This is a genomic window from Rufibacter hautae, from assembly GCF_008271695.1.
Lineage (GTDB): Bacteria > Bacteroidota > Bacteroidia > Cytophagales > Hymenobacteraceae > Nibribacter > Nibribacter hautae.
Map to the genome: position 1 here is coordinate 346,029 of NZ_VKKY01000002.1, position 57,671 is coordinate 403,699.

At 46.9% G+C, this 57,671-nt stretch carries 43 protein-coding genes (2 of these 43 cut by a window edge); 30 read left to right on the top strand and 13 right to left on the bottom strand.

All coding sequences use genetic code 11. The annotated features are described in order from the left end of the window. The 3 genes from FOA19_RS10365 to FOA19_RS10375 form a co-directional block, all read left to right on the top strand. Window positions 1-100 carry the final stretch of a LacI family DNA-binding transcriptional regulator gene (locus tag FOA19_RS10365; RefSeq protein ID WP_149090762.1) on the top strand. It extends 929 nt beyond the left edge of the window, so only the last 100 of its 1,029 coding nucleotides appear in the window; its start codon lies beyond the left edge, outside the window; it ends in the stop codon at window positions 98-100. 311 nt (window positions 101-411) lie between these two features. Then, a complete protein-coding gene (locus FOA19_RS10370) occupies window positions 412-1,263 on the top strand; it encodes an MBL fold metallo-hydrolase (protein WP_149090763.1) in 852 nt (283 codons plus the stop codon). Between the two features lie 395 nt (window positions 1,264-1,658). Then, window positions 1,659-1,985, top strand: a complete 327-nt coding sequence (locus tag FOA19_RS10375; protein WP_149090764.1) for a hypothetical protein — start codon at window positions 1,659-1,661, stop codon at window positions 1,983-1,985. Window positions 1,986-2,090: 105 nt separating this feature from the next. Here the strand turns inward: FOA19_RS10375 and hrpB are convergent, their stop codons facing one another. The 3 genes from hrpB to FOA19_RS10390 all read right to left on the bottom strand — a co-directional run bounded on the left by hrpB (window position 2,091) and on the right by FOA19_RS10390 (window position 5,756). After that, a complete protein-coding gene (gene hrpB / locus FOA19_RS10380) occupies window positions 2,091-4,640 on the bottom strand; it encodes an ATP-dependent helicase HrpB (protein ID WP_149090765.1) in 2,550 nt (849 codons plus the stop codon). Between the two features lie 143 nt (window positions 4,641-4,783). Next, the gene (locus tag FOA19_RS10385) at window positions 4,784-5,275 is read right to left on the bottom strand and encodes a YciE/YciF ferroxidase family protein (RefSeq protein ID WP_149090766.1); all 492 of its coding nucleotides are present in this window, start codon (window positions 5,273-5,275) and stop codon (window positions 4,784-4,786) included. A 175-nt stretch (window positions 5,276-5,450) separates the two neighbouring features. Then, window positions 5,451-5,756, bottom strand: a complete 306-nt coding sequence (locus tag FOA19_RS10390) for a hypothetical protein (protein WP_149090767.1) — start codon at window positions 5,754-5,756, stop codon at window positions 5,451-5,453. Window positions 5,757-6,070: 314 nt separating this feature from the next. Between FOA19_RS10390 and FOA19_RS10395 the strand changes: the two genes are divergently transcribed. The 9 genes from FOA19_RS10395 (at window position 6,071) to FOA19_RS10435 (ending at window position 17,001) form a co-directional block, all read left to right on the top strand. Continuing rightward, entirely contained in the window at window positions 6,071-6,994 is a 924-nt protein-coding gene (locus FOA19_RS10395) for a lytic transglycosylase domain-containing protein (protein ID WP_223808835.1), read from the top strand. Between the two features lie 187 nt (window positions 6,995-7,181). Further along, window positions 7,182-7,727, top strand: a complete 546-nt coding sequence (locus tag FOA19_RS10400; RefSeq protein ID WP_149090768.1) for an RNA polymerase sigma factor — start codon at window positions 7,182-7,184, stop codon at window positions 7,725-7,727. Then, the gene (locus FOA19_RS10405; protein ID WP_149090769.1) at window positions 7,724-8,335 is read left to right on the top strand and encodes a cupin domain-containing protein; all 612 of its coding nucleotides are present in this window, start codon (window positions 7,724-7,726) and stop codon (window positions 8,333-8,335) included. Before FOA19_RS10400 ends, FOA19_RS10405 begins: the two co-directional genes overlap by 4 nt. Before the next feature lie 482 nt (window positions 8,336-8,817). Next, window positions 8,818-9,591: a sensor histidine kinase gene (locus tag FOA19_RS10410; RefSeq protein ID WP_149090770.1), complete on the top strand. Its 774-nt coding sequence runs from the start codon at window positions 8,818-8,820 to the stop codon at window positions 9,589-9,591. A gap of 79 nt (window positions 9,592-9,670) precedes the next feature. Continuing rightward, entirely contained in the window at window positions 9,671-10,315 is a 645-nt protein-coding gene (locus FOA19_RS10415; RefSeq protein WP_149090771.1) for a response regulator transcription factor, read from the top strand. 85 nt (window positions 10,316-10,400) lie between these two features. Continuing rightward, complete coding sequence (locus tag FOA19_RS10420; RefSeq protein ID WP_149090772.1) at window positions 10,401-11,651, top strand: hypothetical protein; 1,251 nt, start codon at window positions 10,401-10,403, stop codon at window positions 11,649-11,651. Window positions 11,652-11,685: 34 nt separating this feature from the next. Further along, window positions 11,686-12,816, top strand: a complete 1,131-nt coding sequence (locus FOA19_RS10425; protein ID WP_149090773.1) for a S8 family peptidase — start codon at window positions 11,686-11,688, stop codon at window positions 12,814-12,816. Continuing rightward, a complete protein-coding gene (locus tag FOA19_RS10430) occupies window positions 12,813-14,849 on the top strand; it encodes a hypothetical protein (protein WP_149090774.1) in 2,037 nt (678 codons plus the stop codon). Before FOA19_RS10425 ends, FOA19_RS10430 begins: the two co-directional genes overlap by 4 nt. A 76-nt stretch (window positions 14,850-14,925) precedes the next feature. After that, window positions 14,926-17,001, top strand: coding sequence for an MBL fold metallo-hydrolase (locus tag FOA19_RS10435; RefSeq protein ID WP_149090775.1), 2,076 nt, complete (start codon window positions 14,926-14,928; stop codon window positions 16,999-17,001). Window positions 17,002-17,030: 29 nt separating this feature from the next. Here the strand turns inward: FOA19_RS10435 and FOA19_RS10440 are convergent, their stop codons facing one another. After that, window positions 17,031-17,747 (bottom strand): hypothetical protein, encoded by a 717-nt coding sequence (locus tag FOA19_RS10440; RefSeq protein WP_149090776.1) that lies wholly within the window; start codon window positions 17,745-17,747, stop codon window positions 17,031-17,033. A 285-nt stretch (window positions 17,748-18,032) separates the two neighbouring features. Here FOA19_RS10440 and FOA19_RS10445 point away from each other — a divergent pair, with 285 nt between their 5' ends. Continuing rightward, complete coding sequence (locus tag FOA19_RS10445; RefSeq protein WP_317132029.1) at window positions 18,033-19,250, top strand: FAD-binding protein; 1,218 nt, start codon at window positions 18,033-18,035, stop codon at window positions 19,248-19,250. Window positions 19,251-19,376: 126 nt separating this feature from the next. Here the strand turns inward: FOA19_RS10445 and FOA19_RS10450 are convergent, their stop codons facing one another. Then, complete coding sequence (locus FOA19_RS10450; protein ID WP_062542011.1) at window positions 19,377-19,568, bottom strand: cold-shock protein; 192 nt, start codon at window positions 19,566-19,568, stop codon at window positions 19,377-19,379. 475 nt (window positions 19,569-20,043) lie between these two features. On the opposite strand from FOA19_RS10450, the gene FOA19_RS10455 reads away from it, so the two are divergent. Continuing rightward, the gene (locus FOA19_RS10455; RefSeq protein WP_149090778.1) at window positions 20,044-20,235 is read left to right on the top strand and encodes a hypothetical protein; all 192 of its coding nucleotides are present in this window, start codon (window positions 20,044-20,046) and stop codon (window positions 20,233-20,235) included. 355 nt (window positions 20,236-20,590) lie between these two features. Continuing rightward, the gene (locus tag FOA19_RS10460; protein WP_149090779.1) at window positions 20,591-20,989 is read left to right on the top strand and encodes an NUDIX hydrolase; all 399 of its coding nucleotides are present in this window, start codon (window positions 20,591-20,593) and stop codon (window positions 20,987-20,989) included. Window positions 20,990-21,566: 577 nt separating this feature from the next. Here FOA19_RS10460 and FOA19_RS10465 read toward each other — a convergent pair. Further along, window positions 21,567-22,865 (bottom strand): DEAD/DEAH box helicase, encoded by a 1,299-nt coding sequence (locus tag FOA19_RS10465; protein ID WP_149090780.1) that lies wholly within the window; start codon window positions 22,863-22,865, stop codon window positions 21,567-21,569. A 348-nt stretch (window positions 22,866-23,213) separates the two neighbouring features. Between FOA19_RS10465 and FOA19_RS10470 the strand changes: the two genes are divergently transcribed. The 5 genes from FOA19_RS10470 to FOA19_RS10485 all read left to right on the top strand — a co-directional run bounded on the left by FOA19_RS10470 (window position 23,214) and on the right by FOA19_RS10485 (window position 27,425). Further along, complete coding sequence (locus FOA19_RS10470; protein ID WP_190300360.1) at window positions 23,214-23,657, top strand: hypothetical protein; 444 nt, start codon at window positions 23,214-23,216, stop codon at window positions 23,655-23,657. A 5-nt stretch (window positions 23,658-23,662) separates the two neighbouring features. Beyond that, window positions 23,663-24,748, top strand: a complete 1,086-nt coding sequence (locus FOA19_RS10475; protein ID WP_149090781.1) for a toxic anion resistance protein — start codon at window positions 23,663-23,665, stop codon at window positions 24,746-24,748. Further along, window positions 24,748-24,924: a hypothetical protein gene (locus FOA19_RS23360; protein ID WP_190300361.1), complete on the top strand. Its 177-nt coding sequence runs from the start codon at window positions 24,748-24,750 to the stop codon at window positions 24,922-24,924. The genes FOA19_RS10475 and FOA19_RS23360 overlap by 1 nt, the downstream gene beginning before the upstream one ends. Continuing rightward, a complete protein-coding gene (locus tag FOA19_RS10480; protein WP_149090782.1) occupies window positions 24,921-25,748 on the top strand; it encodes a hypothetical protein in 828 nt (275 codons plus the stop codon). The genes FOA19_RS23360 and FOA19_RS10480 overlap by 4 nt, the downstream gene beginning before the upstream one ends. 210 nt (window positions 25,749-25,958) lie before the next feature. Next, entirely contained in the window at window positions 25,959-27,425 is a 1,467-nt protein-coding gene (locus FOA19_RS10485; RefSeq protein ID WP_149090783.1) for an ATP-binding protein, read from the top strand. 84 nt (window positions 27,426-27,509) lie between these two features. Here FOA19_RS10485 and FOA19_RS10490 read toward each other — a convergent pair whose 3' ends face one another. Both FOA19_RS10490 and FOA19_RS10495 read right to left on the bottom strand, forming a co-directional pair. Next, window positions 27,510-31,595 (bottom strand): chemotaxis protein CheB, encoded by a 4,086-nt coding sequence (locus FOA19_RS10490; RefSeq protein WP_149090784.1) that lies wholly within the window; start codon window positions 31,593-31,595, stop codon window positions 27,510-27,512. A 53-nt stretch (window positions 31,596-31,648) separates the two neighbouring features. Continuing rightward, entirely contained in the window at window positions 31,649-33,205 is a 1,557-nt protein-coding gene (locus tag FOA19_RS10495; RefSeq protein WP_149090785.1) for a GAF domain-containing protein, read from the bottom strand. A gap of 645 nt (window positions 33,206-33,850) precedes the next feature. Here FOA19_RS10495 and FOA19_RS10500 point away from each other — a divergent pair. Beyond that, complete coding sequence (locus tag FOA19_RS10500; protein WP_149090787.1) at window positions 33,851-37,387, top strand: T9SS type A sorting domain-containing protein; 3,537 nt, start codon at window positions 33,851-33,853, stop codon at window positions 37,385-37,387. Between the two features lie 126 nt (window positions 37,388-37,513). Here the strand turns inward: FOA19_RS10500 and FOA19_RS10505 are convergent, their stop codons facing one another. Further along, entirely contained in the window at window positions 37,514-39,406 is a 1,893-nt protein-coding gene (locus FOA19_RS10505) for an amidophosphoribosyltransferase (RefSeq protein WP_149090788.1), read from the bottom strand. 352 nt (window positions 39,407-39,758) lie between these two features. On the opposite strand from FOA19_RS10505, the gene FOA19_RS10510 reads away from it, so the two are divergent. The 5 genes from FOA19_RS10510 to FOA19_RS10530 all read left to right on the top strand — a co-directional run bounded on the left by FOA19_RS10510 (window position 39,759) and on the right by FOA19_RS10530 (window position 44,082). After that, a complete protein-coding gene (locus tag FOA19_RS10510; protein WP_149090790.1) occupies window positions 39,759-40,652 on the top strand; it encodes a DMT family transporter in 894 nt (297 codons plus the stop codon). A 73-nt stretch (window positions 40,653-40,725) separates the two neighbouring features. Beyond that, a complete protein-coding gene (locus tag FOA19_RS10515) occupies window positions 40,726-40,986 on the top strand; it encodes a hypothetical protein (protein WP_149090791.1) in 261 nt (86 codons plus the stop codon). 171 nt (window positions 40,987-41,157) lie between these two features. After that, window positions 41,158-42,570 (top strand): aspartate ammonia-lyase, encoded by a 1,413-nt coding sequence (gene aspA, locus FOA19_RS10520; protein WP_149090792.1) that lies wholly within the window; start codon window positions 41,158-41,160, stop codon window positions 42,568-42,570. A 141-nt stretch (window positions 42,571-42,711) separates the two neighbouring features. Further along, complete coding sequence (locus FOA19_RS10525) at window positions 42,712-43,575, top strand: pirin family protein (RefSeq protein WP_149090793.1); 864 nt, start codon at window positions 42,712-42,714, stop codon at window positions 43,573-43,575. A gap of 309 nt (window positions 43,576-43,884) precedes the next feature. After that, window positions 43,885-44,082, top strand: a complete 198-nt coding sequence (locus FOA19_RS10530; protein WP_190300362.1) for a hypothetical protein — start codon at window positions 43,885-43,887, stop codon at window positions 44,080-44,082. A 232-nt stretch (window positions 44,083-44,314) separates the two neighbouring features. Here FOA19_RS10530 and FOA19_RS10535 read toward each other — a convergent pair whose 3' ends face one another. From FOA19_RS10535 to FOA19_RS10550, 4 genes are all read right to left on the bottom strand, one after another. After that, window positions 44,315-49,774 carry an MBG domain-containing protein gene (locus FOA19_RS10535; protein WP_190300363.1) on the bottom strand — a complete coding sequence of 1,820 codons (5,460 nt, stop codon included), beginning with the start codon at window positions 49,772-49,774 and terminating at the stop codon, window positions 44,315-44,317. 689 nt (window positions 49,775-50,463) lie between these two features. Beyond that, a complete protein-coding gene (locus tag FOA19_RS10540; protein ID WP_190300364.1) occupies window positions 50,464-51,513 on the bottom strand; it encodes a radical SAM protein in 1,050 nt (349 codons plus the stop codon). Window positions 51,514-51,694: 181 nt separating this feature from the next. Continuing rightward, window positions 51,695-53,380 (bottom strand): hypothetical protein, encoded by a 1,686-nt coding sequence (locus tag FOA19_RS10545; RefSeq protein ID WP_149090797.1) that lies wholly within the window; start codon window positions 53,378-53,380, stop codon window positions 51,695-51,697. An 11-nt stretch (window positions 53,381-53,391) separates the two neighbouring features. Continuing rightward, on the bottom strand, window positions 53,392-54,186 hold the full coding sequence (locus FOA19_RS10550) for a hypothetical protein (RefSeq protein WP_149090798.1): 795 nt from the start codon (window positions 54,184-54,186) through the stop codon (window positions 53,392-53,394). 412 nt (window positions 54,187-54,598) lie between these two features. Here FOA19_RS10550 and FOA19_RS10555 point away from each other — a divergent pair, with 412 nt between their 5' ends. The 4 genes from FOA19_RS10555 to FOA19_RS10570 all read left to right on the top strand — a co-directional run. Then, on the top strand, window positions 54,599-54,886 hold the full coding sequence (locus FOA19_RS10555) for a hypothetical protein (protein WP_149090799.1): 288 nt from the start codon (window positions 54,599-54,601) through the stop codon (window positions 54,884-54,886). A gap of 327 nt (window positions 54,887-55,213) precedes the next feature. Beyond that, window positions 55,214-56,368: an NTP transferase domain-containing protein gene (locus tag FOA19_RS10560; protein ID WP_149090800.1), complete on the top strand. Its 1,155-nt coding sequence runs from the start codon at window positions 55,214-55,216 to the stop codon at window positions 56,366-56,368. A gap of 139 nt (window positions 56,369-56,507) precedes the next feature. After that, entirely contained in the window at window positions 56,508-57,005 is a 498-nt protein-coding gene (locus FOA19_RS10565; protein WP_317132030.1) for a GyrI-like domain-containing protein, read from the top strand. Between the two features lie 425 nt (window positions 57,006-57,430). After that, window positions 57,431-57,671, top strand: partial view of a hypothetical protein gene (locus FOA19_RS10570; RefSeq protein ID WP_149090801.1) — the 5' portion only. 551 nt of this gene lie beyond the right edge of the window; 241 of the gene's 792 nt are visible here — the first part of the coding sequence; it begins with the start codon at window positions 57,431-57,433; its stop codon lies off the right edge, out of view.

A 57,671-nucleotide genomic window follows, 5' to 3' on the forward strand; every position in this document is an offset into this window, starting at 1 on the left:
CATTGCGAACAAGGATTTCTACGGCACCACCCCAGAGCGCATCGTGCTGGACCCAATTCTGATTCCTCGGCATTCTTCGCAAACAGTGGAACCCAGATAAATTACCGGTCTCTGTTTTCGGGCTGATTTAGCTAAAAGAGGCTGGAAACAGCTTCTAAGAATAGCTGCTACCTGACAGCTTTGCTTTATTGGTGGTTCCTGATTCTAGGAGTGCTAGTTTATTCCCGTAAGTTTTGTTGTAAGCATCTATTTGTTCAGCGATAGTGGAAGAAGGAAGTTTACGGTAGTAGACTTGTTTATTCTTGGCTTAAAATTTATGTTAAGTACAGGCTTTTTCTTATAAGAATATAGAATCAGTTTGCGCAGTGGAAGGTGGAGATTACGCAAAACATACCGTAATTTTGTAGCTCTATGGGATTGTACATAACGTCGTTGGCATCGGGGAGTAACGGGAACTGCTATTACATTGGGAATGAGCAGGAGGCAGTGTTGGTAGATGCAGGTATTTCGTGCCGCGAAACCGAAGGGCGTATGAAGCGTTTGGGGCTGTCCATGGAGAAAATAAAAGCCATTTTTATTTCGCACGAGCACTCTGACCACATCAAGGGTCTGCCGGTGTTGGCGAAAAAATACCAGATTCCGGTCTACATCACACCGGCCACTTTGCAAAACCTACGCTTCGGGCTGGATTACCGCTTGGTGAATTCTTTTCAGGCCTACGAGGGGGTGCAGATAGGAGACCTTACCGTCACCGGATTCCCCAAGTTCCACGATGCCGCTGATCCGCATAGTTTCATCATCTCCGGCAACGGCATCAACGTGGGCGTGTTCACCGATATCGGGACGCCCTGTGATCATGTCATCAGACAATTTCAGCTGTGCCACGCGGCTTTCCTGGAAAGCAATTATGACGAGCAGATGCTGGAGCGCGGCCGGTACCCGTATCACCTCAAGGCCAGGATCAGGGGCAACCACGGGCACCTTTCCAATCGACAGGCGCTGAATTTGTTCACGGGCTACAAACCCGAGTACATGAGTCACGTGCTGCTGGGTCACCTTTCCAAAGACAACAACTGCCCCAAGCTGGTAAAGGAACTCTTCACCACTCACGCCGAGGGCACGCACGTGGTGGTGGCCTCCCGCTATGAAGAAACGCCCGTTTTTTTCATTGACGGCGCTCCGGTGGTGTACAACCCAGCGCCAGTCATCAAGACCAAGTCAGTTATAAAGGAAGTTCAGCAGCTGTCCCTTGAATTGTTTTAGGCCAAACCACAATGTTCATTTTAAGGCAGATTTTAGGAAGATAGCCTTAAAATTCTTCTTTCTGCAGGTTTTATAAGGTCACCATCTGAAAGGACTACAAGTGAATTTCTTGGTCCTTGGTCTCAGTTGAGAGCTATCGCCGTTGGCAAGTTTCGCTGTTTATTAAAACTAATAAAGCCTTAGGTTTCCCTGTTTCAGGCTCAAAATTCATCTGAGTTTTTGCTCCATATGTAGTTTATGCGCAGTTAAAATCTGGCTTCAATTCAGTTTTTCTGCGCCGGAAAGCGCTTGCCTCTAAGGTGGGCTATTTCACTTCTTACGCATTTTTGCCAACCCTAGAAATACTTCCTACGTTTTGATATCCATGTACCACATATTATAATCAAAATACTACTATGGACGCATCAAACTTAAAAGAAAAAGCAGACAACTTTAACCCAGACCATAAAGAAGGACCAGTAGCTCGTGCAATTGAAGAGTATACTGCCAAGTTGCCTTCAGATCTGTTCTTATGGGCTGCCCTTGGGTCAATGGCCGTATCGGCTACCTTGAAAGTGATGAAAAAAGATGACGAAGCGCTGTTCGTAGGGCAGTGGCCTGCGCCATTCCTGCTGTTGGGTCTTTACAACAAACTAGTGAAAGTAAAAGGCTCTGACGGCGAGAAAGACGGTCCTAACCGCCCGGCTGGTGCTAACGCCGAGATCAGAAACGCCGGACACTAATCCTTCGGTTTAGCTGTAAAAGACAAAGGGGAAGCTTCGGCCTCCCCTTTGTCTTTTAAGCTTGTTTTAAGAAAAACAGGCCTGAAACGATTGGTATTGCTTAACCTAAGGCTGCGGCCTTTTTTTCGTGCCTCTGGTGGGTACCGCTGAGAGGGGATCATCGGGCCAGAAGTGTTTGGGGTAGCGGCCCCGCAGGTCTTTCCTGACATCAAAGTAGCCGGTGGTCCAGAAACTTCTCAGATCCCGGGTTACCTGCACCGGGCGCGAGGCCGGCGAAAGCAGGTGCATGAGCACGGGTACCTTGCCACCGCCAATCCGCGGAGTGTCCAGCATCCCGAAAACCTCCTGCAGCCGGACGGCCAGTATGGGAGTGCTGGCATCAGCATAGTTCAGCCCGATGCGCGAGCCGCTGGGAACCTCCAGGTGCGAGGGCGCCAAGCGGTCCATCTCCTGGCGCTGCTCCCAGGAAAGGTCCGCGAGCAGAATCTCCTTGAAATCCAGTTTGGCCACTTGCTCCAGGGTGCGTAAACCCAACAGGTGCGGCAAAAGCCATTCCTCCATCGTCGCTTCCAAAGCTTCTTCTGAGACGTCGGGCCACTGGTCCGGCGAGAGCTGGTGCAGAAACGCCAGCCGTTCGCGGGTTTTCTGCGCTTCCTCAGACCACGGCATCCGTTCAAGGCCTTTTTCTTTCAGGGCCTGCAGCAGCGCCTCCGCCACCAGTTCCTGGTTGGGGTTTGGCAAAGCTGACTCTTCCAGGGTCAAGGCGCCCATGCGCGTGATCTGTCGGGCGATGACTTTCTCCGTGGCCGCATCCCAGCGTACTTCCTCTATGCGCTCCAACTGGCCCGAAAAATGAGTGAGCAGCTCTTCCTTAGTAACAGGCGCCGCCGATAAAACCCGCGGCCGGGTGCCTAGCTCTAGATGCGCGATGGCGTAGAACTCGGCCTCCCCAAACAATTCTGTCTGCAAAGTGGCGCGCTGCCCCGAGATGAGGCGCACGCGTCCCGAGGTTTCCCGCTGGGCCAAACGATCTGGGTACGCTAAAGCAGTTAGAAGCCCGATGGCACCGTAGTTAGGGGAGGTTCTTTTGGTTTTTATGCGCTGCCGGAGGTTCTGGGCCTGTTCCCGTATTTTGCGGACGGTGTTGCCATCCACGGTATAACCCGGCGTGGGCGGTGATTGGCCGTCCAGCAACTCCAATCGAAGCGTAAGGTCCGGCAGCGGATCAGCGAAGGAAATCTGCATTGGTTTAAGGATATCGCGGTCCGAGAGCAGGGCGGCTACATCGCAGGCGGTGGCGCCTAACCCCAAGGCATGGCCGCGCACCACCAGATGGCCTAACCTAGGAGAAAGCCCCAAGGCTGCCAGGGCCTTCCCGTGGGCCGTGGCTTTGCCAGCTTTATCCAAGGCTTCCAGGCGAACCAGCAGGTCGCGGGCGAGGGAAAGCGCGGCGGCGGGCGGGGTGTCCAGCCACTTCAGGTCGGTGGCTTCCTGGGCGCCCCAGATGGACAATTCCAAGGCCAGGCCTGTTAAGTCTGCTTCGCAGATCTCCGGGGTTTGCCGGTCGGCGAGTTGGAGTTGATCGGCGGAGGACCACATGCGGTAGCAAACGCCCGGACCCAGACGACCGGCCCGGCCACGGCGCTGATCAGCGGCGGCCCTGGAGACCGGAATGGTAGCCAGCGTGGTCAATCCGATGCGCGGCACGAACTTGGGAACGCGCGCGAATCCGCCGTCAATCACCACTTTCACGCCTTCAATGGTCAAACTGGTCTCGGCAATACTGGTGGCCAGCACGATCTTTCTCCTCCCGGTTGGGGCCGGCCGGATGGCGGCCAATTGCTGGGTGAGGTTCAAATCGCCGTGCAGCAAGTGCAGGTCAATGGTGGAGGCCAGTTTCCCTTCCAGTGCCTGAGCCACGCGCCGCATCTCACCCATACCCGGCAAGAAAACCAGTACGTCACCCTCCGGTTCCTGATCCAGGGCTTTTCTGATGGATTTTGGTAAAAGGTTCGCTAAACGCTCGGCTGGTCTCTGACCAGCCGAGGCCATTTCCGCGGGGGAGAGGTAATGCGTCTCCACCGGGAACTGGCAGCCTTCGCTTTTAATCACGGGCGCTTCCAGCCAATTAGCGACGGAGGCAGCATCAAGGGTGGCACTCATGACCAGAATCCGCAGGTCAGGCCGGAGCACGGCCTGGGCATCCAGGGCCAAGGCCAAACCCACATCGGCCTGGAGGCTCCGCTCATGGAATTCATCGAAGATAATGGCCGCTACACCCTCCAGGGCCGGATCGCTCTGAAGCAGGCGCGTGAGAATGCCTTCGGTAACTACCTCAATGCGGGTGTGCTGCGACACAATATGCTCCATCCGGACCCAATACCCTACGGTCTGGCCCACTTCCTCGCCCAGCAAATCAGACATGCGTTGGGCGGCGGCCCGGGCGGCTAGCCTACGCGGCTCCAGCATGATGATTTTGCCGCCGGCGCGCCAGTCCGCCTCCAAAAGAGCCAAAGGAACCAGCGTGGTTTTACCGGCGCCGGGCGGGGCCTCCAGCACAGCGCGGGAGTTGGTTTGTAAGGCGGTGAGCAGCCGCGGCAAGGCTTCTTTGACCGGTAGATCTGGTAAAAAGGAAAGGGAAGTAGTAGCTGACATGTCACCTCAAATTTCGGGAATCCTGTTTTAAACTCGCTTCCGGAGAAAAGATATTTTTAGCCTGGTTTTATAGAAACGGCCCTAAAACAGCAAAGCCTGCTCCCCAAGAGGAACAGGCTTTGCTGTCTTTCTTCAACTAAAAGCTATTCTGCTTTCTCGTTGATATAGCTTTTGGCCAGGTCGTTGAGCAACGTATCTGTTTTTTGCTCTTCAGCCAAGGTTTGTCTCAGCAAATCAGCGGCTTCTTTGTGGCCCAGGCGCTCTGCAAAGTGAGCGGCGGTACCGTAACCGGCAATCTCATAGTGCTCCATGCGTTGGATGGAAGCGATAAGCCCAGCATCTTTCACCTCTGGGGTAGCGTCTTCCTCAATGGTTTCCTCGCCTTCCTCAACCAGGCCTTCCATGGCTTTGCACTTCATGCGACCGGGGGTAGTGCCCACCAGTTCGCAGACTTTTTCTAAGCGGTCTTTCTGCGCTTTGGTTTCTTCCAGGTGGGTGGTGATCGCCTGCTTCAGTTTTTCGTCGTCAGTGGCTTTGATCATTTTGGTTAACGCAGCAACGCCTTGTTTTTCAGCGCTATATAGGTCCTTGAGTTGGTGCTCAAATAAATCTTCTAGTGTTTTTAACTTAGCCATAGTGTTATAAGTTCGGTTAGTTGGTAATTATACCGTCTATACGAGGGGGTAGGGTTTGGGTTAAAAAAGAATGGGGATTTCACCCGTTCTACAATACTATTTCTATGGCCTTGCAGCTTCCTTTTTGTGGTTCTTCCTGCGGAGCCCATTCCTAAGGTGCTGATTTTTCAAGGGGTTAGAGGTCCTGTACTTTTTGTTTTGGCAGGAGCAGGAAGAAAATAGGGGCCAGAAGTAAAATTGTTAAAAGGATAATGGTGCCGAAAGCCACTGCATCTCCTTTCTGCTGTCTGCTCCAAGGCAGCAGGAGCCAATTCAAGTGCAGAATGATCAACCCGATCATACCACCGCAAGCAAAAAGGACTTTCTCATGCCTGGAAAGGGCATCTTCTGGTTTGTTTACCGTCATGAAAAGCAGTAAAACCAGAAGCACCCCCAGCAGGGCCACAATCAAAAGGCAGTAAAGAATAATTAGCTTTTCCATGTTGTAAAGGAGAGCCTTTTCTATTACTTTAAGGTAAAACCTAGATTACCAATATGTTATGGAAGGTGGCTGTAAGGGCAGGTAAGGCCTAGGGCTGTTTTGTGGTTGTTTTTCTGAAATAGGCTATAAAACGTGTAAGGGTAGAAGCGTTTCCTTTCTGGCTTTAGGGAAAAACTAACTTCCTGTTTTTTTGGAACGTATCTTGTACTTTTTAGGTAATAAAGGCCGTAAATGAAGAATAACTTTTGCTGGTGGTAAACTAAAAACGGCTTTGGCAGGGTTATGGTAGCAAAGGAAACCAGCAGGAAAAGAGAATGATCATGACAGACAACATCTGGAAATATTTGGGCGGTTTGGGACTGATGGCCCTTACCCTCAACCTCTGCAGTCAGCAGTCTTTCACGGCAGATTCTCCGACCGGTGGAAACGATGAGGTGCGTTTTACCCGAGGTGAAGTCGTCAAAGCCCCTAGTCTGCCTGCCTCGCTTTCCTTTGCCGGAGAGCCCGTTCCGCTGGAGGTACCAGATGTGGCCGAGCGCCTGGACCGGGAACTGCTGGTGAACTCCTACCTGCAAGCTACCACGCTGATAGGTTTGAAGCGGATGCAGCGCTACCGGCCCGAGATTGAACGCATGCTCCGCGAGAATGATATCCCAGAGGATTTCGTGTATCTTTCCCTAGCCGAGAGTCTGTTCAGCCAGGTGACCTCCCCCGCCGGGGCCTCTGGGTTCTGGCAGCTCATGCCCGATACTGCCCGTGGGTATGGTCTTCTGGTGAACGCTGAGGTGGATGAGCGTTTTCATATAAAGAAATCTACCTTGGCGGCTTGCCGGTACTTGAAGTCAGCCATGAAAAAGTTTGGTTCCTGGACCAATGCCGCCGCTGCCTATAACCGTGGGGTAGGCGGTATTGACCGGGCCTTGGAACAACAGAAAGTAGACTCTTATTATGACCTATACCTGAACGATGAAACGTCTAGGTACATGTTCCGGATCCTGGCTTTGAAAGAGGTACTGGGCAACCCGGCGAAATATGGCTTTGACCTGCCCAAAGAGCAAGGCTACGAACCGTTACCTACCCGCTCCCTGACGGTTACTTCCTCCATCCCGGACCTGGCCCAATTTGCCTTGGATCAGGGTACCAACTATAAAACCTTGCGCCTCTACAACCCCTGGATCAAGAGCTTTAAGCTGACTGTGGCCCCCGGAAAAGAGTTTGTGCTGGAACTACCCAAATAATTGGCAAGCTTGACTTCTTCTTTCAGAAGGAGCAGGGTTCTTTACCAAAATCTTTATTTTGCATAAGAGCTAAGCAGACACGGTCTGAGGGTCTTGTACTTCCCTTGCGTGAGAGACAACCATGGCGTATCTTAGAGGCGCCTTCCTGGGAGTGATTGGTTTAGGAAGTCCATTATAAAATGACTTTATGGTTGAAAGTAGGTTTGGTGGCGTGGCCGAGGAGAAGCTGTTAGAGGCCATCAGGAAGGGGAAACAGGAGGCCTTTGGGTTGCTGTATGATACTTACGCTCCGGTCCTGATGGGCATGATCTCCCGGATGGTGTCCCAAACGGAACTAGCCGAAGAGGTGCTGAAAGAAACCTTCCTTACCATCTGGTCTCGTATCCATATCTTTGATCCTTCCCAAAGCAGGTTTCTCACCTGGAGCCTGGCCTTAGCCCGCGGGATAGCCTTGGAAGCCCAGAAAAACGGGAAATACCTTCAACTCAACCAAAGCGGCAAAACCGAAACCAGTCCTCTGACAGAAGTAAAAAAAGAAGACTTCTTAAAAGATGCCCGAACGAATGAAGCGTTTTGCCAACTGGAGCCCCAGGAACGCGCCATCTTAGATTTAATTTACCTCAAAGGGTACAGTTGCTCCCAAGCCTCCCAAGCCTTGGGTATTTCTGAGGAGCAACTTAAAAGCCGTCTAAAAACGGCCTTCAAACACATAGCAGCAGAGAAAACAGCATGAACCCCATTAACGACTACATAGAATCCGGGATTTTAGAGCTGTTTGTCATGGGCGTTACTTCGCCTGAGGAAACCGAGGAGGTGGAACAAATGGCCGCTGCTCACCCTGAGATCAGACAAGAGATAGAGCAAATCCGGCAGAGCATTGAGACATATGCCGTAGCGCATTCAGTAGAACCTCAACCCACGGTGAAACCGCTCGTGCTGGCTACCATCGATTATATGGTTCGGCTACAGAACGGCGAGCCGGTTTCTTCCCCGCCCAACCTTTCCCCCGAGTCCAAAGTGGAGGACTATGCCGCCTGGCTCAACCGGGAAGACATGAAGAGGCCTTCTCCCTCAGAGGACATCTATGTGAAAATCATCGGCTATAACCCTAGTACTACCACCGCCATTGTGTGGCTGGAAAACGTAGCCGATGAGGAAATTCACCACGATGAATATGAACGCTTCCTGATCGTGGAAGGTACCTGCACCATCACGGTAGAAGACCAGGATAACTACCTAACTCCCGGAAGTTATTTCCAGATTCCATTGCATAAGAAACATAAGGTCAAAGTAACCTCCCAAATCCCCTGTAAGGTAATTCTGCAGCGCTTGGCGGCTTAGGCCATTTATAGAATGAAGAATAACGGGTTAATGAATTGAATGTTAATACCTTTCAGGGCTTTGACAATTTGTGGTTAGTTTAAAGTTAACATCCTCATCTCACATCTACCCATTAAGCAAAACCTGTTTATAAGCGTCAGGCTCCGTAGTACTTCTACGAAGGCTTTTTCTGTTTTAGAGATTTACCTCATAGATAAATACTTAATAGTAAGTATTGAAGGTGAGGTGTAGTTTTAATAGTTTGGTGAAAGATAAAATATAACATTATTGTTTCCAGTTACTAACTTTTAAACAGAAACACCTTTTCTGAATTAACTCTTTATTGATCATCACGGGCAAAGGCCAGACAAGTCTAAAGAACAGTTGGCTGTTAACCTATCTGAATTGCTCTCTTCTCCTCGGTTCAGAAGCTTCGAAAAGAAGCTCTGCATGCTCAATGTTTAAAGAATAGCGATTTAATAAAATATTATACCTAATATTTTATGATTGTAGCTGACATGCTGAGCAATATACTCAGTTGGACCAATCATCACATCCAATACTTAACTAGAAAAGTAGAAGTACTGAGTTCTTATAATGTATTGTTGCAATCTCTAGTTGAAGCCGAACAAAAACAGCATGATGCAGAACTGAAAGCAGTAGAACTAGAAAAGGAATTGCAGGAGCAACGTGAAAAGCTAGGGCGTGACCTACATGATGGATTTGGTTCTCAACTTACTCACCTAATATCCCGCCTAGAGCTACTGGCTTACCATAAATTGCCTGATCCTAATCAACTTCTCCGCTTAAGTGAGTTCACTCGCGAGATGAACCACACTCTTAGAGAAACTATTTGGCTTCTTGATCAAGAACAAATTACGATTGAAGCTTTAGGAGGACGTATGCATGGGCTATTGTTAAAGATTTGGGAAGATCGCGAAGTGCCTGACCTGAATTGGAATTTGCTTACTACAAAGGAAAAAATAAATGTGGAGCCTTTAATTGCAATGCATTTATTACGAATTGCTCAGGAAGGCACCATTAATTCACTTAAGTATGCCCGAGCCACACAGGTAAATGTGACGTTAGAAATTAACCAAACGGGTATATTATTGACCATTTCAGATAATGGTATAGGTTTAAATTCAAGATCTTCAACCAAAGGCTATGGGCTTAGCAACATACATAAGCGTGCTAAAGAAGTACAAGGCACTTTTTATCTAGATTCTTCTACTTCAGGTACCTGCATCAAGGTTAAGCTTCCGTTAAGTGCTTAAAATACGTCAATTGACGTATTTACATCCTGCTTTTCACATTGTACCTTTCATATATAAACTAACCCTATTAATATTTTGGATGCAAAAGATAACCGTCGGCATAGTGGAAGACAATGCTCAATTAGGGCAGGATATTCGAGATAAGTTAGCTTTAACAGAAGAAATAGAAGTGACTTTTGAGGTGCGAAATGGTAAAGAATTACTTCAAACTTTAGGTAAGAGTGATGTGCCACAAGTTTTACTAATGGATGTACAAATGCCAGAAATGAACGGTATAGAAGCAACTTGGCAGGTTAAAAAGGAATACAAAGATTTGAAAATTGTGATGCTGACGGTAATGGATGATGAGCAAAAGCTATTTGAAGCTTTAAAAGCAGGTGCTTCGGGCTATTTACTAAAAGATGCAAAGCCTCACCAACTTCTGAATGCGATTATTGATGTGATAGAAGGTGGTTTGCCGCTTTCTCCTACGCTCGCTAGTAGAGTATTAAGTTACATGAAAGGGGAAAAAGAAATTCCCAAACAAGCAGTCAAAACGTTTAATGTTTTAAGTAAACGAGAGAATGAAGTTTTAGAGTGCTTAAAGCGTGGACTAACTGTCAAACAAATTTCAGATAATTTGTTTATTGCTAATAAAACAGTACGGAAACACTTGGAACATATTTATGAAAAATTACACGTGCATTCGGTTAACGAAGCAATAATAAAAGGTTTGGGTTTGTGAATTTTTTTCTTCTTTATATTTTCTTTGATAAACTTTATAACCTTATATCACATAAATATTCATTTAAAATATATTAATAAAATCAATGGGTATATTAAGAATTTTAGATTTAGTTATAGGTATAATATTCATCTACTTCATTTTAAGTATTGTGGCTTCAGCAACATTAGAAATAGTAGCTAACTTCTTAATGTTTCGTGCTAATGATTTGAGAGATTGGGTATATAGTACTTTTAATCAGCCTTATAATTACAAGAAGCCAAACTTTATAAAAAGATTAGGAATAAGTATAGTAAAAAAAATAAATAATTTTTTAGGTAAAAAGGATGTAGTTGAGCCTAAATGTTTAGGTGAGGAAATTTGGCATCACTTCGCGATTGATGGCCTTTCTAAAGCAGGAAAGAAAGTTTCTTATATACCAAGTTCAGAATTCGTTAGAGCTTTATTCGATATTGTAGTAACCGTAAAGCTTAAAGATATAAACGGAAATTATTTATATAGAAATGATTTGATTGACAACTTAGGAAATCCAATTCTTGCTGAAGATAATAACGGAAAAACTTTGGTTGATGAAAATGGTAAACCATTGACCAAATTACAACAAGTCATTAAGGTTAGAGACATAACTCCTAAAATCTATTCTACTGATGAGCTGAGTGAAGCAGTAATTAAAACTGCTTTTCTTTCTAATGATCAAGCTTCCATAATATTACAATATATAAAGGATGGATACAATTTTTATGAAGTAAGAAGAGGCTTTGAAGCCTGGTTTGATCATGCAATGGAAAGGTTATCCGGTGACTATAAGCGGTTTTCACAAAGGTTTCTCTTCTTTAATGGTCTGTTCATTGCATTCCTTTTCAATGTTGATACTATTGCCTTATCTAACTATTTGTATTCAAATCCAGATAAGAGTTTGGTGTTTGCAAATGCCATCTCAAATTCATTTAATGATCCTAACTTTCATATGGCTTTGCAAAATTTGCAAAATTCAAGAGAAAGAGGTACAACTATAAACCCTGCTAATATAGATACTTTAGTAGAAAAGGTATCCCATTTTAGAGAATTAAGTAAATCCATCCAAGATCCGGATTTCCCACTTGGGTGGAAAAAAGAAGAAATTCAAACCTCTCAAACCAATGGTTCTGCTGGAATAATAAATCCTTTCAATAAGATAGATAACCCTCTAAACAGCATCTTAGGGATATTAATTACGGGTTTTGCCCTTTCTTTAGGTGCTACATTTTGGTTTGATTTATTGAATAAGCTAGTAAACCTTAGATCAGCTGGTAAGAAACCTAATGAAACTTATGATGATGCAGATGCAATAGGGTGATATATACATCTATTTGATATTTTAACAATATAATATGCCAAAAATAAAAATTGAAAGAAAGCTAAGGATAAGGAGGGATGCCAGTACTATAAACAAGCATATTGGCATTCTAAAAGTTGGCTCTGTTTTGGATGTTGAAGGTCCTCTTAAAGGATTACCAGTACCTGGATCGGATAATAGTTGGTGGTACAAAGATAGCACAGGCTACTATTGGAGTGGAGGAGTAAAAGAAGTTTCATTAAAGGATCTCAATACAAGAAATTCTAAGTCTTTAAACAAAAAGTCATTAATTGATGATTCTAAAGTAGGTTGGGGAATAGAATTATTAAATATTCCTAAACTATGGAATTTGATTGGTAGTAAAGGCAAAGGAATTAATATTGCCATACTAGATACAGGTGTAGATTACAATCATCCTGATCTACCAAATTATATTAGTTTAAGCAATCCAAATTTTGTTTGTAAAAATTTTTTAAATAATACAACAAATGTTCAGGATTCTGATGGACATGGAACACATTGCGCTGGTATTGTATGTGGTCAAGGAAAGCAAATTTTGGGGGTAGCTCCAGATAGTAATTTGATTGTAGGAAAAATAATGGAAAGAAGTTCTGGCAAAGGGGCTAAACTTGATTATTTGATTGAAGGTATTGATTGGGCTTATAAGAATGGAGCAGATATTATTTCTTTAAGTTTATCCACTTCTATTAATAGTGATAGGTTAAAAGATGTCGTTAAGATGACAGCTGAAAAAGGTGTAAATATAATATGTGCTATTGGAAATGATGGGGAATTAGTTAATGCTGTATATCCCGCAATTTATAAGGAAAGTGTTGCAGTTGGTTCTATAAACGAGCATAAAATTAGAGATGAATTATCAAATTTAAGTAAAGAATTAGATCTACTTGCGCCAGGTGTTGATGTTTATTCAACGGGAATAAACGGAACTTATTTCACAACAAGTGGTACAAGTATGTCAGCTGCATTTGTAAGTGGTGTATTTGGTTTGTTAAGAGTTAAAAACAAAACAGTTAAAGGTTTAGAATTAAATAAATTGGTAATTAGATCATCATCTGACTATGGTGAAATCATTGGGTTTGATAATGAATCAGGCTTTGGTATAATCAATCCTTTAAATGCATTGTATAATTTACAAAATATATGAAGATAATTCTATTGACATTTTTGGTAAGTTCAGTAATGGCTTGCCAATTATCATTGGGGCAAGTAGCTTATTATGATGCTTTAGAACTAAATAAATATTTAGACAAAAAAGGCCAGTTTATAACAGATGACTCCACGAAATCGGGAGGTGAAATCTTAAAAGTTGGAGCTTTATATGGAATTTTAAAGGTTTACTTACCAGATAGTCTGAAAAGTAGGGTTCCTCTCAGCAATCAAACAATACATAAGTTTTATTTTGAGAATAATCCTTTCATTAAAAATCTTCTTTTTAATCCAGAATTAATTGCATTATCATCTGTGCGTACAATTGAAAAAGCTAAAAATGGTTTAGAAAATATTGGAAACTTAGATGTGACAAATTTAGCAGTAGCAATAGCAGATTTTATGATTCAAAGATCTAAAGAAGAGCTAACAGTAACTTTTTTTGATAGATTCAAGGAAGATGTTAATAAATATCCAGAATTAAGAACTCTTTTTCCAACTACTTCAAGCTTTTTAGATTCTTTTGCCTCTCATGAATATGGGGTAATGTTAAAAGTTTTAAGGCAATCATTCAATAATGACTTTTCTAACTTAGGTACTCGCCTTCGCAGCTTAAGGAATCTTTCAACAGCTGATTGCTCTTTGATTGCAACAAGTAAACATAAAAGCAATTGTGAGACGAGGATACAAGCCTATCAAAATGCATTCAATAATGAGAAAAGTATATACTTCTTTGCAGCAACAATCGCAGTAGATAGTCTAAATTTGGGAAGTAACATAGGGAATATTATTGCAGCAATCGCTAACGATCAACAAGTAAATAAATTCCTAGATTCTAACATCGCTAATGCAGCCAAATTGTCAAACCTGTTTTCAGAAAGTTTGCGAACCACAGAAAAAGGTAAAGTTTATATTGATAAAGCGCAGTTAAATTTGTTGATTAATAACCCTGTGGCGCTTAATATTTATTTAGGTTTATTATACCAGAATAGTAAAAATAGACAAATTAAGTTTAATACAAAAAGTACAGGTGTTGTAGATTTTGCAAGTAAGTTAAAGCCACTTGCAAATAATACAAGCTATTTAGTTGATTTTATTTCTAGTGCTGAAACAATAAATCAAAATGTTTTAGAGATACAAATTAAAAAACAAGATAAAGGTGAATTTACAATAAATGATTATATGCAATACGCCAACTCAGCAGTTGCTCTTATTGAAAAATCATTAAATATTGGAACTGTATTTGGGATGGAAACCCCTGAAGAATTTGCTAAGTACATAAATGTTTCACGTTCAGGAATAAACCTTTATTATAATTTAAAGAGTAAAGATTATAGCTCAGGTGTATTTAATACAATAGTTGTACTGGAACAGACCTTTGGAAATGATTTCAAGTATAAAGATCGAGTTTTAAAATATGGTTCTTTTATGGCAGCAGTGTCTGAGGCAGAAAACTCGGATGAAATCAAAGATGCCATTGAAACCGTCGCTTTACCAGCAGGAAGTTCCAGGATAAAAAGAGAGACAGAATTTAATGTAAGTCTTAATGGTTATATAGGTGGTTTTTATGGCAGAGAGATTTTATATCCTTTAGCAATTAATAAATCAGCTACTTCTTTGGGAGTGTTTGCTCCTGTTGGAGTTGGTGCAAATTGGGGTATAAAACCTTCTAAGCCTAATCATGGTGGAAAATCAGTTTCTGCATTTCTTTCTTTGATAGATGTAGGAGCAATAGCAGCTCTTCGCTTAGAGGATGATGATCCAAATGACTCCAACGATCAAAATAATCAAGGTGCAACTTTCCCTCAAGTTAAATTAAAAAATATAATTGCTCCTGGTTTATTTGGAATTTTTGGGTTTGGAAAATCACCTTTCTCTTTAGGTGCAGGAGCTCAAATAGGACCAACTTTACGAGAGGTAACAACTACAGCTGTTCAAGGGATTGAAGATAACTTTTATTTAAGATATAGTTTGTTCTTTACTGTAGACATTCCTTTTTTTAATCTTTATACAAAACCAAGGGTAAACTAATTGAAATTAAAATAAACTATTTGGAATTACATAATTGTTTCTGTAAATGGTTGATAATAGTTACTGATAATTTATTATGAAAACAGAGATAGATGATCAGGCTGAGTATAAACAAAATGGTTTTTTAAATGATTTCGTCTCCAGATTTTGGGAGGCTCGTAAATTAACCCAAAAGAGTCTTTTAAATAGAAGTGAAATTGCTTATTCAAAATTGGCAGAAGAAGCCAGGATTAAAGGATTCAATACTGAAGCATATATAGCTGATGCTGCTGTTTTAGAATTAAAAGGTAAGTATGATGAAGCTATTCGGTGTTTAAACCAGGTTATTGATGATTCAGGTTGTAAAATAAAAGGTGTTGCATATTTTTTATTAGGTTCTGTTTATAAAGAACGTTATCAAAATGAATTTAAGAATGCTATTGAGTCTTATGAGAATGCTATCAAAGATAAACAGTTTGACAAACCAGCTTGGGCAAATAATAATTTAGGTAATATTTATTTTCGTCTTGCTTGTTTAGAAGTAAAACCAGATGGACAATTTCGTGCAGATGAGCATTTTAAGAAAGCTTCAGAATATTATGAAAAAAGTTTGGAGTATAAAGATGAGCAAAGTGATACACAGTATATCACCCATTATAATCAAGGAAGATTGTTTTTGGAATTGAAAGATTATACGAAAGCGATACAAAAGTTTGACGATTCATTAAGTAGTGCTGGGGATAATTATGATATGCAGGGGTCTTGTTACAGAGAGATGGGAACTGCGCATATTATTGTTGCAATGGATGAAAATGGTAAAACCTTTCATGATGCGATTAGTTGTTGGGAAAATGCTCGTGATATATTTGATGAAGCTGATGTTAATGCAGGCGAAGATGTTAATAATACAGGAAAATCAGCTGTTGTACTCGCAAAGATAAGGGTTGCAAGACAATTTAGAGATAAGCTAAAAACACTTCAGCCTGGTTCAGATGACGAAGTGCTTTTGCGTTGGTGGCCTCAAGAAGAATCTGGAGCAGATGGGTATTCCACCCCGGAAGAACGCATATTTTCTATGATTGAGGCTACTGGTCGTGATCGTTATCAGCTTTATAATTCTAGACCAAGTTCACGCTTTTCTGCTCAAATAAAAGGACAAGTTGAAATACCATCAAAGAATGTTTTAGCTATAATGCGTGGTTGGGGTTCAGCATCTCCGTTAATTGAAGATGCTTATAGCGCTTGTGTAGGCGGAGGATATTTCCTTAAATGGCGTGATAAAGGTCTTGTGATTGACCCAGGAATTGATTTTATGCGAAATTTTAGGTCCAATGGTTTTCATATGCGGGAAGTTGATGGTATTGTAGTTAGTCATGACCATACAGACCATAATGCAGATCTTAGATCGATTGATGATGTGTTTTACGAAATGTATAGGCGATCTGATGAAGATGAACCTGGCAAAGGAGAAAGAAATTGGCATTATTACCTGATATGCGATCGACGGACTAAAACAAAAGACTTTTTACGAGAGCAAGCCAAGCATCGTTCTATAATACCAATGGTAAGTAAGTCATCTAAAGAAGAAAAAAAAGAAGTTCCTATAAATTTAAGAGATAAAGGTTTACCTTTTATAGTCCATTATATTAGGGCAGAACATGGTAAAATTGATGCTTTTTGTTTAAGAGTTGACTGTTTAAATTCTGATGGAACTACACCTATAAAAATAGGTTTTACTTGTGATACACAATATGATGTAAGTTTAGATAGTTTTTTGAAAGAATGTGATATATTAGTTGCTCATATAAGCCAACCTAGTTTAGCTGAGTTACTCGATAGTGATATACTTAAGAAAAAACATCTAGGTTATCGGGGTGTAGCTAAATTAATTAAAAAGGTTAAACCTAAATTAGCTATTTTAGGCGAGTTTTGGGCTGGTTTTGCTGATATGAGAATAGATATTACAAAAGGGCTTAAACGAATTTGTAATACCGAGCCACCTGTTCCGATAATACCCAGTAGTGTTGGACTGTTCATAAGTCCAACAAAAGATTTTCCTGAGATTGAATGTACAAATTGTCACAAGTGGAGGCCTGCTTCTAGCATTTATGTTGGGGCATCTACTCATGAATTTGGATCTTTGTCGTATTTGTGTCCTCTTTGCAGGATATAGTTTGTAGGTCAACCCTGAAAATATGATTATCAGAAACCTGAGTGCTTAATCTTTTTATAAGTTTTATGAGTGATTATAGAATCTACTATTATGAATATGTATACTAATGTTAAACTAACTTTTTTTGGTTCTTTCTCAGAAGGCTTTAATTCTGCTAATTGAGGAAACCAATTTGGGAATTCGTTAAAAATGTAAAGGAGAAGTAGAATAATGCATGCAATAAATATAGATACTACTTGTGTTCCTATAAAAATTGCCATACCATGTTCAAGCTTTGTTCTTTTTGATTCATCATTTATGTTATATTTATAGATTCCAGGCTCTTTTGCTATATGATTTTCCCAATTCATTAATCCCCATAATTTTGTTGCGGTTTTTTCTCTTTCTCTAAGGTAAGTTCCAATTTGACAAATTCTTGTGTTGTTAAAAGCCCAACTATAAGAAATAAAATAAGATAGTAATGGGTAAACTAAAATTAAGAAGATAGTATCGTATAATACATTTACGTGTGAAAGATCGCTGCTTTTAGGGATTGCATATGCAAGGATTGCTGCCCAAGCAGTTAGAGTTATTTGTGTGATAGTTGTTTGTTGACCTATTCTTTGTAAGATTTCTTGTCGTAAACTATTATATTCAGCTAAGAATAATGTTTTATCAAATTTGACTTTACCTCTAGGCCCAAACTTGATATTTGTTAATTCGTTTTCTCCATTTGAATGAGTTAAGGAATTATTTATAGGTTCCATAGCTTTTTAATTTAATAAACTTAAAATCTTTTAATTCCAAATATGTTAAGATTAAATTAGACTTTTTCTAAAACGTTATGTTGTCGAAAATTTTTTAGAATTTAGGAGAAATCTTGAACAAGGGCAATACTTATATATGAGTAATATTTGTTTGTTTTTAGGTGATAAGTTCTATTATTGTCTCTATTAGCATTATCTAACCAAAATTTTGTTTAATAAAAATAATCAGTGATTCAAGAAACTCATCGAAATTGGGCCGGAAACTTAACTTATAACACCAGCCAGGTGCACTACCCAACATCGGTGGAAGAGGTGCAGACCATTGTCAAGAATTGCCAGAAGATAAGAGCCTTAGGTTCCAGGCACTCCTTCAACCAGATAGCAGATAGCGGGGAGAATCTGATTTCCCTGGCGCTAATGGCCTCGGTAGTTTCTCTGGACAGAGTTGCCAATACCGTTACTGTAGAAGGGGGCAAGCGCTACGGGGAACTGGCTCCCTTCTTACAAGAGAATGGTTACGCCTTACCTAACTTGGCTTCCTTACCGCATATAACGGTGGTGGGTGCTTGCACAACTGCCACGCATGGCTCTGGAATCCAAAATGGCAACTTGTCCACAGCGGTGTCAGCAGTTGAGTTTGTGAATGCCGAAGGCGAGGTGGTCACCTTGTCTAGGGAGAAGGACGGCGAGATCTTTAATGGCGCTGTTGTGGGTTTGGGAGGTTTGGGTGTGATCACCAAGATTACGCTGGACCTGCAGCCTGCTTTTGACATGCAGCAGGTGGTCTACCGCAACCTACCTATGGCGGCGTTGAAAGACCATTTCCTTAAAATCCAAGCCAAAGGCTACAGTGTGAGTCTGTTCACCGATTGGCGAAACCAAAACATCAACGAAGTCTGGATCAAGAGCAGGGTAGAGGAGGGTGGTCCCACTATTGAACCGAAGCTTATCGGGGCAACGCTGGCTACGGAGAACCTGCATCCCATTGAAAGCGAATCGGCGGTGAACACCACGGAGCAGATGGGCGTGCCGGGCCCTTGGTATGACCGCTTGCCGCACTTCAAGATGGGCTTCAAGCCCAGTGCCGGGAAAGAACTGCAGAGCGAGTACTTCGTGCCGGTGGAACACGCTTATGACGCTATGATGGCGCTGGAGAAAATCCAAGACAAAATCTCACCGCACCTGTTTATCTCCGAGATCAGAACCATCAAAGCTGACGAACTCTGGATGAGCCCCCAGTACAAGAAAACCTCCGTGGCCTTTCATACCACCTGGAAGCAGGATATGGAGGTGGTGATGGAGTTGCTGCCCTTGATGGAGGCCCAGTTAGCCCCGTTCCATCCTATTCCGCACTGGGGTAAGTTGTTTACCATGGCACCGGAAGTGGTGCAGTCCAGGTATGAACGGCTCGATGATTTTAGACAACTGCTGCACCAATATGATCCCAAAGGAAAGTTCAGGAACGAGTTCTTGGAGAAATACCTCTATTCTAGTGGAACCTGAGGTTATTCTTTAACACAGTTTAACGGCTCTTTTCCTAAAATAAGCACTTAAACGAAAATCAAGGGCATAAAAAAAGCCTCTCCCAACCGGAGAGGCTTTTTTGTACTCTATCTTTATAGCTAAAGACTAGGCGCGTTTTACGTTGATGGCGTTTAGTCCTTTTCTTCCTTCTTGAAGATCATAGACTACCTCGTCGTTTTCTCTGATTTCATCTACCAAGCCAGAAACGTGTACGAAGTACTCCTGATTTGAATTGTTGTCTTTGATAAAACCGAACCCTTTAGAGTCGTTGAAGAATTTTACTGTTCCTTGATTCATAATGTTGTTAAATATACATCTACTACTCTCAAAGGTAGACAATAGTTCAAGGTATCCTAGAAAAAGGTAAATTTTATTTTAATTACGTTCAATTCTGCTCCTTTGGGTTGTAGGTTACTACCGTCTGTTTTCGTACCTTTACAGCCGGAAAGCAATCATTATCTCCTCTCTTACGCCGCCGCATCTTAGGCTGGTTCTAAGTTTCACTGATAATCCTTGAAGCCTGCCCAACAGGTTTTCCTAACCCTAAGCTCTCATCTGGTCCTTTCCCTGCGGGGAGGTTTCCTTATTTCTGGTTTGCGCTGGCAACTGCTTTTTGGTGATAGCTTAAAGGCAGAGGAAATAAGGGCCAAGAGCAAGACTGGGTAGGCAACTGTACTTTCTGGAAAGAGTATAAATACTTAAGGTGCTTTGGTCTTTGCAAGAGGAGCAGGGAAAGAGGCCTTAGGTAATATGTTAAATTTAACCGTTGACTATGGCAAGATCACAGAACAGTTTCATGAAGAAACAATTAGAGCAGAAAAAACTGAAAAAGAAAAAAGACAAGGAAGAACGCAAGCAGGAACGCCACGAGAACTCGACGGGCGGTAAGTTAGAGGATATGCTCATGTACGTAGATGAGAACGGCAACTTCTCCTCCACGCCTCCAGAAAAGAAGAAAGAGTAACCTTCCCAGGGGTATTCCAGATTTCTTCCTAAAACCCTCGTTTCCCAAACGAGGGCATAAATCTCCTAATAGTCCATTCTCTTTTTATGCTTCTTTGCCCCAAGGTTGGCTTAACCAATAACTTGGCCCCAAAAGCATAGAATCAGGAATCACCTCTTTTTGCCCTTACTTGTAAATAAAGTGGCTAAGATCAGGCTTAGTTTAAGGCATTATTTTGCAAAAACGGGTTTAAACCAGAGTCCTGGGGCGTTTGCTTTCAAGGCAGAATTTTCAAGTGAAAAATTACCTGGGCAGAGAGAAGCAGGAAGAAGATGTTTGAGTATATTCAAGCAACGCTTCACGCAACCCGAAAGAGATGGAAACAATAGATAAACTGGCCTGGATTGAAATCAAGGATGGCCTCATCCTGAGCACCCGAACCAAAGGTCGGACCAAATTCTATTTTCCGGGCGGTAAGCGGGAGGCCGATGAAAACGACTTCTCCGCCCTGTCCCGGGAAATTAAGGAAGAACTGACCGTGGACCTGATTGAGAAAACGGTCAACTATTTCGGGACGTTCCAGGCCCAGGCCGACCTTCATCCGGAAGGCGTTCAGGTGAAAATGACCTGCTATACAGGTTCCTACACCGGCACCATCCAGCCCGCCGCCGAAATTGAGGAAGTGGTCTGGCTGGGCTACGCCGACCGGGAGAAAGTATCACCGGTAGACCAAATCATTTTTGACTGGCTCAAAGAGGAGAGACTTCTCAAGTAGCCTTTTTTCATACCTTATTGTCAAATGTCTTTCCCGTTTTCCGCCTCCTTTGTAAAAAGGAGCCTGGAAATCGGAGAACTTATAAGCATCCAATTTCCCCATCCGCATACCGGCTACGCCGCTATTTCCCACTAGAATAGTAGGAGTGGCCAAGTCCCGAAAAGACGCTTTCTTAGTGGTTTTTTCTTGGTTAAAGAAGGCCATCTCTATCATGCTGCCATGTCCTTTTTGATTAGGACACCTTTTTATTTCCAGGGATTGAGGATATACCATTTCGAAATTTTAGAGCCTCGGTTACGCTGCTCCGTCATTTTGCTAGTCTATGCGCAGCCGTGTCTGCTGTGCTGGGGTGTTTACTTACTCACCAACGGAATTTGCAAAAAGTCCTTTCTCAGAAGAAAATAGTTGCGGCAAAAATAGGAGTGTTTTCCCCCTGGTTTACCAGAAACAGCTCTGAAACGGAGAGTAGAATCAGAACTGTTAAATGGAAAAGATCTCTATGAGGGAAGAAGCCGCTTGAACCCATCCGCCTGCTATTCTCCTGTCATTTCAATATGAAATACTTAAGAGGAAGGCTTTACATGGCCTTTTCAATCTTCACCTTCTTGCCTTTTAGCTTTTCCTGTTGGAGGAGCTGCACTGCTTTGTCCAGTTTCTTTTTGGCTATGGCCACGTAAGCGGCGTTATCCTGGAGCTCAATCCGGCCCAGGTCGGCTTTGTCCAGCCCGCCTTTCTGCAACATCCAGCCTACTATGTCCACTTTGTTCACCTTGTCTTTCTTGCCGGCGCTGATGTAGATGGTCTCCCAGGGAGAGGCCGGGGGTAGGGCTTGCCTGGCCGGCAGGTTCTCCACCGGCGGAATTTGGGTGAGGTAAGACGGTTTCTCCTCGGGTTGCAGGAGCAGGTAACTGGTGCCTTTGGCGTTCATGCGCGCGGTGCGGCCGTTGCGGTGGGTGAAATTGTCCTGGTCGGGAACCTGGAAGTGCACCACAAACTCCACCTCAGGAATGTCCAGGCCGCGGGCGGCCAAATCGGTGCTCACCAGGGTGCGGTAGGTACCGTTCCGGAATTTCATAAGGGTGCGTTCGCGGTCGGGTTGTTCCAAGCCACCGTGGAAGATGCCGTGGGGCAAGCCTTTGCCGCGCAGGAAATCGCTCACTGCCTCCACCGTTTCGCGCTGGTTGCAGAACACAATGCTGGAGGAGGTGCCGATAGTGCAGAGCACGTCAAGTAAGGCCTGTAGTTTGTTTCCTTTCTGCACTTCCACGGTTTTCACCTGCAGGTCTGGGGCGTTGCTAGACTCCTGCAGGAAATTGACCGTCACCGGGTTTCTGAGGCCGGTAAAGGAAGGAACCTTGATCATGGCCGTAGCCGACACCAGAAGCCGTTTGTCTACCTGCTTCAACTGCCCGATGATGTAGGCCATGTCCTCCTGAAACCCGTACTCCAATGATTTGTCAAACTCATCCAGCACCAGCGTCTGGATGTGGGCCGTGGAGAAGTTCTCTTCCCGCAGGTGGTAGGCAATCCGGCCGGGTGTGCCGATCAAGAGGGCCGGCGGGTAAGCCAGGCTGCGCTTCTCGGGGTTGGTGGCGTGGCCGCCGTAGAGGCTGTCTACCTTCAGGCCAGTACCCATACTTCTGAAAACCCCCTCAATCTGCATGGCCAATTCCCGGGAGGGTGCCAAAACGAGGGCCTGCACCTCTTGCACCTCGGGCTTCAGCCGGGGCAGCACAGACAGCAGATACCCCAAGGTTTTCCCTGATCCGGTAGGCGAAAGCAGGATAACGTCGCTTTTTTGCGCGGCCGCCAGGGTCTCCTCTTGCATTTGGTTCAGCTGGGGAATCTTCAGGGTATCCAGAATTTTTTGAAGCATGGTGAATGGGTTTATTCCGTAAAGGTAGCTAATAAAATCTCAGGCCTGGGTGCGCCGGGTGTGTACTCACCTCAGCAAAACTTAGACACGAGAACCTGTAAGTAACGGAGAAAGAGTTTATGGGCTGGTTTCCTGAAAAAAGGTTCAAAACGGGTTAAAGCCAAATCCACAAAAACTGAGGGCTGTTGGTAATATTTGAGGTTGCCCATCGACTTATAGGGCATAAAGTTAAGGTAAGCAGGAGAGCGGGTAAATTGAAAGCGCTTGGGCAAATAAGCTTCGGCATTTTAATACGGGCCTGCGTACAGAATGGGGCAGTTGCTGCGTTTTTGGTTTAAACAGAAAGTTATGGCAATATTTTTCGCATTTATTCTGGCCGCTATTTTAGGATATATTTACGGCCATCGCATCAGGCCCAACAGACGGCTGCAGAAAATCATGCGCGAGCTGAAGGAGAAATGCAGCGCAGTGCTGGAGGACGAGAAGAAGGGTGTGTACAAAACCATTGTGACGGAGAACCAGAACTCCTCTGAGCTGGTGGTGGAAGTGAAGGAGCTGGCGGTGACGGAGACAGGGCAAGTGAAGGTGCAGTACCTGAACGCTTTTTACAAGAACCCGTCTTTCAGGACCCGCAAAGGCACCGAGCTTCTGCAGGAGGTACACGGCCTCTTAGGCGAATACTTGCCCAAGCAGGAGATTGAATGGTATGAGGTAAACGGCCGTCATGCCGCCATTAAAGAGTTTGTCAACGAGTTAGATACAATCCAAAACCCCCACACCGCTAGAAAATAGAAACCATGGAAAATAAGGAAATCACCCTAGCTGAGAACAAAGAACTGGTCCAGCAGAAAGCGCTTGAAATCTCCAAGACCATAGATCCTACCAAACCAGAAAGCCTCAGTTCCTTTGGCGTGGAAACGCAGCGCAAGCTGGGTTACTATTCCAACGAGCTCCTGACCAAGGTGAAGGCCAAAGACTCCGGTGAGGCCGGTGAGGCCATCAATGAACTGTTGGCCCAGATCAACATGATCAAGGTGGACGAGACCGAGAAACCCGGCTTCTTCTCCCGCCTGCCGTTTGTGGGCAAAATCAAAGACAAGACCCAGAAGCTGGCCAGCCAGTACAACTCGGTGTCTGAGAACGTAGATGATGTGGTGGTGAAGCTGGAAAAAACCCGGCAAAGCGTCTTAAAAGATTCTACTGGGCTGGAGGTCATGTTCAAGCAGGTGGTGGAGTACATCCATGAAGTGCGTTCATTGATTGCTGCCGGAAGACTGAAGATTGAGGAGATTGAGAACCAACTCATTCCGCAGCTCCAGTCTGAGGTGGAAAGCAGCGGCCAGGATGAATTGGTGGTGCAGCGCTTGGCAGACATGGTGGCGTTTAAAGACCGTTTAGAGAAAAAGGTGCATGATTTCACCTTATCACATACCATTGCCACGCAGTCTATGCCGCAGATCCGGATGATCCAGACCACCAATGACGTGCTGGCTCAGAAAATCCAGAACTCCATTGTGACCGTGATTCCGGTGTGGCGTCAGCAGGTAGCCATCGCGTTGGGTCTGGAGAAACAACGCAAAGCCCTGGAAATCCAGAAGAAGGTAACGGATACCACCAACGAGATGCTGTTGAAGAACTCGCAGTTGCTTAAAACCAATGTGGTGACCGCCGCCACGGAGAACGAGCGAGGCATTGTGGACGTGGATACCCTCAAGAAGGTGAACAAAGACATGGTGGAAACCCTGGACGCCGTGATCAAGATCTCAGAGGAAGGCAGCCGCAAACGCGCTGAGGCCGTAAAAGAGCTCGCCCTGGTGCAGGAAGAGCTCAACAACAAGATCCTGGGCACGCTGGGTAAATCCAAAAAAATTGAAATTGAGTAATGGCTAGTGATTCTTCCCCCAACGAGTCCCTGGAAAGCGTCCTGACGCAGGAGCAGGACGCCCTCCTGGACTTGTACCTGAACAACCTGGACAATTTCTTCGAGAATCAGAAAAACGCCGAGAAAATACAGGTTGAGATTGAAACCCTGCACCTTAAAAAGATATTGACTGAATGATGGATTTCGTGCGAGCCCTTTTCGGGATGAAGGAAGAAGGCCGGAGGGCGGTGGCGGGCGCTGCGGCAGATTTTGCGATGGAGGAGATTGTGTATATCAAAGAGTCTAACCGGCGGCTTTCCATGTTGCAGGAGCTCAGCTCCCGCTACAAAGCCACACCGCAAGCCTCTAAAATGAAGGCCGTGTACGACAAGACCCGCAACATCCACACGTACCTGGTGGCCCGCAAAAAAGTCCACGACCTGGAGGTCTTCCACCTCAAGAACACTGACCATTTCATCAATACCTTCACCGCCATCCTGGACGTGCACCAGAAGCACGACCAGCTTACGCAGGCGGCCTCAGCGTCTACCGGAAAGGTGGAGTCCATGGTGCAGAACAGCCGGGCTGAGCGGCTGAAGCGGCTGGAGAAAACGGCCAACCTGCCAGACCAGGTGAAACCCATTACCAACCCGGTACAGTTTTACCATGCCGGAGAGGCCAAAGCCGCCGTGCCCCGCCTGTACCTGCCGGATATCTCCATCAACACCGTAGAGAAGGTCACCTACTACACCGATGGTAAAGCTGAGGAACTTGTGCCCCGGCAAGTAGGTTTCACCTCCTCCAAAGACCAGAAGGAAGCATTCCAGAACCATCTTGCCGTGCGATTAGGTCTGAAGGATGTTTCCTACGTAGGCAACGCGCTGGTCACTATCCCCAACAACAATGGCATCACGCCCACCGGCATCGTGCCCGTTATCCATTGGGAAGGCTTTCTGTACGCCCTTAACCTGAATGATTACCGCCTTTTCCCGGTCCGGATATTTCGGAACGGAGGTAAATAGAAATCCACTCTCCACAGTGCTGGGGATTGGATTTTTTATGGTAGGTTCTTTCCAACATTCAAAGGCGCGGGAGTAATCCTTTTTCTTGCCCATCTAAAGGTTTGAAGGTCAACATTGGAGAAGTGATTTTCCGCTGCTAACTTGCATCTGATTGCTTCTAGTTTCCTTATTTAGTTTGGTAGGAAAGGGTAGAAGCGGGCGACAGCGCAGATGAATTTTAAGAAGTACCTCAGAGAAAAGCTCTTCCTTTCTCAGACTGATCAATCAATCCTTCAGACCGAAGTAAAGGAAACCAACCTGCAGCGTATTTCCTTTACCTCCCTACTGGTCTTACCGGTTTCGGCCGCCCACGTGCTGTTGTTTTACCTCCAGCTCCATACCGGCAACCCCACCGAGTTTCTCTGGAAAAAAGGGATTATCTACGCCCATGCCTCCTTCTTTGTCCTCAATGCCCTGATTGCTCTGGTCACCAACTGGGTAAAAAAGCGTCCGGCTTCCAAAGGCAGAATACCTACCATTCTGTCTACCCTGATGTTCCTGATTGTTCCCGTTTTCGGGGCGATTTTGGCCATCATTGACCAATTGGTGAACGCCTCTATCAATGCTTTTCTGGTAGGCTGTATTGCACCGGCCCTGATACTGCAGGTAAGGCCTTGGAGAACGCTGCAACTGTTCCTGGTTTCTTATGTCGTGTTTTACATAGGGTTAGCCTTCACTCAAGCAGATGCCTCTTTGCTGCTGACCATGCGGGTGAACGGAATCTCAGCAGCCACTATTGGGTGGGGGCTTTCCTGGGTTCTGTGGCGCAGCAATATGACCAACTACCGGCAAGATCGGCAGATTGTGGCCCAGAAAGCCGAATTGGAACGGAAAAACAAAAGCTTGCGGCAAACGTCGCAGTGCCTAGCCGAAGCCAATTCAGCCAAGGATAAACTCTTTGCCATTGTCTCCCATGACCTCCGGGGCCCGCTTCAATCCAACTTGCAGCTTTCTGGCATGCTGGCGGAAAACAGCCCTCATGTCACACCAGACAAGCGCGAGCATTTAGCACAGCTGCTGTATAAAAGCCTGCAGAACACCACCAAACTAATGGAGAATTTGCTTTTGTGGGCCAGAAGCCAGACAAACCAGATTCCTTTCAAACCCGAGGCGGCGGAAGTATACCACGTGCTGGAAGAAAGCATTGGTTACCTCCAGTTTATGGCCCAGAACAAGCACATATCCATTGAGAACCAGGTGCAACCGCAGGTAGTTGCCTTCGCGGACAAAGAGATGCTGGCGACTATTTTCCGGAACCTGATTTCCAACGCCATCAAGTTCACCAAGCAGGAGGGAACGATAACCATCTCCACCGAGGTCTTACCGCCCCAAACCGGACAAGCCCCTTTCCTCAACATCAAGGTACAGGACAACGGGGTAGGTATTTCAGAAAAAGCGGTGGCGTACTTGTTTGATATAGGCAAGAAGACCTCCTCTTTAGGAACGGAAAAGGAAACCGGTTCTGGCTTAGGGTTGGTGCTGTGCAAAGAGTTTGTGGAAAAGAATGGCGGCAAAATGAGCGTCCAAACCGAACGAGGCAAAGGCACTACCTTCTCCTTCCTCTTACCGCTTCATCCGGCAGAACCATTGGCCAACCTGTCTTTGGGAGAAACTTCCTTAGGGGTTTCCCACCTCTAAATACTTACAAAAGGTTAGCCCCTGTTTTGGCCCCATTTATTAGAAAATGGGGCCAAAACAGGGGCTAATTTTTATAGATGAATCTTACTTTTTCAGGAAGACCTTGAAGGTGGTGCCTTGGCCCACGGTGCTTTCCACTTCTATTTTTCCTCCGGCGTTGTTCAGAATCTTCTTCACCATATACAAGCCAACGCCTGATCCTTCTACGTGGTCATGGAAGCGCTGGAACATGGTGAAAAGGTTTTCCTGCTGCTCCGGTGACAAGCCCAGGCCGTTGTCCTGGACGGTAAGCACAATGAAGTCCTCTTGCTGGGAACAGTGCAATTTAATTTTGGGCAGTCGGTCTGGAGAGCGGTATTTGATGGCGTTAGAGACCAGGTTGTAGACGATGCTGCGCAGGTTCTTCTCAGAAAAGGAAATGTGCGGGCACTGGCTTACGTCAATATCCAGGTGGGCATCGCTGGCTTTTACCATCGGTTCCAGGTCAAGCGCCACGTCCTTCACCAGGCTGGCCAGGTTAACGGTGGTCACATCGGTGCTGTGGTCGTTCTGCAGCTTGGTAATCTCCGTGAGGTTGTCAATGGTTTTCTTGAACCGCTCCACAGCGCCCTGCATCATGGTCATGATCTGCTCCACATCTACCATCTCTGTTTCCTTGTCCAAGAGTTCTAGCTGCAACTCTCTCAACAGGGCCTCAATGTTATGGATGGGGGCTTTCAGGTCATGCGACGCGGTGTAAATGAAATTGTCCAGGTCATCGATTACCCTGAGCAGGTGCGCGTTGGTGTCTTTCAGCTTTTGCTGGGTGTCTTTCAGGTCAGACAAGTCAATGAAGGAACCCAGCACGCGGTGCGGCACCCCGTATTCATTGTGCAGGATATAGGCCCGGTTGTACACCGCGGCGTAGGATCCGTCTGGACGGACAAACTTGAACTCCTCTACCCACTGGTCCTGGCCGGTATTAACGGCTTGGTTTATTCCCTTAATCACCCGGTCTTTGTCTTCGGGGTGGATTTTGTCAAACCAGGCGTTAATCCCGTTGCCCATCTCTTCCTGCTCGTACCCTAGAATGGGTTTAAGGGTATCGCTCCACCAGAGTTCATTGCTGATAAGGTTCCAGTCCCAGATCACGTCATTGGTGGCCATGGAAACCAACCGGAAACGCTCCTGGCTATCGGAGAGCTCCTGGGTTCTTTCGGCTACACGCATCTCCAGTTGCCCGTTCAGTTTGATCAGGTCTTCCTCGGCTATTTTCAGGTCTTCGTAGGCCAGCAGGATCTTCTCCTCGGCAAAGCGCTTCTCGGTGATATCGGCCATGGTGAGGGTAAGGCCATCACCCATTTTGGCGGCGGCAATCTCGTACCAGCCCCTATGGCCGTTCAGCTCCAGGTTCTGTTCTATGTGCAGGGCCTGGCCAGATTCCACCAGTTGCTCCAGTTTCTTGAGCAAACCGGTCTTTTTCAGGAAAGCCATCTCGGGCATAATGCTCTGGTGCAGCAGTTCGGCCTGGGGTTTTCCAATGAGCTGCTCGGCCTTTTTGTTCAGGAGCGTCCACTTGAAATCATAGATTCCCTGGTCTTGGTTGCGCACCGCCTTAAAGGCCATGATGCTGTTGAGTGAACTGTTGAGCACGCCCTGCACCACGTTGCTGAGGGTTTTCAAAGTGGTCACATCCACGAAGCTGAGCACCACGCCGTCTTTGTTCCCGTCATGCTTCAGGTAGGGGATGATGCGCATGAGAAAGAACCGGCCGTCAGTGGTCTCTACTTCCTGTTCCACCTCGGCAGAGGTGTTGTTCACCTTCTGGATGTCTTCAAGCCAGCGGGAATACCTGAGGTTGTGCGACAGGTGGTGAATAGGCCGGCCTAGATCTATGTCAATGATGTTGATCAGTTCCTTTACCGTGGGCGTGAACTTCCGGATGACCAAGTGGTGGTCCAGGAAAAGTTGCCCGATGTTGGAGCTCCGGATATAGTTGTCCAGGTCCTCGTTGAGTTCCTGCAGTTCCTTTATCTTGAGCTGATGCTCTGAGTTTACCGTGTGCAACTCCTCATTCAAAGATTGCATCTCCTCATTGGAGCTCTGCAGTTCCTCGTTAGAGGACATGAGCTCCTCGTTGGTGGACTGCAGTTCCTCGTTGGAGGTGCTCAGGTCCTGTACGGTCAGGTGCAGGCTTTCGCGGGCTTCCTTTAATTCCGACTCTAAAATGGAAAGCTGGTTGAAATACTCGGTATCGGCCTCAGACACCAGGGAAGGCTCCAAATTTTTAAGCGTGGGGTTGGCCCTGTTGATCTCCTGCAGCAACACCAGCAGCACCTTGGGCATGTCCTGCTCCACTGAGATAGGCTTCACTGTGAGGTTGAGCAACTGGTTTTTGGAGTCCAGCGGCACCATTACCTGGCGGGTTATGGTCTTTTGGTTTTTCAGCACCTTCCGGATGTCCACGCTCAACGTCACGGCCAGTTCTTTTGGCACCATTTTGAGTAAATTGAGCTGTAAACGCTTTTCGGGGAGCTTCAGGAAACGGTTGAAATCCCCGATGCCGTGCAGGAGCTGGTAATTGTCATCAATGTATAAGCCGGCCAGTTTCAGGTCCTCGGCCACGGCATCCATGAACACGTCATTGTAGCGCAAGGCTTGGGCGTTGCGGTAGGTGGGCAGGCTGTCTTCAGAGGAGGAGCGGGTGTGGTGAGATACCCCAAACGTCTGCTGCGTGCCCTTGCTTTCCTTCACCTTCTGAAAGATCTTCCATTTGCGGTTCTTCTCCGCGAAATACGTTTTCAGGTCACCTATATGCTCGCTGGGCCCCAGGAATAGGTATCCGTGCTGTTTAAGGGCATACGGGAACACAGACATCACCTTCTTCTGCAGGTCAGGGTTCAGGTAGATGAGCATGTTCCGGCAGGTGATGAGGTCTATCCGGCTGAAGGGCGGGTCTTTCTGCAGGTCGTGCTGGGCGAAAACCACCAACTTTCTGATGTCTTCCTTAATGGTGTAGCGGTTGTTCTTGTGATGGAAAAACCGCTGCAGCCGCTTCTCACTCACGTCTTTGTTGATGGAGTTGGGGTACACGCCCTTGGAGGCCTGCCTGATGGCCCGCTGGTCCACGTCGGTGGCAAAAAGTTTGACTTGCGTTTCACGGCCAATTCTCTCAAAACACTCCTGAAACAGGATGGCAATGGAAAATACCTCTTCGCCGGTACTGCAGGCCGTGACCCATACCTTGATAGTTTCCCCCTCGGGGGTGCTGGCAATGATCTGCGGAATGATCTCCTCCTCCAGTGCCTCAAAGGCCTCCGGGTCACGGAAAAAACGGGTCACCCCGATGAGGAACTCCTGGCAAAGCTGTTTTATCTCCGCGGGGGTTTCATGTATATAGTTCAGGTAGTCTGGCAGGGTCTGCACCTTGAGTAAATCCATCCGCTTTTTGATGCGGCGGTAAATGGTACCTTGTTTGTAGCTTTTGAAATTGGTTTGGGTATGCGTGCAGATCAAATCCAGGATCTCCTGCAGCACCTCATCGTCTTCCTCCAGGACGTTGTTTTTGTCAATAAGGGTCTTCACCAGCGGAATCTGGCGGGTGTATTCCAGAATCTCCTGGGGCATGCGGTCTGGCGTGAATACAAAATCCACTGATCCGGTTTCTATGGCGCTGCGGGGCATGCCGTCAAACTTAGCCGATTCTGGGTCCTGCACCATTACCATGCCTCCGGCCGATTTGATCATTTTCACGCCTTTGGTGCCGTCTGTCCCGGTGCCGGAGAGCACCAGGCCAATGGCGTACCGGCCCCGGTCTTTGGCCAGGGATTCAAAGAAGACGTCAATGGCAAAATTGGGCTCCCGGTTCCTGATCTGGTCTACCAGGTGCAGGCGGCCTTTTCTCAGGGTCAGTTGCTTTCCGCTGGGCAGCACGTAAATGCAGTTGGGGCGGGTGATCATGTCATCCTCTGCCTCCTGCACGCGCATTTGGGTGTGCTTTGACAGCAGCTCCGCCATCAGGCTCTTGTGGTCCGGCGACAAGTGCTGAATGATGACAAACGAGAAGCTTGAGTTATTGGGAAAATGGTCAAACAGCTTATGAATAGCCTCTAATCCACCCGCAGAAGCGCCAATACCTATGAGGTAATGGTCTGTCTTGGGGAGTATATCGGGCTGCTTTAAACTTACCATGGGCAATCAATTAGGTTATCTGTCTTAAGAAATTTACCGGGGTGGGAGGGACCTCAGTATCTTTCCTTGATGATTTTCTCTAAGACAGCACTTCTCAGGTTCTCGGCCGCCTCAATCTCTTCCTCCAGCCACGGCAGGGCGGTCTGTTTCACCGTTTCCTGGTAGATGGCAAAGGAATTGCGCGGGTGATAGGTTTTACCATCCGTCTCCATCTGGATGGCCTGGTTGGGGTTTCCGCCCCAACTGATGGTCTGCAGCACCTCTGGCCGGAACCCCAGAATGTATTCGCCCTGGTCTGCGTTAATGGGCAGCGCAATAAGCCCACTGGCCACGTCTTTGTAGTCGCGGGCCCGCACGTACTGGCTGGGCAGGGTGTCGGTGGCAAACAGTTTATCGGTCTGGCTCCGGCGGAGCCAGTAAATGAGTTCTTTCATTTCCTGGCCAGTAGGTACAGTCCCACTCGTCCAAACGCCGCCCTCAAACAACACTGCCGCACCGGAGAGGTTTAGCAGGTTCCGGATGCCGATGTTGTCTGCCAGCAGGCCGTCGGTGAAGCTGTCCTGGGTGTATAACTGCTCCAGTAGCTGGGCGTGCATACCCCGCAGTTGGGCCCTTAACCCAATGGCCTGTTCCCGCTCCTTGGCCGCCAGCTGCGCCGAGACAATGCCTGTTAAAAGCTCCAGCGCCGACCGTAACTCATAGCTGGGGTTTTTGGCAGTTTTGTGGTGACAGGAGATAAGTCCCCAGAGTTTATTGTCAATGATGAGCGGCAAAGACATGGAGGCGGTGATCTGCAGATTGGCCAGGTACTCTAAATGCACGGTGGCCACACTCCTCAAGTTACAATCAGACAGATCAGTGAACCGCTGGGAGATGGGGTTGATAAGCGGCGTTAAGCGCACGGGCGTATAAGACCTGGTAGGAATGAGCCGGTAAGGATTCCTGAAATACAGATCCCTGGACTGCTTGGGAACATCAGAGGCCGGAAACCGCAAGTCCAGGTAATCATCCATGTCTTCTTCTTTCGCCTGCCCAATCACAATTCCGTTCCACTGCGGATCGAACTGGTAGGCCAGCACGCGGTCAAAGCCGGTGAGCGATTTGATGGCTTCTACCGTCAACTGGGCAATCTCACCTACAGTACCGGCCTGTTTGAGGCGGGAGGTGAAGTACTTTGTCTGCTGGTACATCTCCAGGAAAGAATCCTTGGAGGAGGAATCCTGGTTGTCTTCCAGTTCTATCAAAGCGTACCCTTCTTTGGGATGGACCTGCGCCGTGCAGGTAGTTTCTTTTCCAGGCGCCTTAAACGTTACGCTGAAAGGGACTTTCACCAGATCGCTGGGACCCTGCACCTTCTCCTGAATATCAGCGAACTGAGAGGCCGGTAAGAACTGGGACAGGGGTTGGTTCAGAAGGTCTGATGGGGAAACCCCTAGAAGCTGCTCCACGTTTTCGCTCACCTGCACCAGTTTCAGGTCAGTAATGTCAAGGGTTAAAAGCACCCCATGGGGTTGAATCAAATTTACCAGGTGCAGGGGAATGCTTCCGCAAAACTCTGAGTCATAGTTCTTTTCTATAGCAATCTGAAGGGGGGCTTGCTTTTTCTCCATGGGGGTTATGTCTGTCAAGGCAAAGGGTACGCTAAAGCAGGAAAACTGAGAACTGTTGGCCTATTCTTTCAATTAGGCGGAAGCTACAGAAATACAGCTATAAGTTGACTCTCTGGATAAGGCAAATGTATCTAATTCCAAAAATAAAACGGGCTATCTTACTTTAAATTTTCACTAACAAAACATATTCCCATCAATACTGTTTAGCGCCTGTTTTTACAAATTCCATATCAAAATAGAAGTTGAGGTACAATACCATTACGGTGCTATTAATCATATAAGATAATACTGAAGAGTTACCCTGCAGAATTTTAGGACTATCTGAATCAACTTTGTGTAAACTCCCTGGCTTCCTCCATAATCATTTAATAATTTATCCTCCATCCTATAAAAGGAAGAGAGCCAGAAAAAAAATTGGAAAAATTTTGATTTTGTATTTCAGATGTTTTTGATACGTTTTAAACAAGATATGCTAAAATCAGAAGTATCTATAATTATATAAATCAAATTTTATTAATAGTTTTATTAAGTAGAAGAGGCTGTGTTGTAAAAGATTAGGTGAACTTCTGGTGACTGTTTCTGGTTGGCTGTTCAATAATATAAATAATTGAACAATTTATAAGATACATCTTATTTAAAAGCCACATGGATACTTTATCTATTAGCAGAAAAGACAACCACAATTTCAAGGTTTGGATGTTACTGTGGGCATTTTCCATCTTTGGATATCTTCCGGCCTTTGCCCAAAGCACTGTTACTTATACAGCCGGTGACTACCGGACAACCACAGCCGGAAGTCTGGGCCAAACAGCAGGGACCAGTTTACTGGAGCAGCTAACAGCCCAAGGCGTTTGGGTTCCTGCCACTTACCCATTGCCTACTACGGCCACCTTATATATAGAACATCCTACGCAACTATCAGGAACGCTCCAGGTAACTAACCTAACCCTTAATGCACAGAAAACCCTCACTATTCCGGCAGGTGCAAAATTAATAGCCACTACCAAATTGGCGCTTGCACCATCTGCAGAACTTTTGCAGGAAGGCGAAATAGAGAACCGTGGATTGCTTCAGTTGCAGAGCAACTCCAGACTTATTATAAAATCATTAACCTATAGAGCTTCTTCCCTTATTTGGTCTGGGACAGAGGAAATGGATGCTACGTCTGAGGTGAGAATTGAAGCGGCCGCGGCCAACGCATTGCTCTTTAGTGGCAGCCATCTTTCAGCACAGGCCCACGGATTTTGGTTCGGCCGTTTAACGTTAGCGCCAACACAGGCAGGTTCTCAGTGGCAATTAACCGATGCAAACGCTCCTTTGGCTGCCCAGGCCTTCCATGCTACGATTCCGGCAACTTCTTCCCTTGTCCTTTTAGGGGCTTCCAACTTGTCCTTGCAGTTTGGGCAAGATGTATCGCTGACCGGCGGGGCTTACTATCTGCAAAACCAAAGTAGCGGCACAGGTATTGTGAATGTTGCCGGGCACCTGGCTTTGCAAGGCGCCACCCTTGCTTTGAACCAAACCTCCAATGCAACGGTGACTTCTATCCTGGACCTGAAGGGAAACCTTCTGGTAGATGCAGCCTCGGTGATCAACAACAGCAGCACTGTGAGCACCTCGTCCAGCGGGATCAGGTTCTCTGGGACTAACTGGCAGACCCTGCAAGCTACCGGCCCCATCAACCACGTTTCTTTGGTTGCTAAAGCCGGCGCCATGGTACGGCTGGGGCAGCACCTGCGGCTAAACCCTTCTAACTCCGTTTACGCCGGAACTTTCACGGTGGAAAATGGGGCTGCCTTGGATTTCGGGGTGGATGCGAACAACACTGGGTACCAGGTTCAGGGGCAGGGTTACTTCAATTTAAACCAGGGCGGCACCTTATATATTACCAGCGCGCAAGGAATCAATACCACCGGCGCCACCGGCAACGTGGTAGTAACCGAAAGCCGGCGAACCTTCCACAATTTGGCCACTTTCATCTATAACGCGAAAATCCCACAGCAAACGGGAAATGCTTTTATCGCCACCGCCAGCGGCAAGATTGTTGTCATGGATAACCCCACTTCCGTTACCATTACCAAAAACATAGGCATCTCCAGCAGCAAAACCCAATACCCAACGGGGGGTAGGTTAGAAATAAAACAAGGGACCTTGATTTCCACCGCCTCCACTGATATTACTGGTACGGGTGCGTTGGTGATGAGCGGGGGAACCTACCAAATAGGAACCTTGAATGTGAGTATGGTACCGCAGCTTTCCGGTACGTATACCTTGACCAATGGAACCATTGAACTGACGGGCGCCGGGGCGCAAACCCTTAGAGGCGATACCTATAACAACGTGACGGTAGGCGGAAGCAATGATGCCAAAACCATTTCCTCTACTACCACCATCAACCAGAACTTAACCATCCTGCCCAACGCTGTTTTTGATATCAGCAACAAAACCCTGAAAGGGGAGGGTGGCCTTACCATGACCGGAGGTCTGTTCCGGACAAGTAAAACCAGCAATACCTTGCCTGAACTCACCGGAAAGAACATGCCCTACAACATAACGGGCGGTACCATTGAGTTTTACGGCTCCATCAACGGGCAGAGCCAATCTATACGGGGCACTTACGGGAACTCCCAGAAGGTTACCTATAACAATTTGCTGCTGACGGCTACGGAAACCAACACCATGAATGACCTAGGCAACCATCTGTTAACCGCCAATTTTGATGTGACGGGTACGCTTACCGTAAAAGCACCGGCTGCCTTGCAAATGGCGACAAACCGTGCGGTGGGCGGAACCGGGAACTTCATAGTGGAAGACGGCGCTACCTTGCTCTATGGTTCTCCCCAAGGGATTAAGATGACTGGGACCGGCACCTCAGACGGCAATGTGAGGGTTAGCGGGACCAGAAGTTTCTCCCCAAATGCAAATTACGGCTTCATCGGGAATTCAGAAATGGTCTCCGGCGATGCTTTGCCTTCCACGGTCCAAAATCTTTTGGTAGCGAAAACCAACGGCAGTGGCGTGACCTTGTCCAAAAACGTGACCGTGTCAGGGGTGTTTACGATGAGAAGCAGCCTCTTCAAAACTGAGGGGTATGAATTGTCCTTGCTTAGCCAGGCAGAGTCAGCCTTGCAGTTTGCCGATTCCACTTTCTACATCCAGGGTACCCTGCGGAGAGCAGTGGGAAGCAGCGGCATTTATTCTTTCCCCATCGGGAACGCAGCGGGAAAACGGAACCTTGATCTGGTGTCTATTGGTTTAGCTGGGAATGGTTTCCAGAGCATCGCCGTAGAATTTAAACCAATCATAAACCATCAAGACACAGATATGTTCCTGACCGAGGGATCTTACAGCTACACGCATATTGCGCCGGAAGGCGTGTGGTATGTGGAGCCGAATGCGAAACCCATTACTGGAAGCTTTACCGCCACTGCTTCTTTGCAGGGCTTCAACAACCTTTCAGACAACAAATTCGCGCTTTTGGCCAGACAAGCTAACTCCACCAGCGGCAAAGACTGGTCCACGGGAGGAGGAACTTTGGATGCGCCCAACAAAGAAGGCCGAACGGTAGCGGGCGGGTACGCCAAACGAAACTTCATGACGCAGTTCGGGCAACTGGCTATCGCTACCATGGAATCTGTGTTGCCGGTTTCCTGGCTGTACGTGAAAGCCGAACGTAAAAACCAGGAGGTACAGCTCCAATGGGCTACGGCTACTGAGATCAACAATGACCACTTCGAGGTGGAGTTCTCCCAGGACGGCAAGACGTTTACCCAAGCCGGAATCGTAAAAGGTGCCGGAAACAGCAGCGTGCAGAAAGATTACAGCTTTGACCACCAGTCCTCGGCCAAAGGCACCGCTTATTACCGCGTGAAACAGGTAGACCTAGACGGGAAATTTGAATACAGCAAGGTGGTAGCTGTGCAAGGCGGTGGTGCTGCCTTGGCCCAAATCACGCTGTATCCAAACCCGAGCCATGATTTTCTGCACTTAGGCAACGTGACGTTAGATCCTACTGCTTTGGTGGAGATCCTGGATGCCCAGGGAAGACAAGTAAACAAGATCAAACCTGTGATGGAAGGTGCCACGCCCAAGATTCCGGTTCAGCAATTACCCTCGGGCAACTACATCCTTCGGGTGAAGAACGCCAGCCAACTCATCCAACAGCGGTTTGTAAAGTTTTAAGCTGTTTAGGGCCTGTTTTTATAAAACAGATTAAAAAAGAGAGGTCAGGTTCTGTGTGAACCTGACCTCTCTTTTTATTTAGCAACATTTCAACTTAGCACATCAGCACATTGAAAAATTAGCACATTAATACGCCCGTCCTTCTTTGTTTTCCATGAAGTTCACGAAGGCGCGGTTCACCACTTTCATACCGCCCGGGGTAGGGAAGTTGCCGGTAAAGTACCAGTCCCCTAGGTGGTTAGGGATGGCTTCGTGCAGGTTCTCCACGGTTTGGAAAATCACCTGTACCTCGGCTTTGACGCTGGGCGCTTTTACAATCTGGGCCACTTTGCAACTGATCTCTTCAGGAGAGAACTGGTTATACAGTTCCTGTACGAAGTTCTTTTCCCGGGCCTGTCCATTGGACAAAGCGGTTTGGCAATTCTGGTACACCTCTTTGGCTAGGCCTTCACTGTTTCTGTCTTTGAGCAAGCCCATCATGGCCCTGAACGCCACGAACTCTTTCATCTTAGACATGTCAATGCCATAGCAGTCTGGGTAGCGGATCTGAGGTGCACAAGACACAATGATGATCTTTTTAGGTCCCAAGCGGTCCAGCATTTTGATGATGCTTTTCTCCAGAGTAGTGCCGCGCACAATAGAGTCGTCAATTACCACCACGGTGTCAACGCCTTTTTTCACCACTTCATAGGTCGTGTCATAGACGTGGGCCACCAGATCGTCGCGGGAGTCGTTGTCGGTGATGAAGGTGCGGAGCTTGGCGTCTTTGATGACCAGTTTTTCCACCCTCGGGCGGAAAGAGAGGATGTTCTCCAGTTTGTCCACATCGCCATCTGCTTCTACAATAGCTTTGCGGCGGTAGGAGCGGAGGTAGTCTTCCACGCCTTCCATCATGCCCAGGAAAGAGGACTCGGCGGTGTTGGGGATGTAGGAGAAAACGGTGTTCTCCAGGTCATGGTTGATGGCTTTGAGTACCTGCGGACTCAGCAGTTTGCCCAGCATTTTGCGCTCCTGGTAAATCTCTGGATCGTTTCCGCGGGAGAAGTAGATGCGCTCAAAGCTGCAGGATTTTTTCTCCAGGGCCGGCAACACTTCTTTCTCAGAGGCTTCGCCGTTTTTGGTCACGATGAGCGCATGCCCCGGAGTGATCTCCTTGATCTGGCTGTAGTCCACCCCGAAAGCGGTTTTGATGGCCGGCTTCTCAGAGGCCACCACCACTACTTCATCGTCCATGTAATAATAGGCCGGGCGAATGCCGGAAGGGTCACGAACCACAAAGGAGGCACCGTAACCGGTGAGGCCTGCCATGGCATAACCGCCGTCAAAGTCCTTGCAGGCCCGGCGCAGAACGCGCTGTAGGTCCAGGTTCTCTTCAATGAGGGCGGTGATTTCCTCGTTGTTGTGGTCTGGCTTGAAGTAGTCAAAAAGGCGCTGGTTTTCCTCGTCCAGGAAGTGGCCGATTTTTTCCAGCACGGTCACAGTGTCAATCTTCTGGCGCGGGTGCTGACCCAGGTCGGTGAGCACGTTGAAAAGCTCGTCCACGTTGGTCATGTTGAAGTTACCGGCCACGGCCAGGCTTCGGTTGCGCCAGTTGTTTTCCCGCACCATGGGGTGGCAGTTGTCTACGCTGTTGAGCCCGTGGGTGCCATAACGCAAATGGCCCAGATACACATCGCCCATGAAGGGGAGATTCTCTCTGAGCCACTGGACATTCTTCGCTTCCTCGGGGTACTTGCGTTTCAGCTTGCCGTATTTCTCGCTTATTTTCCCAAAAATAGCATCAATCGCTTTGGTCTTGACCGAGCGGTACCGGGCAATGTACTCGGTGCCGGGCGTGGTGTTGATCTTGATGCTGGCAAAGCCGGCGCCGTCTTGCCCACGGTTGTGCTGTTTCTCCATGAGCAGGTACATCTTCTGGATGCCGTACATGGGGGTGCCGTATTTCTCTGTGTAATATTCTAAGGGTTTGCGGAGGCGGACCAAGGCAATCCCGCACTCATGTTTTATCGCATCACTCATGGTAATTGGTTTTAAGCCGGAGGCGCGTGTTCAATGGCATCCGGTGGCCCAAGCGGCTTGGCTAAGGAGTTCGGCCGAAAAGGCATGCAAAGGTAAGAGTAAAAACACGTATCGCACTAGCTAAAATCTATTTTCTATAGCCCTTCTTTTCGGTACTAACGAAGAAAATACAACGCATGTGCCTTGAACCCTTAAAGCTCCCAAGAATGTCATAGTAGGGCTGTTTAAAGTGATATACTAATTGATACTTAGTGGTTTACGAAAACCGATTTAGGCCTGCTTTTCAAAAATAGAAGCGAAAACAAGCGGTGTCATTAGGTCACGCGGGCGCTTGTTGCCTACCTTTGCGGCCATGAACAAACAAGTACAGGTCCACGGGGCCTTGTTTCTGGTGGCGCTTATCTACGGGGCCAATTACAGCATCGCCAAAGAGATCATGCCAGCTTACGTGGGGCCCTTCGGGCTGATTGTGATACGGGTGGTCAGTGCGGTGCTGGTGTTTGGGAGCCTCTCGCGGTGGGTGGTGAAAGAGAAAATCCAAAGCAAAAACGACTGGGTCCGGATTATCCTCTGCGGCTTATTCGGGATCACCCTGAACCAACTCTCGTTCTTCAGCGGCCTTAACCTGACCTCGCCCATCAACGCCTCGCTTATCCAGACGGTGTCGCCGGTGGTGGTGGTTTTGCTGTCTTCGTATCTCTTGAAAGAGCGGATTCAGGTTTACAGAATGGTGGGCATTCTGCTGGCGGGCTTGGGCGCCATGATGCTCATCTCGGGCAAGGCGGGCAACGCGCAGGGAAACATCCTGGGCGATATCCTTATGCTGGTAAACGCGGCCTGTTTTGGGGCTTTTTTGGTGCTGGTGAAACCGCTTATGCAGCGCTATAATCCAATCACGGTGGTGAGCAGGGTGTTTCTGGCGGGCTCGTTGGGGGTGATTCCCTTCGGCCTGGGGCAGGTGATGAAGCCGCACTACGCCACATTCCCGGCTTCTATCTGGGGCGCCATCGCGTTTGTAATCATCGGGATGACTATTCTGGCGTATCTGCTGAACGTCTGGGCCATGAAATACGCCAGCCCGGCGCTGGTGGGCGTGTACATTTACCTGCAGCCCGTCTTCGCTATTCTCATTGCGGTGAGTTTGGGTAAAGACCTGTTTACGTGGCAGAAAGCGCTGTACGCGGCCATAATTTTTGGGGGCGTATACCTGGTGAGCAAGCCTAAGAAGCAGCCGGCGCAGGTATAGTCCGCAAAAAATACCGTATAAATGGCACCTTGTCTTTGGCAAAGGCGTTGAAGGGTTTACAAAAAAATGCAAAATGACTGACCAGACCCACTACGAAGATGACGCGCTGCACCATCTCTTTTTATTGGTAGAGGCCCAGGATGCCACCTGTATGCTCAACCTGGCGGGGCACCCGCTCCGCATCAGGGAGGTTGTTTTCCAGATGGTTGATAACGGATGCCGGGTAAGCAAAGTAGAAGCGGATTTCTACAATATGTTTCTCTATGACAAGGAGGTAACCGAGATTTACGATTACCTTACCACCATTATCAAAGTGAAGTTTGTGACAGTATAATCCTTAGTTGCCGTTTTGCGTCTGTTTTCAAAAAAGGGCGCAAAAACGGAAGTCTTCTCAGAACCAATCCCTCCAAACCCCCACGCCTTCAAGACAGGGGTAAAACAAAGTTTCGGCAAAAACGGTAAGGAAACAGATGATCCCCATCATCTGCCAACTAAGCCACTTTGCATGAACCAGACCTTCAGAATAGAACACGACTTCCTGGGCGAGAAAGAGATTCCCAACACGGCCTACTATGGCGTGCAGACGCTCAGGGCATTGGAGAACTTCAATATCACGGGTATCACCAATGCTTCTGAGCCGCTTTTCATTGTAGCCTTTGCCTACGTGAAAAAAGCCGCCGCCATGGCTAACCGCGACTTGGGTGTGCTGGACAAGAAAAAGGCCGAAGCCATCATTTTTGCCTGCGACGAGCTCATTGCCGGCAAATACCGCGACCAGTTTGTCACAGACCTGATCCAGGGTGGGGCGGGCACCTCGGTGAACATGAACGCAAACGAAGTCATCGCCAACATTGGCCTGGAGTACCTGGGTTACCAGAAAGGCCAGTACGAGTTCCTGCACCCCAACAACCACGTCAACTGCTCCCAATCCACGAACGATACCTATCCGACGGCCATCATGATGGCGCTGCACCTCAAGGTGGATGTGTACCTGAAGGCGCTGGCAGATTTGAAGGAGTCTTTTCTTAAGAAATCCAAGGAATTTAAGAACGTGCTGAAGATGGGCCGCACCCAGTTGCAGGATGCCGTACCGATGACCTTGGGCCAGGAATTTCACGGTTTTGCCACCACCATCAATGATGACATCAAGCACCTGCGCGAGGCCCAGCGGAAACTCACCGAGTGCAACATGGGCGCTACCGCCATTGGCACCAGCATCAACGCCCCGCAAGGCTATCCACAGCTGTGTACCAAGTACCTGGCCCAGATCACCAAACTGCCCATCACCCTGGCCCCGGACCTGATTGAGGCTACCTCTGACATGGGTTCTTATGTGCTGGTATCGGGTATGCTCAAGCGCAGTGCCATCAAAATCTCCAAGATCTGCAATGACCTGCGTCTCTTGTCTTCCGGTCCGCGGGCCGGTCTGAATGAGATTCGGCTGCCGCCTATGCAACCGGGTTCTTCCATTATGCCGGGTAAAGTAAACCCCGTAATTCCGGAGGTGGTGAACCAGACCGCCTTCTATGTCATCGGGGCCGATGTCACCATCACCATGGCAGCCGAGGCGGGGCAGTTACAGCTCAATGTCATGGAGCCGGTCATCGCCTTCAGTCTGTTCACTTCCATGAACTACATGATCAACGCCATTGCCACCTTGCGCACCAAATGCGTGGACGGCATCACCGCCAACGTGGAGGTTTGCCGCGAGGAAGTCATGCGCAGCATTGGCATTGTCACCGCCTTGAACCCGATCCTTGGTTACGAGACCTCGGCCGCCATTGCCAAAGAGGCCCTAGCCACGGGTAAAGCCATTCACCAGATTGTGGTACTGGAGCGCAAACTCATAGACCAGGCTAAATGGGACGAGATCTACTCTTTTGAGAACATGATTCACCCGGTTTACATCAACGGTTAGTTTTGCCGTGATCCAGAAAGGTTTTTCTTTGGAAAGGGAAAAGGAGCGCTGCTGTTTTAAGTCTGTTTAAGAGAAAATAGGCCTAGAACAGCATTTGCTAGATACAAGCACTTGGCAGTATAAGCCGGTTAAAATATCGTTATGAATAGAAGAATATTTCAGGTCATTGATGGCGTGCAGAAGCAGGTGGGAGAAGGGTTTTCGGTCACCAGCCCCATGCCCGGTTTCCGCATCAGGCAGCTCAGCCCTTTTCTGCTCATTGACCATACCGGCCCCATGCCCGTGCAGCCCACTGATAAACCATTGGGGGCCGACCCACATCCGCACCGCGGCTTTGAAACCGTCACCATCGTGTACCAAGGTTACCTGGCCCACCGCGACACCGCCGGCTACAGCGGAAAAATTGGTCCGGGTGATGTGCAGTGGATGACTGCCGGCGCCGGCTTGCTCCACGAGGAGCGGCACGAGAAAGAGTTTGCCCGCCAAGGCGGTGTGCTGGAGTTGATTCAGCTGTGGGTGAACGTGCCTAAGAAAGATAAAATGGCGCCGCCGCGCTACCAGGAACTGAGAAGCGGCAGCATTCCGGTTATCTCCACGGCAGAAGGAAAAGGAACCATCCGGGTGGTATCTGGAAACTACGGCGGAGTACCAGGCCCTGCCGAGACCTTTTCACCCATCACCATCCTAGACATCTTTCAACCCAAAGGCGCAAAACTCCAGCTAAACTTACCAGCGGCTTACAACGTGGGCATTTACGTGGTGAAAGGCAGCCTGCTGCTGCACGGGAACCGACCCGCCCAGACAAAGCAAATGGTGGTATTTGGCTGGGATGCCGACGGCATAGAACTCACTATTGAAGAAGACTCTACCTTCCTGGTGCTGGCCGGAGAGCCCATAGAAGAACCGCTCGCCACCTACGGTCCCTTCGTGATGAACACCAACCAGGAACTGGTGCAAGCTATCACCGATTACGAGAACGGTCAGATGGGTAGCTTCGCAGATTGAGCTTATGAATCTTGCTGCCTTGTTTTTCAATTAAATTCTAAGACTTAGCGATTTATGGCTGTTTTCTTAAAAACCCATCAAAACGTAAAAAGGCAAAGGATTGTAGGACTGGTGGTAAGTTTTCCCAAAAATGCATTTGGGTGTAAATTCAGCTTCTTTCATAGCCAAAGATTTTGCGGAACTTGTTCTTGATAAATGAAACTTTCTCCCGTCAACTACCCTTAAGAAGGGGAACCCTAGCCTTAAATAATCATAATGTTTGAACATTCTCTTTTTCATAAACTCCCTCCTAAAAACCAGGCAGAATTATTGGAGAAGAAAGGAATAGTGCTTACCAAGCGCCATCTTAATGGATGGGCTATCACTTTATTTTCTTTAGAAAACCAATTTCTGGAAGTTTGGTCAAAGAAGGACCTGGAGATAATTGGCTCCTTCCATTCTGCGGTAAGCTATATGGACATTATTGAACCCTACATGCACGTGCTGGATGTGCCGAAAGAGTCTTAACCCTTTTGACTATAAAATATTTAAATCAGCCGCTGGGGAAATCATTCTTCAGCGGCTGATTTTTTTGTAGGATAGGGCTTGGGCAAACAGTCTAACTTATATCGCCAAACGGTAAACCTCTTATCTCCTTGGTTTGAATAGAGGTAAGTGTCTATTTAAGCCAAAGTCTTCATAAAGCAAAAAGCCCCTTGCAATTTACTGCAAGGGGCTTTCTTGTTAAAGTAAGGGAAGGTTATTGGCGGACTACACGCAATGTCTTCACCTCATTTCCTTTGGTCAACCGGATGATGTATACCCCAACATTCGCGGATCTGGCATCCCACTTGGCAGTAATGGTTTCAGCAGTTTTAGCTTTGCCTTTCTGCAGTTGTTTTACTAAAGCACCTTTCATGTCATAGATGTCCAGGCTGTACGCTTCATCCTGTGCCACATTGAACTCAACCGAAGCCTCATATGTGAGTGGGTTAGGGTAGGAAGTAAACTTCACCTCTTGGCTCACTGGCAACTCAGCCACAGCAATAGCGCTGGATGTTTTAGTACCGGTTTTAGCAGCCTCATGGATTACGATGGATCCTCCGCCTAGAGTCGTATTTGTAACCGTACTTATATCTGCATTGTCTAGAGCGCCAATCATGTTGTCATAAACTGTAGCTCCTGCTGCATCGGTAATTTTCATGCGAATTCTATCAGAGCCACCAGCGCTAGAGGCTTGGCCATCAATAGCATTCAAGGTGAACTTATAAGTTCCTGTACCATTTATGGTTCCAACACCTCTATAACTTGCCTTGGCGCCGCCAATAACGAGGGTTGCTGTTTCATAAGAAGTACTATTGAATTTCAAGTTACCTGTTTGGAAATTGAACTCTGTTTCACCGTCTAATGCAGTAGAACCCTTTTTGTATCTTGAAACAAATCCAAAGTTGGCTTTACCAGTAGCTGTTTGATCTTTTACATAAGCACCCGCTGGAGAGTTTATCCAACCTCCGCCGGTTACAAAGCCACCGTTGGGATCATAGACAGGGAGGTATGCTATGGATGCTCTGCAGCCGCCCTCAGTAGATGCTTCTACCTGGTAGACATTAACGACCCCTAAATTTGTAATAGGAAGTGTTGCCAAACCTTCAGTATTTGTTAAAACCCTTCCTTTTTCAGTACCATCAAGCTTGAAAATTATTAAGACACCTGCAACTTTAGGAGAAACAGTGGCAGAAAGTGTTGCTGCTGAGCCAAAAGGAACCGGACTACCACTTGCGGAGGCGTCAATTGAAACACCATTAACTGTTAATACGCCTTTTGTGAAAGTAATTACATAATTGTTCGAGGTTAACCCCTTAGGAGTAATATCAAATTGAGTGACTCCATTTAGATTTCCATTTGCAGTTAATGAATAGGATAATATGCCTCCTAATACACTTGAAGTTTCATTATGAACAAAACCATCATAGCTAACTGAAAAAGATGGATCGGATTGTCCGCAATACTTGCTTGTATTTTGTGCAGTTACCACAAGGGCCTTTTTGGTGATGGTAAGGGCAGCTGGGGTATTGGAAATATCGTAGTTGCCCAACGCAGCGGCAGGGGAGAGCGTAGCGGAGATGGCATATGGACCACCGGCAACAGTTTCGCCCGCAACGCGGCTGTAGGCAGCTTGCACGTTGTCAGAGGCAAGGAATCCGGTCAGCGTGCCTGTAAACTCAGGGTCTGCAGCGCCATACTCCTTCGTTTTCCCGGTTGTTACCACCACAGAAGCTGACTTCTTGCCGATAGTGAAATTGGCCGTGTTGTAGGTGATGTCGTAGTTGCCCAGGACACCAACTGGCGCAAGAGAAGCAGAGATTTGGTATGGACCTCCCACTACTGTCTCGCCGACGGCGCGGCTGTAGGTAGCTGTCACGTTGTCACTAGTCAAGAAGCCTGCTAAATTACCTGTTAAGGTTGGTTCAGAACTACCGTAGGTCTTGCCGTTAGCAATTGGAGTAACTGAAGCGGCCTTCTTCGTGATGGTTAAGGTAGCAGAAGTATTAATGATCTCGTAGTTGTTCAAAACAGCCACAGGAGACAATGTTGCAGTGATGGCATATGGACCATCGGCTACAGTTTCACCTGCCTCACGGTTGTAAGAAGCCTCTACATTATCATTCTCTAAGAAACCAGTCAGCGTACCTGTGAAAACAGGATCAGTAGCACCATACACCTTTGTCTTAGCTGCAACTACTACAGAAGCCGCTTTCTTTCCGATGGTGAATTCTTTCACATCGCTTGAGCCTAAGTAATTTAGGTTTTCAGCGTAGGTAGATGTTGCGGAGTATGTGCCAGCGCTAATCGGTGCGGTAGTGGAAGAAGGATAAACAGTTGGTGCTACACCAGCATAATATACTGTAACTGCCTGATCCAAACTACCAGCACCTGTTACTTTAGCGGAGGCACTATGAGCTGAACCATTATAAGTTGCATCGGTAGAAGATACAACTGTGGAGGTAAGAGCTTTGGCAATTACCAAGGTGCCTTCTGCGGAGCCGCTATAGTTATCATTGATCAGCGTAGCTAAGACCTCATAAGAACCTGCATTAATAGGGGCGGCTACGGGTGTTCCATTCTTTCTATAGCTTACTGTAACGCCAGTTACGTCAGCAGGATTAATGCTGTAGCCTACCGACTTCGCCAAACCATTGAAGGTTTGCGACAGATCAGCCGCAGTTAACGTGATAGTAGCAGTTGCCTTTTCGACGATAATTTCTACTGACTTGCTGCCCGCTTTGTAGTTATCAGCTTCGGCAGCATTCACAGTTAATGTGCGAGTGCCAGCACCTAATACCGTGCCTGCTTCGGGCGAGTAAGTCAAAATAGCGCCACCCAAGGCAGTAGCATTGAGTTGCGTTCCCGATAAAGCTGTGCCGTAAACAATGTTGGCTGGATTAGACCAGGTAATTACCTGCTCCGCTTTGTTCACGGTCAGGCTTACAGTCTCAGTAGCCTCATTGTAGTTAGTAGTCTCAGCGGCAGTTACCGATAAAGTATGCGTACCAGCATTAAGCACCGTATTGGAAGCAGGAGCGTAGGTCAATGCGCCAGCAGCCGAGCCGCCCGCGAGACCCGTCACAGTAGCATTCAGTTGAGTAGCCGACAAAGCTGTGCCGTAAGTTATGGCAGCCGGAGCGGTCCAATTAATTTTCTGATCAGCTTTAGCAATCTCTAAATTCCCTGTAACATTTTCGGCGGTGTAGTTCGGGTTGTTTAATGAAGCAATTACTGTGTAAGTACCAGCATCAGTTTTACCGTTGTTGCTAATGGTTATTCCAGATAAGTTAGCAGGCGAAGAGATGGCCGTAGCCAATTTAGCGGTGCCATCGTAAGTGTGAGTTAAATTGTCTAAGGATAAAGTAGCAGTTGCTTTGTTAATAGTTACAGTAGCGGTTTTACTGCTGCCAGTGTGGTTGGCATCACCTGTGTAAGTAGCTATAACATTATACGTGCCCGCATTAGTTGGAGCGTTGGTACTGGCTGGGTAAACAGTTGGGGCTACTCCGCTATAGCTGTATGTGAAATTAGCAGAAGTGTTCAAGCCACCAGCACCATAAGCAGAAGCTGTAGCAGCATGAGCATTGCCGTCAAAAGTAACTGTAACATCACTCATGTTTACAGTAGAGGAAGCTGGGCTGATGCTCAAATTACCACTTACATCAGTGGCTTCGTAGTTAGGGTTGTTTAATGAAGCAGTTGCTGAATAAGAACCAGCATCAGTCCCAGAGCCACTTACAATTACTCCAGATAACCCTTCAGGGCTTACAGTAGCGGTAGCAGACTTTACAGTGCCATCGTAAGTGTGTGTTAGGTTACTTAATGATAAGAAAGCGTTGGCTTTGCTAATGGTGAAGTTTTTGCTGTCAGTGGAGCCGAGATAGTCCGCAGATTCGGCGTAGGTAGCTGTTGCTTTGTAAGTACCGGCATTAGTTGGTGCAGTCGTTGAAGTGGCGTAAACCGTCGGAGCTATACCTTCATAGTAAACAGTGACCGCTTGGTCTAATTCTGCCGCACCAGTTACCTTAGCTGAGCCGCCATGTGAGGAACCATTGTAGGTAGCATCGTTCACGGTCACTACCGTTGAAGTGGCAGCTTGGCCAATTTTCAAAGTACCGCTTACACTTCCTTTGTAGTTGGCTTCGTTTACGGTTGCTGTTACTGTATAACTACCTGCATTCTTCGGAGTTGCTGAGCCAAAGTCATAGTTCAAAGTTAAGCCAGCAGGTGCAGTAGTGGCTACTACTGTTTTCACCTTATTGTCATAGGTTTGCTCTAAAGTTCCTGCTGTCCAAACGGGCGTCACAATTGCCTTTTCGACGATAATTTCTACTGACTTGCTGCTCGCTTTGTAGTTATCAGCTTCGGCAGCATTCACAGTTAATGTGCGAGTGCCAGCACCTAATACCGTGCCTGCTTCGGGCGAGTAAGTCAAAGTAGCGCCACCCAAGGCAGTAGCATTGAGTTGCGTTCCCGATAGAGCTGTGCCGTAAACAATGTTGGCTGGATTAGACCAGGTAATTACCTGCTCCGCTTTATTCACAGTCAGGCTTACAGTTTTAGTTGTAGTATTGTAGTTATTAGTAGCGGCGGCTGTAACCGACAGCAAATGGTTGCCAGCACCCAACACTACTTCCAGTGCTGGATTGTAGGTCAATTGGCCATCTCCGGTTGTTACCGAGGCATTCAATTGGGTGGCAGACAAGGCAGTGCCGTAGTTAATAGACTCAGGTGTGGTCCAAGTGATGGCCTGCTCAGCTTTGGCAACGTTGATATTTACCGTTTTGGTGATTGTTGCATATGTATTATCATTAGGAATGAAAGTAACAGATAGTTTTTGACCATCACCAGCATTTAATTTAGTTCCGGTTGCAGGTGTGTAGGTAAAAGTGCCTATTACATCTGCTGTAGCATTAAGTTGGGTTGCGCTCAATAATGTACCATAAACAATATTGGAAGGATTGGTCCAAGTAAGAGTTGGTAACTTCTTATATGTTGCAACGACTGTAGTTTTATCTTTCCCTGACCTGAAACCAGTCGATGGATTTGATGATATATATATATAATTTTTATTGTCAGAACCATTTATAATTTCTGGATATGTAAAATTTACATCTGAATTATCAACTGCACCAAATGATGAGCTACTTGTTTGTGATTTAAAAGTAGGTACGCTTTCTGTTTTTGCCTGTGATCCTGGACCTGTGTACGTGATTGTTATACCGCTAACATCAGTATTGTTGGGCAAACCTGTAACTGAGAAATCAACTCTACCATCAGTAAATACTGTAGTCGCCGAAGTGCCACTTTGGCTTCCTTTAGCAGTTACAGTAAATTTAACTCCTAAGTGCCTTTCCTCAACTTGGTAATCTATTTTCCAGTTACCATTAGCGTCTACGACAACATCATACACGTGATAATCAGGAAAATCTGGCTCCTCTTTAAACTCTACATGGACCTGTTGATCCAACGTCCAACCAGATCCAGTAATATGAGCGATTTCACCTGGCGCATAGTCCAGTTTATCAGAAGTTACTGTAGGAGCGGGCAAGCCTGCATCTACATAGGCATCACCTAACGCAAAGGCGCCTACCGTGCCTAAGATTAAAAGGCAAAGCAGGATACCGTAGCGCCTAGCGTTTGCCTTTACCATTGCAAGTAAGTTTACATTCATATGATTTTTGTTTAGATGAGAAGGGTTGATATGATTTAGTATTCGGTATGGATCAAATTTAAACATGCTAATAAAATTTTGACCTTTTATTCGGTAAGTGATAGGTTTTGAGAGTTGAGTTATAGAAGATGCAAGTTGAAGTTTAATCTTGTTTAGCGATGTTTTTCAAAGTGGTAATTTATTAAACTGCTTATTAATAGTATTTTATGGGCATGGTAAGCCCTGAGCAATGGGTGCTTGAAGCAAAATAGGGGTATGAGGTAAGGTACTTAAATGGGGGAGGTGTAAAGAGGGGGAGTGCTTAATCTGAATCAAGAAACAGAAGGTCTCCTAATCTGAAAGCGGTGTAAATAAATATAAAAGTTAAATAAAAAACTAGTATTATTATATATTATATGATTTCTGTATGCGAATTCACCTGATTGTTATCATATAGTGCCAAAAGGATAAAGATTATGGATATTATTAGTTATAATATAAAATTATATAGCAAATATAATTTATTTCTTTGCCGAAGCAAATAATGAACAGGTAAATCACAAGACAAGAGTCGGGAGGACATATTTTTGAGATACGTGTTTCCCGGCTCTTTTCTTAAATGTGGCCTCATTCCATAGTTGAGTAAGGCTAATCTTGTTCAACTATCCTTAAAGGAAAGTAGCTGAATCTTAAATAGTAGAAGTGATTACCTATTGGATGGGTGCCACAGGGCAGCCACTAAGCCGCAGGGAGGCCAGAGAAGATTGGAAGTTTTCGGCTTGTATGTGGCCAATAGTTTTTTGGCAGAAAGGGCAGGCTTGTATTTGACCATCGGTGTCTACATACACGTGGCGGTCTGCGGCTGCGGCACATCCGGCCCGGCGGCGCTGTAAATCATAATAGACTACCATGGGCAAATGGTGGTAGGCCGGGTTATAATTGAGGTTGGTGTAAAAGTCTTCCAGCATTTTACGCTGGTGCGGGGCCAGCCCAACTTCCTGACCCGTATAGTGTCCTACCGCTCTTGGTTCCAGTACCTGAATGAAAGCGGCTCCCAGGCGGGTTGCCAGGTGGGCATAAGCCATGAGGTTTTCCTCGGTGACGAAGGCTCGCGTAGCGCACAAGGATACTGCCACTACCAACCCTACGCTGGCCGCATTTTCCGCAGCCTTTTCCACCCAAGCGTAAGCCTCTCCGAAGCCTCTGAATTGGTTATGCAAGGGTGGGTGAATGTGATCTAGGCTAATGGTTACGCCCGTGAGCCCGGCTTCTTTTAAAGCTTGGGCATTCTCTAACGTGAACAAGTGCCCCGAGGTAAGAACCCAAAAATCGGTGATGGGTTTAGCAGATTTTAGCACGGAGAGCAGTGCGGGCATCCTGAGCATCGGCTCGCCGCCCGAGAATTGCAGCTGAGCCACACCTTGTTCCTGAAACTGCCGCACCATGTTTTGCAGGTTGTCAACCGTAAGTTTTTCCTTTCCGTTGAGGGCGTCCCATTCAAAACAGTGCTCGCAACGCATGGCGCATTTTTTGGTCACCGCCATGATGACGTTCTTGAACGCAAAAGGCTTGTCTTGGAAGGGCATGATCCGGTTTAGCTCGGCCAGGTGGTAGTCATCATAGGCTTGGGAGGGCCAGCCCGGCGTGTTGTATTCATAATAATAGCGCCCATCTATCTTAGCTACCTTTGTGATGGGGGAGTCGCCCAGAAACTTTCTCCTAATGGTAATTAAGGTTCGGAGGGCTTTGATGGCTTTCAAGGGATGCGGTACCTGGTTTAAGATGAGTTTGAGTAAATGCCACCTGATACGCCGCAGGGCCCAAAAGCTCTGCCAGCGGGTTAACAACACGGGCTTGGCCTTCCAGCCAGGGGTTGAAATCGGCCCGGAACTAACTAGAGGCTTCTCTGTCTCTTGCGGCAGTATTTCCAGGGAGAGCGGTTTATTGGACGCGCGCATGGGCCGAAGCTAAGTGGTGGAAGTTGTTTTCCTGGGCAAGTTGCGCATACTGTTGGCGGGAGAACTGCATGAAATGGCCCGGTTTTTCAAAGTCTCGGAGGGAAATCAGGTTAGGGATGCCAGTGTACTCCCTGAGGTGCTCATAATAGCCGCGCGTATGCAGGAAAATGGTTTGGGTTTGCGCCTCGGCTTTCTTGGGCAGCGAGAAAGTGAGTTCCACCGCATCGCCCACCGAGAATTGTTTTAGGTAGCTGTCGTCTGATGCGGCTAAAAGGTGCCCTATGTTCTGGCCCGACTTCTCAATTGCGGTAGCAGCCGGTACTTTCTGCAAAGACAGATCTTGGTTAGGGCTGAAATCCATGCCGGCTTGGTCTACCTCCCAGAACATGAACCCGCAAGACAGTCGCACCTGCACGGAGGGTCCTGTCACCTGAGTCAAGTCTATGGGTACTACTAAATCACGGCTAGCCAGCGGTCCCACGGATTGTATTCGTTCCACTTCTTGCCAGCCTCTAGCCGTCTTTACTTCCACCAAAAGGGGAATTCCCTGTTCTCGCTGCCATTTATACAAATCAGTGGCGGGAACGTCTTTCTGCTTTTCGGCCCAATGGTTGTAGATCCCTTTGAATTGCTTCGTGAACTCACCATACAGGTAATCTAACCAAAGGGAGTTCTGCGCGTGCAAAACCAATTTACCTTGAGTGCTGCCCGTTGGTTTGGGGAACTGCAGGGCTACGGAACTGGTATTTGCCCCCGCGCAATTGAAGGAAAAGGCCGCGGAGTCTTGGGCTTGTAAAACCTGGGTATAGTCTTTCCCGGCGGAGGTGGTGGCTTTTTGGGGTGCGATCACGTTCTGCAAGGTGTGAGGTTGGCCTTTCTGGTCCAGCAGCACCTTGGTGCCGGTTTTATGGTCTACTACTAGCAGCTCGGCTAAGTTGGTGTACTGGCGCTCTTTCAGTTCATTCGTGATTTTTACTTGTACCTGTCCTCCTGCTGCTTCCCACCCATTCAAAGGCATGTAATCGTCGCGTTCTAAGGGAGAGAAGATGGCGCCGCCGTAAGCCTCGCCTACAAAGTGGTAACCGCTGCTGTTCTTCACGTACACGAAAGGGCAGGAGCTCTTGGTAAGGGCCACAATGACGGTGATGAGGGCCAAGGTGCCGGCCAGAATGCCAATGGTGCCTAGTACATGCGAGGCCACGGTGGCACCCGTGTCTTTATCCGCAATGTCAATCCGTCTTAGCGCTGAAAACGGAATATCAGCCTGGTTGTCTTGTTGGGCGAACTCATACACATATAAGTGAACCACGTTGAGGGCAACGGCTTGTTCTGGCCTTTTGTAGCGGTTCGCGGAGCCTGGTTTGGGGTCAATATACTGGAGCAGGTCTTCAGGGACGGTACTTAGCGTTCCGGTCATGGAGGTTTCCTTTACCGCTAAATTCTTTATTTCCCAAGCATTCTTGTCTTGGTGCAGGATAAAACGCTTGTAGTTGGGCAGGCTGGCCACTTTATTTGGGGACAGGTCTTTTTCTTCCTTCAGGCGGTAGTAATTACAACTGAGCGCCAGAGGCAAAAAAGAAGACAGCAGGAGCCAGGATAGACATCTCTGGATGAGCCTGTTTCTGAAAACCTTTGGGAGAACGGACAGGGTTGCTTTTGAGTCATTCATAGGATTTTAGGCTAAAAACGGAACCCCAGGTTTAAGTTGGCAGGAACAAAGAATCTGTTGTCGAAAAAAGGATATTGCTCTTCAGAAGTATCTGGGAAATGGAAAATCCGGAAACCAATTCCGGTATCGGCGGAGACCAGGAAGAACCTGGAGAATTGGTAATAAGCCCCGATTTTAAAGTTCAGGGTAGTCATGGCACCCTGTTCATACGGTGACTCAGAGCCATTGTAATAATTGAAGTTATAGAGATCGAAAGACCTGTAATGGATGGCAGGGGTTACATAGTACCTGAATCTTCCCTGCCGTTCTGGATAAATATTAACCTCCAGCCCCAAGCCATAGTTGACCTGTTCCCGGAAGGCATAGGTATAGTAATCCGACTCTTTAGATAAGCCGATCATAACAGGGAATTTCAGCCCTATTTTCCCCGAGGCAATTATCCGCTCGTAGGCAACGGCGAGGTTCGCGTATAACAGATCCAGGAGGTAAAAGTACAGGAGGTTGCGTCCGTACTCGGTTTCATAGTTGAAGGACTTTTTCTCATCCTCTTCAGTAACCGGTGCAGCAGAGGGCATCATGGTTTTCACTGTACCATCGGCCATCTGAATGGATTTCACATCTTGTGGGCTGATATGGTACACCAAAGAGTCTACCGAGTCAAAAAGCCGGAAGCGGATAATATCAGGCTTCACCTCTACGACCTTAGTTTTCAGGATCACCCCATCGGTACGGGTAATCAGGTCCTGCCCCCAGGCTAGCGTGACAGAGCTTAGAAGGCATACTGCTAGAAGCGTACCTTTTACCATACTCCAGGTCTTTAATAAGCTATAGGGGGATAGGGTAGTGAATGTAAGAAAATTAACTTTAAATAGGAAATTTGTAATTCTAGTTCAAGGGGCTTTTTGGAAAAGGAGGCATAAAACAGAATTTTAACTCAAGAATTGGAACAATTAATCCCTCACGGGGAATGACTAGGCTAAGTAAAAACCCCAAGAATTTTGATAAGGTCACACTTAATTAGATGATGGACAATGTAGACCCCTATTCTACAATAATCGCTCATGCCCAAAGGCTAATGCTTTGATAAACCTTTTACTAAAAAAGGAGTATGTGAGAAAAACTATATATTTTGATGAAAATATAAAACAGTTCTACAGGCTAATAATCAATCTCAAGCCTCCTGTGTATTTGATGATCTTGTTAATTGAAACCATAAAGATGAAAGGCAGAAAATCAACAACCGTTGAACTCGTAAAAGAACTTAAAGCCTGTAACGTCAAGGGCTGCTTTGATAAACTAATTTCCAACGCCGAGGCAGGGCGCTACCACGATGCCTTCCATCCGGACGGCAAACTGCAGTTTCTGCGCGACACCGAACAATTCCCCGATCTGGTGGACCTAAGATTGGAGATAAGGAATGGCGTTTACGATGAACTTCCCCAGGAAAACCACGTGGTTGTCAAGCAAAATACCCCAATCATTTTTAGAGCAGCTTTGCCTCTTTAATATAGGTTTGTTCCCATACGGGATCACTTCTAACGCCCAATGCATTTTACCGCCATTTTCCTGAAAACTGCCTTAAAACGACCTACTTGTTTTCTGAGCACTGCTGAATACTCTTCCACGTAGTTCATGAAGAATTAGCGCTGGATTTTTCTAAAGAGGCATTCAGCTATACTAACGCGGCCTTTGCGGTGTTTTACCCATTATTCGTTTCGTACCTTCCCATTTATTAGCATATTGCCGACCGGCCATCAACAACTGGTTTTGTAAGAAAAGATACGTGGCGAGGCGCTTCGGAACAGATCTAGGCGGTTAGCGGTAAAAGGCAACATGAATTCACAAGAACACAAAAAGCATAGCGTACTAGCGCGGCCTTCCTACGGGAATTTCGGACGGCAGGAGTGGGCTTTTCTGGGCACCTCCTGCGGGACAATCAAGACCCTGGCCGATAGCATCATCGCGGCCTTGTCTCCAATATATGCCTGTGGTTACGTAGATGCCCAGCACCTCAAAGACCAGGAAGAGGCTATTCTTCCCGCCCGGTTAGAGGCTGGTGCCTTAGTAGAGTACACTGACCAGATTACGTACGGCCAGTTCAGTTATAAGCAGTCCCCTAATTCCTTCCGGTTCCGGGAGATGTTCTCAGAGGTGGATATGGTGTTGGTGAACGGCAACCACCAGCAGGCGAAGGCACAGGTGATCATCCTGGACGAAAACAAAAGGGCCTCCTTGCAGAAAAGGGTGGCGCAACTCAACAATGTGCAGTTGATCCTTCTCACCCATTCTGTCACCGAGGTGTTTGACTTTGTGCAACAAGCCGTTCCAGGCTGGCAAGAGCTTCCTACCCTAAAGATTACCGATACCACCGAAATCGTCTCGTTTTTCAAAAAACAGCTGCAAAACGCAACCCCTGTCTTGAACGGCCTGGTACTGGCGGGCGGAAAAAGCGTGCGCATGGGGCAGGACAAAGGAGCCATGGCATGGCACGGGAAAGAGCAGCGGTACTTTGTGGCAGACATGCTGCAGGGCTTCTGTCAGAACGTGTTTATCTCCTGCCGGCCAGAACAATCTGCTTCCCTCAGCAACACCTACCGCTACCTGCCAGATAGTTTCACTGATTTAGGGCCGTACGGTGCAATCCTGTCCGCCTTCAGGGAACAGCCCGATGCCGCCTGGTTGGTCATAGCCTGTGATCTTCCGCTGCTGGATGCCAAAACCCTGCAGCACCTTATAGAAAACAGAGCAGTCTCTGCCACGGCCACCACTTTTGAAAGTCCGCACGATGGCTTCCCAGAACCCCTCATCACCATCTGGGAACCGAAGAGCTACCCTGTCCTGCTTTCCTTTTTGGCCCAAGGATACACTTGCCCCAGAAAGGTTTTGAGGAACAGCCCCATTAACCTTATAAAGCCTATAAACCCAGAAGCACTTCTGAATGTGAACACTCCCCAGGAAGCAGAAGAAGTCAAGCAAAAGCTAGGCTGAGTTGCATGTTGAAATAGGGGGAGTCCTAAAACCGAGGAGGACTTTCGGCTTAACTGCCATTTTCAGATTTTAGTGACAAAGCCATGGAAGTGGTATTATCATACGCACGCATCCTTTGCAGTCACACCCGTTTAGAACCATGGAGAAAATAGAACCTGTCATCACCCTTTTGCCTGAGAAGAAATTGATGGGCAGGAAGTTGACCATGTCATTGGCAAGTGATAAAACAGGTGAGCTCTGGAGAAGCTTTTTGCTAAGGCGCCGAGAAATCCGGAACAACATAGGCGCTGAACTTTATTCCATGCAGGTATATGGTTCCATGTATTTCGAGAACTTCAGTTTATTGAATGAATTTGAAAAATGGGCCACCGTTGAAGTCTCAGATTTTAATACAGTGCCAAGTGGAATGCAAACCTATACCTTGCTCAAAGGCCTGTATGCCGTCTTCCATTACAAAGGGCTGAGCACCGATACTTCCATCTTCCAGTACATTTTCACTTCTTGGCTACCTACCTCCGGTTACTCTTTAGACAACAGGCCACATTTTGAAATTCTGGGCGAAAAATACAGGAACAACCATCCAGATTCTGAGGAAGAGATATGGATACCTGTCAAACCAAAGGAATCAAGAGAATAGCTAGTGGAGGAACCCAAACTGGCTAAGTGCTCACATCCAAAAGGAAGAAAACTTGCCTTCCTACCTTAGCCCAAGTTAAGCCTCTTGCACTTTCCGCATCAGTAGCGCTTTTTATAAGTATTTCCCAGTAGCCCACACCTGCCTAGTATTATCTTCAACACGGTTGAAAACGGTAGGCCCGTCTCTATCGGCATTTAAGCCAAATAGCTATGCTTGCGCATTAATTGATTTTTAGCAATGTATAAGTGAGCAAAGGGATAAGAAATTTAGCTTGTACTATGTTGGTATATTGCAATGGGTCCTCGTAAAAAGTTCTCCCTAGGAAGTTGATATCTCGATAGAATTGTTAGATTTGACTTAGTAACAAAAATAAAATTCTATATATGAGAAAAACTTTTACTCGACTGCAAGTAATTGCACTATCAATGGTATTTATTGGAATGGCTCCCGTCGCTTTGGCCCAAGGTCCACGCATTGAAGAAGCTGAAATGGTGGTCAATGGAATCAGCCGAAAAGGTCAACGTGCCACCCTCCAGTTAGACCGTGAAGTGGTAGAGCGTGCCTGGAAAATTTATTTAAAAGACCAATCCGGTACTCGGGTCAGCGGCGTACCAGTCTGGCCCTTCTCCAAAGCAAAAGCGCCTAAAGGAATCTACACCATTGAGA

Bases quoted from the DNA above. Each gene is read 5' to 3' on its own strand.
- FOA19_RS10405 (WP_149090769.1), top strand. From the start codon at position 7,724: ATGAACCCCATTAACGACTACATAGAATCCGGGATTTTAGAGCTGTTT.
- FOA19_RS10560 (WP_149090800.1), top strand. From the start codon at position 55,214: ATGAATTCACAAGAACACAAAAAGCATAGCGTACTAGCGCGGCCTTCC.
- FOA19_RS10565 (WP_317132030.1), top strand. From the start codon at position 56,508: ATGGAGAAAATAGAACCTGTCATCACCCTTTTGCCTGAGAAGAAATTG.
- aspA (WP_149090792.1), top strand. From the start codon at position 41,158: ATGAACCAGACCTTCAGAATAGAACACGACTTCCTGGGCGAGAAAGAG.
- FOA19_RS10410 (WP_149090770.1), top strand. From the start codon at position 8,818: ATGATTGTAGCTGACATGCTGAGCAATATACTCAGTTGGACCAATCAT.
- FOA19_RS10400 (WP_149090768.1), top strand. From the start codon at position 7,182: ATGGTTGAAAGTAGGTTTGGTGGCGTGGCCGAGGAGAAGCTGTTAGAG.
- FOA19_RS10500 (WP_149090787.1), top strand. From the start codon at position 33,851: ATGGATACTTTATCTATTAGCAGAAAAGACAACCACAATTTCAAGGTT.
- FOA19_RS10460 (WP_149090779.1), top strand. From the start codon at position 20,591: ATGGAAACAATAGATAAACTGGCCTGGATTGAAATCAAGGATGGCCTC.
- FOA19_RS10455 (WP_149090778.1), top strand. From the start codon at position 20,044: ATGGCAAGATCACAGAACAGTTTCATGAAGAAACAATTAGAGCAGAAA.
- FOA19_RS10425 (WP_149090773.1), top strand. From the start codon at position 11,686: ATGCCAAAAATAAAAATTGAAAGAAAGCTAAGGATAAGGAGGGATGCC.
- FOA19_RS10525 (WP_149090793.1), top strand. From the start codon at position 42,712: ATGAATAGAAGAATATTTCAGGTCATTGATGGCGTGCAGAAGCAGGTG.
- FOA19_RS10535 (WP_190300363.1), bottom strand. From the start codon at position 49,774: ATGAATGTAAACTTACTTGCAATGGTAAAGGCAAACGCTAGGCGCTAC.
- FOA19_RS10385 (WP_149090766.1), bottom strand. From the start codon at position 5,275: ATGGCTAAGTTAAAAACACTAGAAGATTTATTTGAGCACCAACTCAAG.
- FOA19_RS10515 (WP_149090791.1), top strand. From the start codon at position 40,726: ATGACTGACCAGACCCACTACGAAGATGACGCGCTGCACCATCTCTTT.
- FOA19_RS10470 (WP_190300360.1), top strand. From the start codon at position 23,214: ATGGCAATATTTTTCGCATTTATTCTGGCCGCTATTTTAGGATATATT.
- FOA19_RS10545 (WP_149090797.1), bottom strand. From the start codon at position 53,380: ATGAATGACTCAAAAGCAACCCTGTCCGTTCTCCCAAAGGTTTTCAGA.
- FOA19_RS10395 (WP_223808835.1), top strand. From the start codon at position 6,071: ATGATCATGACAGACAACATCTGGAAATATTTGGGCGGTTTGGGACTG.
- FOA19_RS10555 (WP_149090799.1), top strand. From the start codon at position 54,599: ATGAAAGGCAGAAAATCAACAACCGTTGAACTCGTAAAAGAACTTAAA.
- FOA19_RS23360 (WP_190300361.1), top strand. From the start codon at position 24,748: ATGGCTAGTGATTCTTCCCCCAACGAGTCCCTGGAAAGCGTCCTGACG.
- FOA19_RS10485 (WP_149090783.1), top strand. From the start codon at position 25,959: ATGAATTTTAAGAAGTACCTCAGAGAAAAGCTCTTCCTTTCTCAGACT.
- FOA19_RS10375 (WP_149090764.1), top strand. From the start codon at position 1,659: ATGGACGCATCAAACTTAAAAGAAAAAGCAGACAACTTTAACCCAGAC.
- FOA19_RS10415 (WP_149090771.1), top strand. From the start codon at position 9,671: ATGCAAAAGATAACCGTCGGCATAGTGGAAGACAATGCTCAATTAGGG.
- FOA19_RS10420 (WP_149090772.1), top strand. From the start codon at position 10,401: ATGGGTATATTAAGAATTTTAGATTTAGTTATAGGTATAATATTCATC.
- FOA19_RS10480 (WP_149090782.1), top strand. From the start codon at position 24,921: ATGATGGATTTCGTGCGAGCCCTTTTCGGGATGAAGGAAGAAGGCCGG.
- FOA19_RS10475 (WP_149090781.1), top strand. From the start codon at position 23,663: ATGGAAAATAAGGAAATCACCCTAGCTGAGAACAAAGAACTGGTCCAG.
- FOA19_RS10465 (WP_149090780.1), bottom strand. From the start codon at position 22,865: ATGCTTCAAAAAATTCTGGATACCCTGAAGATTCCCCAGCTGAACCAA.
- hrpB (WP_149090765.1), bottom strand. From the start codon at position 4,640: ATGTCAGCTACTACTTCCCTTTCCTTTTTACCAGATCTACCGGTCAAA.
- FOA19_RS10370 (WP_149090763.1), top strand. From the start codon at position 412: ATGGGATTGTACATAACGTCGTTGGCATCGGGGAGTAACGGGAACTGC.
- FOA19_RS10430 (WP_149090774.1), top strand. From the start codon at position 12,813: ATGAAGATAATTCTATTGACATTTTTGGTAAGTTCAGTAATGGCTTGC.
- FOA19_RS10490 (WP_149090784.1), bottom strand. From the start codon at position 31,595: ATGGTAAGTTTAAAGCAGCCCGATATACTCCCCAAGACAGACCATTAC.
- FOA19_RS10435 (WP_149090775.1), top strand. From the start codon at position 14,926: ATGAAAACAGAGATAGATGATCAGGCTGAGTATAAACAAAATGGTTTT.
- FOA19_RS10440 (WP_149090776.1), bottom strand. From the start codon at position 17,747: ATGGAACCTATAAATAATTCCTTAACTCATTCAAATGGAGAAAACGAA.
- FOA19_RS10505 (WP_149090788.1), bottom strand. From the start codon at position 39,406: ATGAGTGATGCGATAAAACATGAGTGCGGGATTGCCTTGGTCCGCCTC.
- FOA19_RS10450 (WP_062542011.1), bottom strand. From the start codon at position 19,568: ATGAATCAAGGAACAGTAAAATTCTTCAACGACTCTAAAGGGTTCGGT.
- FOA19_RS10495 (WP_149090785.1), bottom strand. From the start codon at position 33,205: ATGGAGAAAAAGCAAGCCCCCCTTCAGATTGCTATAGAAAAGAACTAT.
- FOA19_RS10390 (WP_149090767.1), bottom strand. From the start codon at position 5,756: ATGGAAAAGCTAATTATTCTTTACTGCCTTTTGATTGTGGCCCTGCTG.
- FOA19_RS10550 (WP_149090798.1), bottom strand. From the start codon at position 54,186: ATGGTAAAAGGTACGCTTCTAGCAGTATGCCTTCTAAGCTCTGTCACG.
- FOA19_RS10510 (WP_149090790.1), top strand. From the start codon at position 39,759: ATGAACAAACAAGTACAGGTCCACGGGGCCTTGTTTCTGGTGGCGCTT.